The following is a 54,757-nucleotide window of genomic DNA, read 5'->3' as shown; positions in this document are numbered from 1 at the left end:
CGGTACAGAAGTCTTATCAAATTAAAAATTCCCAAACAGAAAGCTTGGGAATGGGCTAACACACGAAAGGGATACTGGCACATAGCTTGTAGCCATATCCTACACAGAGCTATCAAGAATGAAATTCTCGAGAAAGTTGGTTTGAAAGACCTTAACCAACTACTCGAGAAAGCACACTTAAACTATTGAACCGCCGTGTACGGAACCGTACGCACGGTGGTGTGAGAGGTCGGATAATCAACTAATGATTATCCTCCTACTCGATTTTGAATAAGCAAGATAGTAGTATTTCTGCTATATAATAGAATTTCTAAACGACAAATCTACAAAACACTATTATACCTTTTTTAAAAAAGTATCGAGAGATCATCTATCTAAATCGAAAATTCTAACTAAAACTGCTCACATTTTTGGGTTTAAATCCATCACTCTATTAAATATCTGTTTAATGCTTGTTGCATCGTTCCCACTGTTTTCGTATTCGGACCAAATGTAATCCCTAATTGTGTTACTCTTTTGGCAACTTCCTTCCGTAAACCAGTAATTACCGTATCACATCCCATCATCGAAATCGCGGTGATAATCTTCACCAAATAACTTATCTCTTCAGCTCCCATCTCTGCAATACCAGATAAATCCAAAATTAGTACCTGAATACCGGATTTCCCTACCTCCGTCAATACTTTCTCCTCTATAATAAAAGTTCTTGATTTATCAATGGAGCCAATTAAGGGCAAAATACTTACAGAAGGGTTAATTGGGATTATTGGCACAGATAAATTTTCAACCAATTCTCTTTGTGCCTTGATTAGTGAATCCTTATATGTAGAATAACTAATAAAAAAAACATTCAAAAATTCGTCAACTCGACTATTAATCTCTAATTCTAATTGAAAAAAGTTTTCAATCTTTTGACTATTCAAATCGTTAAAACGCTTAATTAAATTCCACAGACTTCTACGTATAGCTTGTACCCATTCTAGTTTAAAAGATAAATCAATCGAATAAGTTGCCCAAGCTATACCTTCTTGTTCAGCAAAAGATTGAAGTTCTTTATCTTTGCCCTCAATTATATACGCAACCAATCGATGAGCATTATTGACTAAGTCAATATTACCGAACGTCAAAATTTCATTTATTTTTTGACTGACATTGACTGCCTCAGATAACAATGTGTTTTCAAATTTCTCCGTATTCTCCTCGAAAAATTCCTTTAGTTTAAACGATTCTTGAAAAGCAAACTCCATTACATTCCCCCCTAATCTTACTGTTAGATATCTTAATTACCCCTTATTTTTATCAATTAAACAAAAGATTTGAAACAAATTAAGCTCAGAAATTGATTATCTTTTCATTTCAACTAAACTTAAATGAAAATCTCCTACTTCTCCTTCTTGATACAAGTTGGTTATTGAAGTGAAATAATTTTGTATTGTTGCAAAAAAAGATACGTTTTTTTCCGGGACATTCACATCAAATGAACCTTTATACAGTAACGTTGTTATTTCATGGTATTCCTCATGTGAAACTTTAAAATCTACTGAAATCATTACTAACTCATCTTCTACAGATTCTTGATAGTTAGTCACTGGAATCATTCTATCATTTAAAATAATTTCTTTAACCACAGAGTCATCTCCCTATTGATATTGTTCAACACAACTAATATTTTTTTCAGTGAAGTCAAGTATCCCTAAGAATTGTAATGAATGCCATGATAGACTAAAAAGAAGACTGATTCTCCTATCGAAAAGGCAAAACAGTCTTCTAATGGATGTACTCGGGATAATAATTAACACTTGAATCAATTTTATAATCAGCAATTGTCATCCATATATAGTTTAGGAACGGACAATCACAACTATATCTGGATGACAACTTTCAGGGAAATCAGTATTATGAAATTGACTTACTTATATGCTTAATTAAGAGCTAACTTCAAATCCTCAATTATTATATCTAACTCTTTTCGATCTACACCACTATAGTTTTTAATTACCTCACCCTCGGGATTAACTAAGAAGAATCTAGTACCATGCGTTACTTGATCAGATCCTTCTGGAGGCTTCTCCAACATCGATTGGAATGATTTTATTGATAGCTCCCTGATGGCTTCAAACTCGTAACCAGTTAAAAAAGTCCAGTTAGTTAAATCAGCCTGATAATTATCTGCGTATTTGCTTAAAACTTCAGGTGAATCATACTCAGGATCAACGCTAAACGAAATGAGTTCAGCATCTAATTCTTCTTCCTTCATTTTCTCTTGGAGCTTCGACATGTTTGTTGTCATCGGCAAACAGACAGTTGTACAATTTGTAAACACAAAATCAGCTATCCACCATTCTCCTTCCAAGTCCTCCTGTGTCAGTGTTTCGTTGTCTTGTGTCGTAGCACTGAAATCAAGGACATCTCTTGACATATTTGTTTCAATTTCGCCGCCGCATGCAGTTAGAAAAAGAATGAAAATAAACATTCCTATAATTATTAATCGATTCATTTACTAATTTCCTTTCCTAAAACAGTATGGTTACAAAGTGATTGAGAGTCGTTTCATTTTAAGAATTTAAAAACCTTACCTACCTATCCAATATCAACAATATTATACACTGTATAACCGGTGATGTGAAATAGTTAATCCATCTTTTCTAATTCTTGTACCATAAGGTCATAATTCATTGCACCCATTGCGATAAATTGAATACGACCATTTGAATCAATCATATAAGAGGTCGGGTAGGCTCGAACCTGATAATTAGTAACAACTTCTGCATCTACATCCATCAATACTGGGAAAGTCAAATCAAGGTCATCTACAAACTCAGTGACAGTACTTTCACTACTTTCCGTATCGGTCATGTTAACTGCTAAAATTTCTACATCTTCATAATTATAAAGCTTTTGCATGTCCGGCATTTCCGCCCTACATGGAGGACACCAAGTAGCCCAAAAGTTAACTAAGACACGTTGTCCCCGGTAATCAGATAAACGTACTGTTTCTCCTTCTAGTGTCTCAAGTTCAAAATCCGGAGCAATTCCTCCTCGACTAAGGCCTACTTCTTCAGACTCATGTACTTCAGAAATAGTACCCTCTCCTTGCTCAACGATTGTATCATTTGAGTTTACCAAATCGTACATCGCCCATCCAAGCATACCTACCACAATCGTAATCAGAATTCCTTTTTTCATCTAAAAATACCTCCGTTACTATCCTAATCTTGCTAACCACGTATCTTCTATTAAGTTAAGAAGAAAACCAGTAATCCGTGGCAGTTGGCCAGAAAATAAAAGCAAGCCCATTAAAATCATAATGATACCACCCATAGTCATAATCACCTTACTATGACGTACAATCCACCTTGTTGATCCAAGGAAAAATGTTAAGAGGAAAAATGGAAAAGAAAAACCAATTACATACATGACTGTATAAAAAATACCTTGACCTGGATTGCTTGCTGCTAACATTAAAATAGACCCAAAAATAGGACCAATACATGGCGTCCAACCAGCTGCAAAACCAAGTCCTACAAAAAACGTTCCAAGATAGCCAGCAGGCTTTTTTGAAAAATGGAAACGTTTTTCTTTCATTAAAGTCGGCATATTAATCCAACCAGCAATAACTAATCCCATAATAATAATAAAAACCCCAGCAATCCGCTGAATAAACAGCCCTGAATCACCAATTAACAACTGGGTAATCCATTGCCCTAAAAATGAAGCACCAGCACCCAGGCTAATAAATACAAGTGAAACCCCTAGTAAAAAAAACGCAGAATGACTCATTAATTTAAGGCGAATTTCACTGTTTTGATTTTCTCGTAAATCTTTGACACTCACTCCCGTAATATACGATAAGTAAGCTGGGAAAATTGGCAGTACACAGGGTGATAAAAACGAGAGAGCGCCAGCTCCCATCGCTAGAAACATTCCTACAAACAACATCGTATCTGTTTCAATTCCGCTCATTTCGATCCCTCTTTCTCCTTGAAGTAACGCGGCTACTTATTAAAAAATCACACAACCATTATGCCATCATATATGGCTAACATTAGCACAAATAGATCTGTACCAATCCTTTGTCTAAAATCGCATTTAACATCATAATACATGGATAATGTGAAAGTTTCATGAATACAAGCTTGTTCTAGTACTAAGATGTGACAACTTTTTGGCAAAATAAAAGGACAAAGAAGACTTCAAGCTATGGGTATATTTATAATCGTTAAAAAAGTTACTTCAGTCAAGAATAGTTTGAGTGTCGAAGTTTAAACTAAAATAGAGCAAACCTCTAAAAACCACTCAAAGGAGTGACGTGTTTTAATGGATAAAAAAGAAAACAATATGCCTGATTTTGATTCGCTTGATGACCGAGTGATTGCAAATCACTCCGATAGTCCAAGGATAGTTGCAAAAACAAATTTAGATGTCAAAAATAATAAAGTTGAAAATCCTTATGCTAGTGATAAGGATACAAACGACAGGTTATTTAATGAATTTTTTGATGAAAGCTAAAGATTAATTGTATGAGTCCATTCCCTATGGTGGAATGGACTCTCTCTTATAACCAATCTTGGATTTTCCCTTATAGAGGAGGTGAATCTGGTGCCAAAAAGAAGCGTAAATGTCGAACAAGATCCACACTCTGATGGCGATAGAGATGGAATCATTTCCGACCCAGTCGGCAAGGAAATTGGAATTCGCACGGCTCCAAACAACTCGACCAATCCCTTTCATGTAAAGTCATTAAAGAAGGACCCTGAATTGGAAAAATTCAATCAATCGTTAGAATAACTGCTGACGTCCATAAAAAATAGCAGGTATCGTCTTTTGACATTTGTCGAGAAAGATACCTGCACCTTCAACTAGCTTAAGTTAGTCCTTTTCTATCTCAATCGTACTCGTGATTTCAACATCGTTTAATGCCTGAGTCGCTAATTGGTCTGTTTCTCGGTTTCTTTTTCGTGAAACCGCTTTATATTCTGGAGTAATCCCTAACTCCTTAAGTTTATCCTCAATTCGATCAGCCCATTTATTTAATTCCTCTTCCACGCACGGCCACTCTCCCTTTAATTGATTTATGACTACCTGAGAATCACCGACAAAAGTAACTGGCAAATGGTGCACACCCAATCGTTCTAATTCTTGTAATCCTAGGTGAAATGCAGCATACTCAGCCTCATTGTTCGTATCAAGTTCTTCTACTAAAGCGTTTTTACGTAGCCGAAATGACTTGCCATTTTGTTCATAATAAATCGCACAGCCTAAGCCTGATTTTTTTGCACCTATATCAAACCCACCGTCAAAATAAACCGTTGCGTTATGCGGTTCGGTTTCGATACCCTTCATAAATTTCTTTAGTTCTTTCATGTTCCAAGTATTTTCATGGTTATCGACAAACATTAAATTTTTAGCGCGGCCTGATTTTTCTAAATCATCCGCAATCAAAATCGCTTTCGCGGCCTTCAATTCATCCGAGCTGAACGTTGTTTCAGTTCCTTTTGGTGTTTTATAAGTTAATTCAATTCTGACAAACATAGCAAAACCTTCCTTAGTAAGGTAATTTATTTTCAATAGTATCATTGTGCCCTTGATTAAATGAACTATTTTAACTCAAAGGTAATATCGATTTAATTGATAAGAATACCTTTATGTCCATTTATTTATTCAATGGACAAGCGCCTTTCCATTCGAACACTGCTATGAATAAGATAAATTGTGGGGTGTTTCTATACATGGTGAGAACTAGTGGAAGGGGTGATAATCATAAAGGATTTGCACACTAGACAAGGAGTTACAGAAGTCAAATTGGGAGAATTAGAGTCAACAGTAGATAAAATAGAACAATTACTAAATGCCAAAACAGACGAAAACGATGTGAAAATTATTATAGAGCAATTAATAAAAGAGAAAGAACTAGTAACCAAATCCGACTTAGATTATTATCAAGAAAAGATTGAAGCCAATATAAAAAAAACTCAAGTTATGATGATAAAATGGGTTATTGGAACTGGGTTAAGTGCCATCATGGCCATTACAGGTATCATAGGGCTTTTTAATTAGTCCGCCTGAATTTTGGCACGATCAGCTACTCTCCTTTTACTAACTTACTAACTATCCACCAAAAAATATCGTTAACCTTGAATATATAGTTCTGGCCCTGTATGAGCGACTTTCTGTCTTATTGACAGGTTGTGTTACACCCCATTCTTACTGCTTACCTTTAATAAGAAAAAATAACTCCTGCTTCACTCTAGAATCATTTTTTATACATTTTTCCAGTAACAAACAGAAATAGAAACGGTGCCAGACACCGTTTGTGGACATTTTTCCACGTCAAGTAAATGACACCAGAGCACTAGTATGATCTATTTCTTAGTTTTTTGTAATTGCTATTTAAGTCATTATTCCTATTAGTAGAGAATTTTTCATTTTGTTTAAGATTTTTAAGTTCTGCAGACAACTCCATGAACCAGTTGTGATCTTTAGTGGCTAGGGCAAAATCAATTAGATCTTCAAGCTGTTTCTCGCTAGTTTTAACTGAGTTATCTATTTTCTCAATGTCTTTTTGTTCGAAATGTACAGTATTACCTATGATTCGCTCATTATCACTGACGACCACTTTAAGTGCTACTTTCGAATTTTTTGATTGGATACTTTCCAAATATCCATGAACCAATGCTCCATTTCTTGTTTTTCCTCTAACCCAATCTCCAACAACTAATGTTAAGTTTTTATTCATTTCCATGATTTAGTTCCCCTCCTTTAAGATTTGTAACTGAAATTTGCATTTTAGCTATAGCTCAAACATGTAAGTGTCTAATTCAAACAAATAGAGCTCTCTTCTTTTCTATTAAATAATAAAGGTATTAATGAATGGTCTCTTTTTATATGAGTAAAAAGTTCTTTTGATCGAACAAATAAATTTTGTTTTTCCTGCAAATAAACGTAATGTTTAGAAATATTCGTATTGATTTCCATCGCTAGTCTTACATCACTACCCATTAGCCGTTGAAAATTCAATTCATCAATATGCATATATTCAATACTTGTGAGTGCTTGCGCGTACATATATTCCGAGAAAAAAATAGAACGATCACCGAAAAAATCACCAGCTCCAATGATTTTTGTCATACAGTTTTGTTTATTAACAAGTCTTACAAAGCCTTTTTTTAAATAGAAAGCAGCATTTGTTACTTGCTCTGGAGTATAAATTCTTTCATTTTGCAGCTTTTTCACTTCAACACCATAGCCATCTAAGTTTATCAAGTCCTGACGTGTAGCCAATTTCTTTACATCTAGAGAAGCTGCTTTCATATTATTCCCACCTTATCTGTAATTAATTTTTTTACATTTATTTAAATAAAAAAGTCAATACTTACGTGCATTATTACTAAAATATATAGTTCTAAAAGTAATTAACTGCTATCTATTATATTTATACATTTTTACCATTTTAACAAACCTTAAGTCAAATAATAAATTTGTTTTATTGTTTCTGTTTCAATGATTTCACTACATCTTCAATACTATATTGACCTAAAAATTCCCCGAGATGATCTTCAGCATCTAAAAAAATAGAACACAGTACATCTTTCATATTAGCCCCAACAACACAGCTGTTATTTACATCTGGACATTTAGGCTGCAAGGATCCCCCTGAAGTAATCTTATATATTTCTCTAAGAGTAATTTCACTAGGATTTGACGCAAATATAAAACCACCGCCTGTTCCTTCTTTTGATTTGATAAGTCCTTGCTTACGCAACAAACTTAGCACCTTGCGAATGCGAACAGGATGTACTGAAGCACTTTCTGCTATAGCATCACTTGAAGACATATGATCTGGTAGTAGTGTAAGCAACGTTAAACTGTGAACGGCTAGCGAAAAATCACTATTCATATCCTAACCCTCCCTAAATTGTGATGGTTGCTGAATGTATTAAGTCAATTCAAATTTTAACTGACTTGAATTAACAAAAACAGAAAGAATAACTGTAATAATAATAGTTACAGTGTCGTGTGTCAAATCTATTGTTTGATCAATTGCGTATAACTGCTATACCTTTCTTGAATATGGAGGGTAAGTAGTGAGACATCAGTTGAAATGTAGTATGTAGCATTTATATTATGTGATTGTTTAAATTCACAAACAATAACAAGGAGACATTCTTTTTTTACGAAACAACTCTAAAGAAGTTTCAAGTTTTAAAATGCACAAAATTAAATAATGTCAGGTACCGGACTACTATAAACGGTAACTGACACTATCGCTTTTTTAAAAACTAGATTATATCCTCTTTTCACCCTTAACACCATTCAGCGAATAAGTTGCAGTAATTTCCGCACTTAACGAGTGAGAAACAGAACAATATTTATCTTTTGATAATTGAATTGCTCGTACTACTTTATCTTCAGGTAAATCCCCGTCGATTGCATAATGAATATTTATTGTAGTAAACTTCTTTGGATGCTCTTGTGCACGTGCACCTTTTACATCCATCTGAAAAGCGGTAGGTTCTAAGCGCATCTTTTTCAAAATCGAAATAATATCAATACCAGTACAACCTGCAACAGCATTTAATAGTAATTCCGTCGGTCTTGATCCAGAATTTTCTCCGCCAACTTCTTCTGATGCATCCATGTTAATTTCATGCCCAGAAGGAGTAACACTAGAAAAAGCCATCTTTTCATTCCACTTTATTGTTAAATCCATAGCCTCATCAAACTCCTTATGTTAGTTCATTTACTATTTATATTTTGCAATAGTTCCTTGTTCAATACAACTTTCCGAGATTAACTGTAAGTACACTTAAATCCTATTTCAGATTTCTGCTAAATAAACCCAAACAAACAGTACACCCTCCTCCCTCTTGAGTGTACTGTTTTACCCTCTTCTCTAAAAATTTTATTTTAGATCAATCCTATTAATTCATCGAAAAAGACCTTGAATAGTGCTTATTTGGAAGTTATATGTTCTTCTCTTATCACTGATCTTTGCCATTGTAATTGCTCTTCATCAGTCTTTGACTGTGATTTATTATCAATATGCTTATCATCTTGTTTATCATTTTTAGACATATCTATTCCTCCATTTTCACATCTATAGAATTCAATTAACTCTTCATGCTGATTTAACTTTAAATCTAAATACTGACTTATTTCAATTACCAATGGATCACTCATACTTCCTGAATGATTTTTTGCTTGGTACATCAAATTCCGTAACATGCAGATATCCCTACTAACTATCTCTAAATGATTCACTTTATCCAAATCACAGTCCTCCTTTGTATTTTTTAAAACAGGAGTAATATTCGATAGCTGGCTGGCTTATTCACGAAAAAACTTAGCCCCTATAGCTTTGCGACACCATTTTTCAATGGCTTTGCCATTTCGTACAAGTGCAATTTGGAGTTGACCTATAGTTGACATAAGAAGAAGGTTGTACACATTATACTAAATTATCTGAATTTTCGCAACAATAATTGCGCAATTTCGACTGAAAACACTCAAAAATGTCAAGCTGTTAAAGCTACAAATAAATCAGATAATTGTTTATACCCCAAAATGGGAATCAACTAACCGATTTAATGTAATATTTAGTATTTGATTCACTTTAATTAAAAAAACGAGTCAGTCAACAACATAAAGACATTTGTCTTTGATGTGACGACTGACTCGATTGTTTTCTTATTCACTCTAAGCATAAATTGCTTTATAGAAATCTATTATTCCTTATTAAAATCTGGTGCAACTGCTTTTTTAATAAATAGTGCGATGAAGACAGCAATAATTGTTAAGACAAGTGCGAACCAATAGGCATGATGTACGCCATTAGTCATTGCTTCATCGATGATTTTCTCTGTTATTGGTCCTGTCTGTTGGTCTAGATGACTATCCCTACCTTTGGTCATAATACTTACAAAGATTGATACACCCAGTGCACCTGAAATTGGTTGTAGTGTATTCGCTATTGCGGTGCCATGAGGATACAAATGCTTCGGTAGTTCATTTAGTGCATTAGTTTGTGCTGGCATCATGATCGCTGAGATGGAAAGCATTAGCACCATATACACAAGAATAAACGACCATATCGGTACAGAAGGATTAATATTGCTAAAGAATATCATTACTCCGACTAAAAAAACCGTACCAGGAATCATTAATTTCCTTGGACCAAATTTGTCAAACAGAGTTCCCATTACCGGAGACATTAACCCATTCAACAACGCCCCAGGTAACAGTAATAATCCTGCCATTTTCGCCGAATATCCGAGCGGACCTTGTAAATACATCGGCATTACAATCTCTGATGCAAACATTGCCATAATGACAATGACAAATAAAGCTACCCCCCGCGTGTAATTTTTATATTTAAATACACGAACATCCAATAATGGTTCATCTAGTTTCAATTGGCGCAGTACAAATAAAACGATACTGATTACACTGACCGAGATAATAGATATTATCGTTACTGATAAGAAACCTTCAGCTTGTTCACCTGCACTACTAAACCCATAAACAATTCCACCGATACCTATACTAGAGAGAACAATCGATATTATATCCACTTTCGGACGAGTAACCTCTCCAACATTTGTTAAATACTTTAGTGCAAATAAAATGGAGAAAAGCGCAAAAGGTATAACGAATAAAAATAACCAACGCCATCCAAATAAATCAACAATTATACCAGATAAAGTTGGTCCAATTGCTGGGGCAAACATGATAACTAAACCAAAAGTCCCCATTATTTTCCCACGAACTTCAGGACGATATAGTAATAGTAAAGTATTGAAAATAATAGGAATTAAAAGCCCCGTACCAACAGCCTGTATCATACGACCAGTTAGTAACATCGGAAAATTAAGTGCACTAGCAGCAATAACTGTTCCAGCTAAAAACACGGTCATGACACCAATAAACATTTGTCTTGTCGTAAACCACTGAATTAATAATGCGGATATCGGCATTAATACACCCATTACTAACATAAATCCAGTAGCTAACCATTGGACAGTTGGCTCACTGACGCCAAATACTTCCATGAATTCTGTTAATGCTATATTAAGTAATGTTTCATTTAATATTGCAAAAAACGCACCAATCATAAATGTAATTAAAATTGGTTTTGTCTTGATTTTCGCTTCCATAATTGATCCTCCAAATTCTACGTAAAAAAATGTCACTTATACATAATCTACTTTTTAAACTTATTTATCAACTATTTTACACTTTAATTCTCAAAAAAATCAGGGAACGGATTGGAGAAAACTCCAAACCCTTTCCCTGATTTTTTGTTCATTTTCACAAATTTTTGATATTACTTATTTTCTTTCTCAAATTCTTTCATAAAATCGACAAGAGCCTGAACGCCTTCAAGTGGCATTGCATTGTAAATACTTGCTCGCATACCGCCTACCGAACGGTGCCCTTTTAACGTCTCTAGCTCCCTATTTTGTGCTTCTTTAACAAACGCAGCATCTAGATCCCGATTCGGGATAACAAATGGAATGTTCATAAGCGAACGGCTATCCTTTCTTACCGGAGATTCGTAAAACTCAGACTGATCAATATAGTCATACAAAATAGCAGCTTTTTCTTCATTTACCTTTTGCATCGCTTTGATGCCACCATGTTCTGTTAACCATTCAAATACAAGTTTAGCCATATAAATTGCAAATGTAGGTGGTGTATTGTATAAGGAACCACTCACGCTATGTGTTTTATAATCCAACATGGTTGGGAAAGATTCTGGTGCACTGCCAATTAAATCTCCACGAATAATGACAACAGTTAAGCCAGCTGGACCTATGTTCTTTTGAGCCCCCGCATAGATCAACCCAAATTTTGAAATATCCATCTCTTCAGACAAAATATTAGAAGACATATCAGCAACCAGTGGCACGTCACCTGTTTCTGGAATTTCTCTAAAAGCAGTACCTTCAATTGTATTATTGGTAGTAATATGGACATAATCTGCTTGTTGATCAATCATACTACTGTCAATTTTCGGTATGTAGGTGAAATTACCATCCTCTGAAGAAGCAATCTCGCGAACCTGTCCAAATTTTTTCGCTTCTTTAATTGCTTTTTTAGACCAAGAACCTGTATTCACATAATCTGCTTTGCCATTTTTCGCCATTAAATTCATTGGTACCATTGAAAACTGCTGTGATGCTCCACCTTGTATAAACAGAACTTTGTAATTATCCGGAATTTTCATTAAATCTCTGAGAAGCAGTTCTGCAGTCTCAATTACATCTGTGTACAGCCCAGAACGATGGCTTAACTCCATGACAGACATGCCAGAATCTTGGTAGTTAAGTAATTCCTGTTGTGCTTTTTCCAGTACAGCAATCGGAAGCATAGACGGCCCCGCTGCAAAATTATAAACTCTCTTCAATGTAAGCAACTCCTACTTTAAAATATAGATAGAAAAAGGCAAGGATTTTATTCCTTACCTCCTGCCCAGGCGAACGGCTATCGATACAATGTGCTCCCCTTGCGGTAATTCGCATTTCGCCAGTTACACATTGCCATTTCATCATTGTCTAATCTTATCAACTTTTCTAAAAATTCACAACAAATTAGTGGTGAAAACTTTTTGTCTAATTCTTGTCGATTTGATATTTAGATTAAATTTTCGTCAATCCGTAAGTGGATTACACCTTTTAAAATTCTTCTGAAGAAGAATTAATTTCATCTGAATAAAAGATGACTTTATTTCTCATCTTAATCTTGAGGTGAACCTATGTTAAATCGAGCAATTACAACAGCTTTAGTGGGTATTGGTGCTGCTCAATTACTAAAAGTACCAGTAAATTATGCGAAAACAGGTAATTGGGATTGGAATAAGCTTTTTGCAAGTGGAGAAATGCCAAGCTCCCATTCCTCAGCTGTGATATCTCTGACTACTTATGTAGCTTTAAAAGAGGGATTTGCATCAATAGATTTCGGTGTCTCTAGTATTTTCAGTTTAATTGTCATGTATGATGCGATGGGAATACGCTGGCAAGCTGGAGAAATAGCGATAGCAGTAAACGATATCGATGAACAGCTAGAAAAAATTGTTGAAAACCACCCTGGTATTTATCACAAGAAACGAGATAGAGAATTAAAAGAAATGCTTGGGCATTTACCAAATGAGGTAGCTGGTGGCGCACTATTCGGTATAATCATCGGAGCGCTTAGTTATTTATCGGAAAATAAAAGATAACATTAAAAATTCTATTGTCAGTGTCAGGACCTTCTAAGGACAGTTTTTTTAGTCCAGGTAAAGTTCCTGACACCTACTTCTATTCCCTAAACTTTTCTAAAGCCTGATAGGATTAAACGGAAAAGATTAACTTTATTATCCAAAAACGTATGAATCAACGTTTACTATGTTGATAAAGATCCATTTTAGTATTCCACACTTGTTCGCTCAAATCTACTGGATAAATTTCAGGATTTAGCTTTCTCAAATATTCTTCCCAAAACAATGTTAATTGTTCCTTATGATAATCCCTAATATCGTCTATAAAGGGAAGAGTGTAAACTTGCTCACCATTTACAAAAATAGGTTTTAACAGCTCTTCTGCATGAAAATTAATTGCGAACTTCTGCTTATACGTATATACAGGATCGAACAATTTAATTTTTGAATCTTCGTTGATCGTTTCATCTAGAAAAGCAATGTAATCCCCCATTGCTTTGTTGCTCTTTTTTCCTTTAAACCGATAAACAGTTTTTAAACCAGGGGTTGTTGTTTTTTCAGGGTTTCCTGAAATTTTAATCACTGGCTCATATGTATTCCCATTTTTCCGGGCAACCAATTTATAAACTCCACCAAGCGACGGGTTATCAGCCGCCGTTATCAATTGTGTGCCTACACCCCAGGCATCTATCCTCGCACCCTGGGCAATTAAATCAGAAATAACATGCTCATCAAGTTCATTACTAGCTGTAATCCTTACATAGTCAAGACCTGCCTCATCAAGCATTCTTCTAGCTTCTTTCGATAAAAAAGCTAAATCTCCACTATCTAACCGGATTCCCTTTAACTTATGACCTTTTTGGGCTAATTCCTTTCCGACTTTAATTGCATTTGGAACTCCTAATTTTAATGTATCATAAGTATCAACTAATAGTACCGTGGTATCTGGATAAATTTTCGCATATGCCCGAAAAGATTCTAATTCTGATTCAAAATCCATTATCCAAGCATGTGAGTGTGTTCCAATAGTAGGGATACCAAATCGCTTTCCTGCTTCCATATTACTCGTTCCGTTGAAACCTGCGATGTAACAGGCTCTAGTTCCCCATATTGCAGCATCTGCTTCTTGCGCTCTTCTTGTTCCAAATTCGAAGAACGAATCATCACTAGGAGCAACTTGAATGATTCTTGAGGCTTTGGTAGCAACAAGTGTTTGATAATTCATGAAATTCAACAAAGCTGTTTCTATAAGTTGTGCCTCAAAGATTCTTGCTTCCACTCTCACAATTGGCTCATTAGGGAAAACAATCGTACCTTCTGTTACAGCATGCAAGGTGCCTGTAAACCTAATTTTTTTAAGTTCTGCTAGGAACGCTTCGTCATAATTTTCTGGCTGAGTTCGCAAGTAATCCAAATCAGCTTCAGTGAACTCGAGCGAATTGATGTAGTTTATTATTCTCTCGAGACCTGCAAATACCGCATATCCATTATTAAAAGGATTTTTTCTAAAATAAGCATCAAATACCCGAACATTGTTGTGACGATTCAATTTCCAATGAGCATAAATCATATTTACTTGATATTTATCTGTGTGTAAAGTTAGATTTCGGCTAGTCATTTCAAATCTCCTTAAACAAAATTATTAACTAAAGCTATTCCCACTCTAAATTTTCCAGGCACTAAATAATGCGATTAAATGCATTACGGATGACATCTCCACGACTGATAATACCAACCAATTTCCCATCACGCTCGACAGGGAGTTTCTTTATTTGTTTCTCTCCTAATATAGCGGCAACATCTTCAATGTTCTTTTGCCAATCGACTTTGATGAACCTTTTTTTTGCGATAGTCAGGACGTTTAAATCAATAATATTTTTTAAGCGGTCCTCAAACCCCTGTTCATCTCCTTTGATAATGTTGACAAAAAACATGGAATCAACCACTATATCTTTATGTTTACCAATATATCTCATGATATCGCCATCACTTATGTAAGCAACGATTTCATCTTTTTTAGTAACTACTGGAAGTCCACTGATATTGTGCTCTATAAATTTCTCGATAACAGACCGAACAGTATCTCCCTCGTTCACCTTGTGGACCTTATTAATCATGATTTCGTGAGCTTTCATGCCTTCCCCTCCTTTAAAAAGGTTACTACTGGCTAATAGAAATACTTTCTTTCGCAGCAAAATTATTCTGTTTAAAAATACAATTAATACAACTATTTTACCATATTTTTAAATAGTTGTATTTTACAACTATGGTTAACTATCAAAGTGATTATTCAAGCAACCTATAAACTCCGTTAAAGATAAGAAATTAATTACCCTATAACCATTCCCATCTCTGGAATTTGGGATGATCGACGCTAAAACGAAATGGAACAAAAGTAAGCATCTCTATTATTGTAATGGATCCTTCTCCTGTACCTCTTCAACCTGGTTGAAAAGATTTTTACCTGGATCAGTCGGGGGCGTATAAAAAACAACAGGGGAACCGACTATATCGCCAATCATTTGAATTGCCTTTTTTAAATCATCGACTTCTTTTTGGGTAGCAAATGAGTGCTTTTCTAAAAATTCTATTCCTATATCACCACTTACTTCTAAGGTAACACATTTAAGTTTTGTTAGATCATTTACTTTTTTTATTCTCAACTTCATCTTTAATTCGTCTACTGTAATTCTTGCTTTTTTAAGATTTTTTTGTAAAATTTCACCGTCTTTGACGATTATTAAAGGCTCACCCATATTCCATTTTTGGAACTTAGGCAGATAAATTTGTAAGATTGACACTATAATAATTGCTACAACAATTAGAACTCCATGGTAGACACTAACCCATGGGTCCTCTGATTTTAACGGATGTACCAAGACCGTACCAATTCCAATCATAATGACAACTTCACTTGGTGTCGACTGAGAAATCGTTCGTTTGCCAGCAAATCTTAGCAGTATATTTGCCGCTACAATATAAATAATTGCTTGAATCAAACCTTCCATAATGCTAACCTCCTAACCCCTATTATCTTTTAGTTTCACTAAACTATTTAAAAACTATTGTGATTAAGGAAACGACATCATTGCTCGTCTATTTTTCACTTTTTAAACATAGATTGTTTTCGAGGTGAGAAAATGCGTGAAATAGTTGTAGATAAATTTAATATCTTTATCGTTATGTTTCTTATTAGTTTAATCATGAGACTTCAGATTCCAGTTTTCACACCATTCGCAGCAGCATTTGGTGCATCAAGTGTTCTAATTGGTATAATCCTTAGTGTGACTGCACTGACTAATTTATCTGGGAATTTACTTGCTGGACCACTGGTTGATCGTTTTGGCAAAAAAATATTTATTACGCTTCCATTATTTGCTTCAGGTGGATTGTTTATTGCACATGGTTTAGCTCGAAACTCTGTCGACCTATTACTATTGCATGGACTAAACGGATTTGCGTTAGCATTTTTGATTCCTGCAGCATACACTCTACTTTCTGGATACGCAAAAAATAGTCGACAGCAAGGAAAAAATATGGCTATCAACGGTATTTTGTCTACACTAGCAAGTATTATTGCTCCGCTTCTCGGCGGTAAATTGGTTGTTTTAATAGGTTATGTCAACACTTACTTTTTCATTGGTACAGCGATGTTAGTAACCGGTATCTATTCCATGCGTTATTTAAAAGATAGACAAGTTGTCGTTGTAACAAATCACCACCACAAGTCATCTGTAGGCTTTAAAAATGTTTTATTGGCCCCTAGCCTACTGATTGTTTATTTATTAGGTTTTGCCGTAATGTATATTCACGGAGTATTAATTTTTGAAATTCCCTACTTAACAGTTGAACAGGGACTTTCTACCTTTCACACAGGTCAGTTATTTAGCTATATGGGCATCGGGACATTTCTAACGTTGTCGTTATTTTTCATCAATCGTTTTAGCCCTTTGAAACGACTTAAGCTTGGCTTGTTTGGTATGTCGATGGCGTTATTTGCTATCTTTAGTACATCACTGCCTTTACCTGTCCTATTATTTATTATTGGTATATTTTTTGGCCTTGTTATGCCGGCGATGGCAACTGCACTTACCGAGAGTGCTCCAAGAGAAGTACATGGAAGAGCCTTTGCCTACATGTCCGCTATTTTCTCACTAGGTATCATCGTCAGTTCATTTGTTACGGGTATAGTTCGTGACACAGTATCCCCATATTTTCTTGCCTTTTTAATTGGTATGATTGTTCTTGCGGTTGCCGGTTATACTAATTTACGGCGCACATCATAATAGATTCACAATAAATGGTTTGACGCAGTAAAACCGGTTCAAAAATAATTGAATCGGTTTTTTTCTGTTTATTTTTATCTACGGGTTATTACTACCACGAATAGTTTAGTTTATTCTTAGCAACCTATCTATACATAGTTTAACAAGGGGGGGATTTTTTGGATTTACATTTCATATGGAAAGCTATTGTCGTTGTCATTGGCGGGATAATTATACTTCGGGTAGCTGGAAGGAAGTCAATATCGCAGCTTACGGTTGCTCAGACCGTCATGATGGTAGCTGTCGGTTCATTAATTATTCAACCAGTAAGTGAAAGAAACATTTGGATTACTTTAGTAATTACCTTGTTAATGGTCCTTACACTTATTTTTGTCGAATATCTCGTCTTGAAATTCGATAAAGCGGAGACCTTTATTTATGGAAAATCACTAGTAGTCGTTGATAATGGTAAAATAATTGAAAAAAATTTAAAAAAATTACGTTTAACCGTAGATATGCTTGAAGTGCGATTGAGACAACAAAATATTCAACATATTAGTGATCTACAGTGGGCTACGATAGAGTCAAACGGTCAATTAGGATATTTGTTGAAACCAAGTAAGCTTCATGCTACCAAAGAAGATATTCAAATGGTTATGGATACAATTCAAGGGACTCAGTTTTATCCACCAATAAAAAAAACAGATAATCAAGCAAGTGATTCAAATGACATTTTTTCCGAGGTGAAAAATAAAAAACATGTCGAAAAACCTCCAAAAGATTTGAAGTAAGCTATTATCGGAATGAATATTATAATGCAAATTGATACTCTTTTGAAATGGACCTTAAATAAATATTGTTGCTTTAAAATCTTCAAAGTTGTTATAAACTGCGACATAGCTTCAGTAACTTTCTTCCGTTCGTTCTTTATATCAAAATCTTTTAGAAAAAAAGCCTTTGAAGTAAACCCAAAATAGGATAGGTTTGACGAAACAACATTGTCGATTGCTAACCTATCCCATTATAATTTCTATTATTAATATTTCATCTACCTAAAAATCATATTCAGCTTCTTTAGCTTCACGGATGTTTGTATATGTTTCCGTTAATACGACTGTATCTTCAACCAAACGATCGATGCGGAATAACACGTCATCATTTGTAATTTCCTTTCGATAGAAATCCTTTTCTTCAATAAATACGAAGGTTTGAACAATCTGTGCTTTCATGTAGACCAAAATAGGTTTTAATTGTTGTTCGACAATTAAATAATGCTTTGGTGAACCTGCTGTCACAAACATGCTGACAACTTTATCGCGAAATGCGTTTACTGGAAGTAGATCAAATACGTTCTTCAATGTTGCTGGTATCGAAGCTTGGAAAATCGGTGTTCCGATAATAATTGCATCTGCTTCCATAATTGTTTGTACTACGTATCGTGTATCACCTTCGTATTCCAAATAATTACGTCCATCGCTAAACTGAACATCGTATTGGGCTAAATCAATTAATGTTACTTCAATAGTTGGATATTTTTCTCGCATCGCATTAACTGTATAGTTCATTGCTGTTCTTGTTTTCGACCCAACCTTAGAGCCGGATAATCCGACAATCTTCATTTTCTTTCCCCCTATTTATTTACTGTGTATTTTTTGATTGCTGGTAGAATTTCAGTTCCGATTATCTCAATATTTTTCTTTAATTTATCCATTGGCATACCACCAAAATCAATTTGTGCAATATAACGCTGATTGCCAAATAGTTCATGTTGATAAAGAATTTTTTCGATGATTTCCTGCGGACTACCAATATTCATAACATTATGAGGATCGACACCCTGTGCAAAGTGCTGTTTCGGAAAACCTTGACCGTTCGTTCGCTTCATCCCCTCATTAATATGAGGATACATGTCTTTTAGTGCCTGCTGTGAGCTGTCAGCTGCATAGAAAAAACCAGCCGTTGAAACAGGGAGCTCTGATGTATCAAAGCCTTTTTGTGTTGCAGCTTCACGATAAGCATCAATTGTTCGTTTGAAAACAGAAGCAGGTCCACCTAAATGAGCCATATACATCGGAACACCGGCATAGCCTGCTCTTATCGCACTAGCAGGTGAACCACCAACAGCACGCCATATTGGCAGTGAGCCGTTTTTCGGACGAGGAAGAACCTTCGCATTCTTTAAAGGAGCACGAAATTCTCCATCCCAGTTAACAACTTCCTCTTCATTTATTTTCATCAACAGCTCAAATTTCTCCTCAAACAACTCTTCATAATCGCGAAGGTTATAGCCCAATAAATCAAATAATCCGACTCTTGATGCACGGCCAGCAACAATCTCTGCACGCCCTCTTGAGATCAAATCAAGTGTAGCAAAATTTTCATAGACACGAACTGGATCTGAGGTACTTATAATTGTAGAAGAACTTGAAATTTTAATATTCTTTGTCGCCTGAGCAATGGCTGAAAGCACTACAGCATGCGCTTGTGTTGCAAAAAACTCCTGGTGACTCTCACCCACACTAAAGAAATCTATACCCGCCTGATCAGCTAGCTTAGCATAATCGATAATTTCATGAATGCGCTCTTCTGCAGAGACTCGCTCTCCAGTTAAAGGGTCTGGTAAATGGTCACCTAGTGTGTAAATTCCAAACTCCAATCCTTTACTTTGATCAATACGATACTTTTCCATCTATGCTTCACCTATCCTTCATTAAATACTAAATTAACTTTTTTGTTTCTCGATGCTAGATGCTAATATTACTACTTTGGTAGTAATAATCACAATAGTTTGTTTCATCTTATTTAAAAGTACGCCCCTATCATCAATTTGCACAAGAAATGGATATTTTTGTGCGGTTCCAGTTGATATTCAGAAGAATTTCAGACTACTAATTATAATAGTATTTTATACCAGCGTCATTGTTCAATAAAAATGGAATGTCTCAAAATTATTAAGAAACCCATTTTTCAACTAGCACTTAACAATGCAATTATGATTTATAAGAGTAATAAATGTAAGTACGCACTTTTTTGTAGTATAGTATCAAAAAGGATACTAATGGAGGAATTAAAATGAAAATCGAGCCAGAATTATGTCGTGTGGAAGACGCTTTAGGAATACTAGTGGGGAAATGGAAACCAATTATTTTATTGCATCTATTGAAGAATGGCACACAAAGATTCAGCGAGTTAAAACGTAATGTACCTGGAGTCACCCAAAAGATGCTAACAAAACAATTACGAGAATTAGAAGACGAGGATATTATTGAACGCGTTGTTTATCCTCAGGTGCCTCCAAAAGTAGAGTATTCCATTACAGAATATGGAAGGAGCCTAGAACCGATTTTGGCGGCTATGCATGAGTGGGGAACAAAACACACGTTACATAAAATGGAAAAGCTAAATCAGGGCAGCTTATAATAGCAAATGGGCTGCAGTTTAACACAGCCCATTTGCTATTATTCTAACAAGATTATTCAACTATTTATAAATAAACTCTACTTCCTTATTCTTATTGCTCCGTATTAACCATAATTGCAGCTACCTGCTTCAAACGCTGATAAAAAAACTTACCGGCCGGAAGTTCACTTATTTCCACTTCTTCAAAAGCTTCGCCCATACAACGTAACCAAGACTCTGCTCTTTTTTGAGTGATTTCAAACCGTAAGTGGCGATGTTTCATTGCAGGTGGTCCAAATTCTTCACTATACAGAGCAGGACCCCCAAGGAACTGCGTTAGGAACATCTTTTGCTTTCGCTTAATTTCATTTATATCTCCCTTAAACAATGGACTTAAAACTGGATCATCATACACTTTTGGATAGAAAGCATCCACTAGTTGGTTAATTTTATCTTCACCAATTTCATCATATAAACTTTGTAACCGTTGGTCTGTCATTTCCTACACTCCCTTGAATTAGTGAGACTGTTTTCACGATTTATTAACTATTATTACTATAAATCAAAAAAATAAGTTGTGAGTTGATAAATATCACACCTTAATTTGGCTTACTCCTTTATTATAGATATATCTTTTATAATTGATGGAGGCAACAAACCAATGGACCAGTTTTATTTCTTCTTAGTTTTTGTACATATATTTTCAGCCATTTTAGGGATGGGACCTGGATTTATCCTAACAGTGATACCTAAAACAGCAACAAGACTATCAGAGTTAAGACATGCATATGTAATTCGACACCGATTACATATTTTTGTGATGATAGGCGGAACCATGCTCCTAGTAACGGGGTTGTTAATGGGATTGCTTAGGCCATATCTATTTCAGATGGGTTGGTATATAACTAGTCTCAGCTTGTTCCTAATCGCTCTTGCTATGGGACCGTTTGTCTTAAAACGTTATTTCAAACCAATAAAGGAACTGTTGAAAAATACGAGTGGGGAACAAATACCAGCCGAATATCATCGTTTATCCAAGGTGTTATTCAGCTATGAGCACTTGGAGAATATAATTTTCATCATAATTATTACATTGATGATTTTGAAGCCTTTTTGACCCTAGTTAAAATGGTGGAAGGAATTAGTGAAGTCAGTTATATTAATCAAAAAGGTCTTAGATGATACAAAGAACATATGGTTTTTGTATCATCTTTTTTAATCCTTAGAAAAAAAGATGATTTCTTTCATGCGTTTTTTCTAGGATTAATAAATGAATAAGAACATCATTCTAAGTAATTACTTAATCATGTATATAGATCATCTAGCCATTCTTTCAGAACTACCGCTTGATTATGTTGCTTATCCTTTGCTCCATAAATCAAGGTTACTCTGCTATTATTTTTCACCAAATCTTCAAGCGCGAGAACGTGTTGTTTCTTTGAATTTGATTGTAATTCGTTAATGTACTTTCGCTTGAATTCATCAAATTTTTCCGGGTCGTGATCAAACCATTTTCTTAAACTTGTAGACGGGGATATCTCTTTGTACCAATGATCAATCGCAAGCTTTTCCTTTGATACTCCTCTTGGCCAAACGCGATCAACTAGAACACGGATCCCATCATCATTTGAAACTTCCGCGAATGCTCGTTTTGTATCTACTTGCATGTAAAATCACTCCATATTAGTCTAGATTGATCAAACTTCTTAATTCCTCTTTATTAGCTAATAGATCTTCTAATGTATAGTCATCCAACACTTGTAAAAAGGCTTGAAGAGCTTTATTTAATGCGTGTTTTAGTTTACATGAGGGAGTAATGATGCAATGGTTTGTATCTTTGTCAAAGCATTCAAGTAAGACAAAATCATTTTCCATTAGACGTACTACATTTCCAACATTAATCTCACGAGGGTCTTGAGCAAGTCTTATTCCACCATTTCTTCCCCTAGTTGTTTTAATGAAGCCTAATTTATTCAACTGAAATACTACTTTTCGCACGTGTTCAGTAGAGATTGAGAAAGAGTCTGCTATTTCTTTAATACTAGTTTGTTGGTCAGATTGTTTCGAACCAGTCAATATTAATACGCGCAAAGCGTAGTCTGTATATTTTTTTAATCGCATCATTTACACCCTCTTCTATCTGTCATGTAGTTGCTATCATACCGAACTTTTTAAGCAAAGTCCCATAAAAAGGGTTGTAACAAAATTGTCATAGATTTGTTCAATTTGCTATTGAAATGACAGTACCTTTTTCTTTACCATTAAAGATGTATTTTAAATACACTTTTTAAACCATTAAGTATAACAAAAGCAAAACCGCTTTTATCACGCTTTGACAAAAAGACCATTCGTGGCGATTTGACCCGTGATGAGGATTGACTTAAGACCTCCGGAGTATTGCTGCTCTAGCCGCATACTCGTCGTAAAAACCAATTCGAAGTAATTTCACCTGAGGCTATTTCGCTAAAGCTGAACGTACTCAAGGCCTTGTCAAAAAATATTCACAGGAAACTAGTTTTTTAATTCATAAACAAAAAAGGAGCTTCTAAATGACACAAACAGCACAATTATTAGACGAAAAAACAATTAGCACAGTAAAAGCTACGGTACCAGTACTTGAGGTACATGGTGAAGAAATTACTAGCCGCTTTTACCAAATGCTTTTTGAAAATCATCCGGAGCTTAAAAATATTTTCAACCAATCAAACCAAAGACAAGGAAAACAATCGAAAGCACTTGCCAATGCTGTTTATGCAGCAGCTATGTATATCGATAATCTAGAGGCAATCTTACCAACAGTAAAGCAAATAGCACATAAACATAGAAGCTTAAATATTCTTCCAGAACATTACCCAATTGTAGGAGAAAACTTGTTAGCTGCGATAAAAGATGTTCTTGGTGACGCTGCAACCGACGATATAATGGAAGCATGGGGCAAAGCATATGGAGTAATCGCTGATGCCTTTATCCAAATCGAAATCGACATGTACGAGGAAACTGCCAATCAACAAGGCGGTTGGACAGGATATCGTGACTTCAATGTTGTCCACAAGGTAAAAGAAAGTGATGTCATTACCTCCTTCTACCTTAAACCTAGCGACAATGGTCAAATTCCGTCTTTCCAAGCTGGTCAGTACATAACTGTCAAGATTGAAAAAGAAGGTGCACCTTACAATTTCTTGCGTCAATATAGTTTGTCTAGTAGATCAAATAGTGAATATTTCAGAATAAGTGTAAAAAAAGAAGAAGGTTTAAATGATAACCCAGATGGAGATGTCTCTACCTATCTTCACGACCATATCAAGGAACAAGATGTTGTAAAATTAAGCGCTCCTGCTGGTGACTTTGTTTTAAGAAAAGAAGATAAACCACTTGTTTTAATCAGTGGAGGTGTTGGTATCACACCGTTAGTGAGTATGCTAGAAACAGCTGTAATTGAGCAGCCGAACCGCCCTATTTATTTCATCCACGCAGCACAAAACAGTTCTGTCCATGGGTTAAGAGAGTCAATTCGAGCTACTGCTGATACGCATAGCCAGGTACAGAGCTATGTTGTTTACGACAGTCCATATGAAAATGATCAGTTTGATAAAGAAGGGTATATTGATTTAGCTTGGCTCAAATCAATTTTACCTACCAACGACGCATCATTTTATTTTTGTGGACCAGAAGGATTTATGAAAGCAATTAATCGCGCACTAAAAGAATGGAACGTCGACGAACAAGACGTCCACTTCGAATTTTTCGGACCAGCTGGAAGTTTGGACTAAAAAACCTCCCTCATGAGTTTTTCACTTGTGGGGGAGGTTTTTTTCATTAATTGTTAAGGCATAAACATGAAGTCAGATACTTACTAATGAATCTTCCTTTGTAGTGGTAAAATACGAATTACATCAGGATCGTGACGATAATCATAGCTACCATCGTGTATATTCAGTGTTTCTCTCCCAATCTTCACCGTATCTTTATTGACCCACTCGACCATCGGATCATAATCGTACCAATTAAAATATATTGTTTTACTATCACCAGTTTCTAATTCAACCAAGACGGCTTTTGAATTCATGCCGTATATTCCGTTAAAGTGATAGGTTTCAATCTCATATCTACTATCTAAAGATGCAAAACTTGCATTTAACTCACCAGCAGGAAGGTAATCAAGATTAAAATACTGATTATAAAATAGGATTAACGATATGCTAAAGGATACTAAAAATAGCACAAGTCGTTTCATTGGAAATGTTCTTTTTGATTTTAAGCCTCTTACAATACCTACTATTAAAATAACTGCAAAAATAGCTGTAACTAAAATCATAGTAAACATTAACAAAAATAAGAACATATATAATGTTTCGTTCATAGCATCAATTCCTCTGCATATTGTAGGTCTCTAAACTTGAGATCCGATATATGACCGGATAAACAACACTCCAAAAATTTGTTGATTGGTAAGAACCTTTGTCGAAACGGTTACCATTCTACAAAAAATTGTTTATGATAGTATTATTCATGCATTTTTCAAACTTTCTAATATCAGGAGGCAAATGATGAGTATAAATAAAATAAGGTCCCGTTATCTTGAGCTTTTCATCTTTCTACTAAAAAATCAGATGGTTTACATAGGCAAACTTAAAGGACTTAGTCATCCAGATACTGTAAAATGTAGTCAAAGATTGGATTATATTTTAAATAGGTACCAGTATGTGAAGAAATAGACAAGCCCGATCTCTAACTAATTATTAAAAACAATACAACGTTCCAAGTAAGAAAGAGCGATATTTCCAGCAAATCTAGAAAGGCTCAATCTTACAGATATTATTTATTTTATCAACAATGACATATATTCTTCATCGTAGTAATTATTATTGATTTTAAGAGCTTTTTCTTCTTTTCCATAAGTTTGAAAGCCTAAATTAGCATAGAGTTTCTTTGCTCTTACGTTTGTTGTTACTACTGTTAAATTGAGTATTTCTATCGACTTTAATGCTTTCGCTTGGTTAATTGCTTCCGTGAGAATTTCTTTTCCTACACCTAATCTACGCATATCAGGTCTAACATACATGGCTACAATATTTGCTTTATGTTTAAGTTTTAAAGGAGTTTCTTTTAAGATAGTAACAACCCCAACAAGTTCTCCATTCTTAAATGCCCCAATAGTTGAACTTTGTTCAGAATTTAAGTTGTTTGCTACGATTTGAACCGGATTTTCTCGTTGTATTGCTTCTTGATAACTTGTGGCGAAAGCCTCTGGGTTTTGCTCTAATGCCTCTAATCTTAAATCCCAATATGCTTCTGCATCAGATGGTTTTAACAACCTTATATTCATGAGATTACTCCCTTATGTTTATCTACAGTTCAATTTTTTTAATGATTTTTGCGGGATTGCCACCAACTACAACGTTTTCTGGTACATCTTTAGTTACCACTGCACCTGATGCTATAACAGCGTTATCTCCTATTTTCACTCCTGGGTTTATTACTGCACTTCCTCCAATCCAAACATTGTCTCCAATCGAAATAGGTTTTGCATATTCTTTTCCAGAATTACGTTCTGTTGGATTTAGTGGATGAGTTGCTGTATAGATATGTACACCAGGGGCAAGTAGACAATTATTTCCGAACCTTACTTCACAAACATCCAGGATAACGCAATCAAAGTTTGCGTAAAAATTATCGCCCACAAAAATGTTATAGCCGTAATCACATTTTAAATTAGGTTCAACAGCTATATTTTCTCCAACTGACCCGAAAAACTCTTTTAGCAGATTTGTGCGTTTGTCTCCTTCTTTTTCTGAGGTTTGATTATATATTCTAGCCAGACGTCTTGCATTTTCGCGATCGTTGGCTAATTCACTGTCAGCAGGATCGTACATATCGCCATCTAACATTTTCTGTTTTTCTGTCTTCATCATTTACAACTCCCTAATCTACATTCTAATTTGATTATATCAGATAAATAGAGCTCAATTACTAGAATACAAATCTCTAGGAGGCGTCTTATGTCAAGTTTAGGAACCTTGAAAATCGTAACGATACCTGTTTCTCTTTAGTTTCGGTATATGTAGTCTTTTTCGCTTGATATAAGAAACCTCTTGCCTCGTAAAAAGGGATACCGCGTTGATTTCCTTCTTGCACTGATACCCATTGCTCAGTTGCACCACGTTCTATTTGCTGTAGAGTAAATGCTTCGAGGAGGCGTTTTCCAATTCCCTGATATCGATACGTTTCATCCACATAAAGAACAAATATTTCTCCCATATTTGATTTAGTCATTCCACCTCCAATTACCCCAACAACTTCTGAGTTTAACAGCGCTACGTGGGAATAAACACCTGCTTCTATTTCACGGTAAACCTGATGATAACGATACCAAAAATCAACATTTTTATTTTGATGTTTTTCACTTAATATTCCTTCGACTGTTTGTTTCCATCCTGTTGCACAGATAATGGCAATATCCTTAGTGTATGTTGTATGCGCCTTAACGATAGAGAGCTCCAATTTCCCACCTCAATCACCTATAAATTTTACGTTGAATGTATTTGTGCTTTTGAACACCCAAAAGGTAGCTTGGTATTTATTTTATCATAATAGTTAACAATTGAGACTTCCCTGACCTAGCCTTAACACATTCCCGCTTCCTGAATAACGATCTCCTGTTTCAAATAATCAACAATTATGGCTTCTGGGTTATCCTCTAAAGAAAATTGCCAAAGTATCTCCTCGACCTTAATTTCGTTTTCGCTTAAAACGGCTACTGTATCTTCCTTTTCAAATGGTTGTCCTGTACAAGCAGTCAGAAAGATTATAGAAAATAAAAATAAGTTCAATTTCACAATAAGAACTCCTTTCATAAACTGACTACATAATAATATTAGTAATGTTTTCACATTTTACTATAAAACACCATTTAACTTTTCCAAATAATCTAGATTAACTAATCGCCTAGCTTCCTCTCATATTTACATGGATTTAGGGAATTATTAACTATAAACATAAATCGTATTGGAGGAAATAGTATGAATAGTGAAGGGAAAAAAATAAGATTAACTTCAGCAGAGATAACTAATTTGTGGAATACATACATGAATGACACCGGAAATCTGTGTCATCTAATGCATGAACTTAACAACCTTAATGATGAGGAAATAAGACCTTTACTACAAAATGCAATAGAAGTATCAAAATCACACATAAAAACAATATCAACTATTCTTGAAAAAGAGAAGTATCCGATTCCTCATGGATTTAAATTAGATGAAGATGTAGATGTCACTGCCCCTAGATTGTTTTCAGATGCCTATGTATTAATAGCACTTAATCAATTGGGGAAAATAGGTTTAAATGCCTACAGTGCAGCTTTACCTGTAGCCGTTAGGGAAGATATTTATACCTTTTTCAGAAATTGTCTGCGTGAATCAGATGAAATTATCAAGAAATCTAATGAATTATTGTTATCAAAAGGATTATATATTAAGTCACCGTATCTTCCAACACCTGAAAACTTTGACTTTGTCAGAAAAAAAAGCTTCCTTGCAGGTTATTTTGGAGAAAAAAGGCCTTTAACGGGCAATGAGATCACCAATCTATATACAAATTTCCAAAGAAATTCTTTAGGATCGGCCACTATGATTGGATATAGCCAGGTTGCAAGTAAAAGTGATGTTACCGAATTTATCATAAGGGGCAAAGAAATAGCCCAGAAGCATTGTGAGATATTTGGATCTCTCTTAAAAGAAAACGACCTTCCTAGCTCTATGACCTGGGAGTCAGAGGTTACAGATTCTACCACCTATACGTTTTCTGATAGAAAATTAATGTTTTACTCTACAGCCCTAACTGCACTTAGCATTGGATTTTACGGAGCAAGTATGGCAGTGAGTCCGAGAAGAGATATTGGAACCATGTACAGTAGACTCGTAGCGGAAGTCTTAAAGTATGCTGATGACGGAGCTAAACTAATGATTAAAAATGGATGGATGGAAGAACCTCCACGGGCACTTGATCGTGATGAATTAGCAAAGAAAAAATAAGCCAAGTGACATCGTTTTTATCTTGACCTACTTAACCACAGAAAAAATGCCAACAAATTATTATTAATTTGTTAGGCATTTCAGGTGCACTATTTCATCTAAAAAAACTACTCATCACTTAATTAAATTGTTTAGAATGCTTCTTTGCAAATTGAATAATTTCTGTATAACTTTTTTCGTCAAACTCTTTTCTTGTTGGCGTATAAAGTTTCACTGTACCTTCATCAAGGATTTTAACCATGACACCACCGCGAACATACAACGTTACATATAGAAAAGGCTGTGTCATTCGATAGTTCGCATGAAATTCTTGTGGAAAGTCTGCCGTTATGAGAATTCGATCTTCTACATCCTTTAAGGAAAGTTTACTATAAAAATTAAGATTCTTAACTGTAATCAGAGACACTAAAAGCACTCCCTTTTGTTCTATTTATCTTACCTAATTATATACACAAATATAGACTATTCACCAAGTGGATCAGATAATACTAAAGCAATCCATTACTGGCAAATTCAACATAACAACTATTATTTTGGGTAGTGGTTTACTTCAGTTAAGTTTATCTCTTACTATATGTTGTTTCCTGATGGCAGTACATAGGTATTATGTAATTGATTAATTCATCTGATAAATGACTAAAAACATCTATGGCAATAAATACAGAATTACGCAGAAAAAAATAGATACTGCTCCAGCTATCACAAATAGATGCCACACTGCATGATGGTATTTAAAACCTCGCCACACATAAAAGATGGCTCCTAGTGTATAACATAGACCACCTATCACCAAAAGGGCAATTCCATTACTATGTAAGTTTTCAACAATTCTGTTCCAGCCAATTACAATTATCCATCCCATTACAATGTATAGGATAGTCGATGTAAAAAGATACTTTTTCACAAAAAAGGCTTTAAATACAGTTCCTCCGATCGCTAATCCCCAAACAACTCCAAAAATTGTCCAGCCTAATCCACCTTGAATAATAATAAAGGTAAACGGCGTGTATGTTCCAGCGATAAACAAGTAGATAGATGAATGATCGAATATTTCAAATAAGTCTTTTGCTTTCCCGTGAGGTAGCGCGTGAACCATTGTCGATGACATAAATAAAATAAACATCGTCGAGCCATAGATACTAAAACTTACGACATGCCAAGCGTTTCCATATACAGTGGCTGAAACGATTAATACAACTAATGCCGCAATGCTTAACACTGCTCCTATTCCATGTGTAATCGCATTTGCTATTTCTTCACCTTTTGAAAAGGTATGTGTTTGTGCCAAGTAGATCATCCCTTACTAGATAGATTAGCTAAATCTTTTTATAATTCGGTGTTTAAATGGTTAAGTTGCGATGATCACAGTCTCGTATTATTTAGAATGTGCTTAATTTCATTTACTAATTCATTTCTTAATTATATCAAACCTTATTTTAAAAATCTGGTTAAACGTACATTAGTCGATCATTATTTGAATCCTGCCTTACACTCTTCTTTTTTGAAAGACTTCTTTTCCATTCTTAAACAAAGTAATAATAAGTGATAATAAGGGAGAGAAAGTAGGCTTTGCTTTTTTCCCTTTACCTATCCGATTTAGTTGTTGGCTATACCAAGTCAATTCCATCAATCCTTTACCATCAATAAAGGAAATTCCCGTTTTAATTGGTTTTATCGATAGCTTAGAAGCCTTGTTCTCTAACAAGCTGTTGGGGTAATCTGGATAAAGAGCTAACGGTCTCGCTAACCCAATGAAGTCTGTTGCACCAGTTTCTAATGCCTTGTTCATCGCTGAAAGTGTTCTAAAACCTCCTGTTAACACTAGTGGTACACTTGTTTTTTGTTTTAACTTTTCTGCGTATTCCAAGAAATAAGCTTCACGGGTAACTGTTGAGGGTTTTGCGTTTTTTCCAAACAACGCTGCCTTTTCATATGTACCTCCGGAAATTTCTATAAGATCGACTCCAAGCTTGTCTAATTCAGAGATGACAAACTGAGATTCTTCTTCAGAAAAACCAGTTTTCATGAAATCAGAACTATTTATCTTAACTCCTATCGGAAATTTATCTCCAACTCTTCTGCGAATAGCATGATAGATTTCTGACAAGAATCTAAAGCGGTTTTCAACGGGGCCACCCCATTCGTCTTGTCTCTGATTATGCTTGGGAGAAAGAAACTGGCTAATTAAGTACCCATGTGCAGCATGAACCTGCACTCCAGTGAAACCGGCACGTTTGGCAAGTTCCGCTGTATTGGCAAAACGTTGAATAATCTCTTTTATTTCTATATCACTAAGTGCGCGACTTTTAGGAAAAAAGCGCTGCAAATTTGGTTGAAAGGGAACGTTGGATGGCGCAACAGCTTCATCGACAACACCTTTTAGCACTTGTTTACCTGGGTGATTTATTTGCATCCATAGATGTGTACTATTTGTAGTGCCTATTTCAGCCCACTTTTTAAATAATTCTAGATTTTCGTCGTTTTCCAACACGATGTTTCTAGGTTCTCCTAGAGATTTATCATCCACCTTCACATTTCCTGTAATGACTAACCCCGCGCCACCTTCTGCCCATGCTTGATAAAGTCGAAAAATACTATTCGTCGGCAAGTGATTTTCTGTCGACATCCCCTCACTCATCGCTGATTTTACGATGCGATTTTTAATTATAGTGCTCGTTTGTTTTAAGATAAATCGCTGAGCTACTTTAGTTTGGTTCATAGTATAAGCCTCCTTTCAATCATTATAAACCTACCTCACTGTACTTATTTGCGGAAAAATTGCTAACTAACAGTCTCTCTAAAATTGACTCTCCATAAATATAATTTGATTATATAATTCTTTGTTTACCGGTGTAGCTATCCGGTATTTTTTAATCTAATTCTAAAACAGTACCACCAAACAGTTCTACTTCACTGTGACGTTTCGCTTCCATGTCCTGACGCATCGAAGGCTTACCTTCTGGATTCAAGGTACCTAATACAGATTTTGAATTGCTTTATGTAACCCGTTATATTTAACAGTAAAGATAATAAGGTCGGCGGGATCGGATGTCTGTTCCGGTGAGATATAGTTGAAATCACAACGCTCACCATTACAATAAACAGACTCTTGCTGGTATTTTTTCATCCTGCCCTCAACAGCGAGAATGCGCAAATCCGCTTTAGGCATATGCTTAGAAAAATGATTGGCATATAGAATTCCTAATGCCCCAAGTCCAATGATAGATACTTTTTTTATCTCCATTTTATCCAGGTCCCTTCTCTAAACGGATGACAGTCTAATTATCTTCTGTTTTCAAAAATTAAATTGATAGACTAATGTATTTGTAAATGTTGATGGTTTAAAACCATCGGAGTTTCTAATTTTTATCTAAAACCCTGTTTAAGTAACAAAAATTATTATTTATTTACATTTAACCCCCTTGCGGACAAGGGGGCCAACAAAAAACCAATGTCTGTATGGGTTTCCTTCCTAATAATATCTCGATATTTTGAAGTTACCCATTCATTTATGTACAAGTAGTTACGTGTTATTACCTCATTACAGCTATTCAACTAAACTAATAAAATTCCTGCAGTTAATTTTAGTGATCTAAAAACTCAAATTTATTATTCACTGAACCCAGTAGCAATAACTGTCACAATAATTTCTTCTTTTAGGTCTTCATTAATGACCGCTCCAAAAATCATGTCTAATTCCTCGTGTGAATTAGAGGCAATCACATCAGATGCTTCCTGCACTTCAATAAGGCTTAAATTAGTTCCGCCTGTGATGTTTATGATTACACCTCGTGCCCCACTCATAGACGTTTCGAGTAATGGACTATTTATCGCTTTAACGGCCGCATCAACCGCACGTCCCTCACCTCTAGCCATCCCAATTCCCATTAAAGCTGTTCCCTTATGGGACATGATAGTTTGTACGTCTGCAAAATCAAGATTGATTAAACCTGGCACAGCAATTAAATCAGAAATCCCTTGGACACCCCGACGAAGGACATTATCTGCTTCCCGAAAGGCTTCAAGCATTGGCGTTTTTTTATCTACAATCTCTAATAAGCGGTCATTGGGAATAATAATCAGCGTATCTATCGCTTCTCTCATTGAGTCAATCCCATTCTCTGCATTTAACGCTCTTGTGCGTCCTTCAAATTTGAAGGGACGTGTGACCACCCCGATTGTTAGTGATCCTTGTTTTCTAGCAATTTCAGCTATTGCTGGTGCTGCACCAGTTCCTGTACCGCCGCCCATGCCAGCAGTAACAAAAACCATATCAGCGCCTTTTAAAGCATCTTCAATCTCCTGTTGACTTTCTGCTACGGCTTTTTTCCCTAATTCGGGATTTGCGCCCGCTCCAAGCCCTCTTGTGGTCGAATTTCCAATTTGGATTGTTATCTCCGCTTTTGATTGATTGAGCGCTTGACCATCGGTATTAACGGCAATAAATTCTACACCTTCTACCCCGTCTTCAATCATTCGATTAACAGCATTATTTCCGCCGCCGCCAACCCCAATAACTTTTATTTTAGCAAATTGATCTATATTTGTATCAAACATGATTAATTCCTCCTAAACATCTGTATTCCTTATCTGCGCACTATTCATAGATAATCGAAACTTACTACTACATAATTCGAAGCTGTTCCTCTTTTTTTGTATCAATAAAGAACTTTTAATAGTAATTATTGAATCCTCTTCTTTCAAACACTATCATTTTAGTTGATCCGATTCTAGTGGTTTCAATTGAATCTATAAAATATCAAAGCCACAATCCCATATATACATAGAATTGTGGCTTTCTTATTCCAGCAATCATTCATCTATACTTATCCGATAACAAGTTTACTATAAAGAGTTGAAAAATGGTTCAGTTACGCCTCGACTATTAAAGAAAATCGTTCATTACCGCCGCTTTTGATAGATTGGTAATAAAATTGTAACGGTTGTTCCTTTTTCTTGTTCACTGTCATAGTAAATTTCTCCGCGGTGCTCTTCAATAACCTTAAAACTGACCATCAAGCCAAGACCTGTACCTCCTGACTTAGTTGTATGAAATGGGTTGCCTATTAATTCAAGATTCTCCTTAGAAATTCCATCGCCTTCATCAGTTACAGTGATTTTAATATAATCATCTTTTTGTTTTTCTACTTTAACAAATAGATTACCACCTGCCGGCATCGCCTCAATACCATTTTTAAAAATATTAATTAATACTTGTTTTATTTGTGTCGAATTACACTCTACCTCAGGAAGATTTCCCTCTACTTCAGTAAAGATTTCAACAGCTTGTTCTACTCGATTATAATCCATGATTGATCCAACATATTCTATCAACTCTTGTAAGTTATTCATTTCAAAGACCATTTGTTTCGGTCTACCAATAACAAGAAGATCATCGAGTATCGAGTTTATTCGCTCTAATTCATGAGTCATGATTTGATAATATTCAATGTCCTCTGGGTGCTTTTCCATTTGCAACTGCGTTAACCCTTTAAGAGACGTTAACGGATTCCTTATCTCATGTGTAATAGAAGTAGCAATCTGTCCCACTGTAGCAAGTTGTTCGGCCTGTCTGAGCTCGTCATTTACTTTTAAGTGAGCGTTAAGATTTGAAGAAAAACGGGTTAGAAGTATGTAAGATATAATTGCTAATAACCCATACAAACTAATTGGCTCTATAACATTTTCAAAGCGAAATAATACTACGCCGATAGCAACGTATTTACTAACTATTCCTGTTAATGTAACCCAAAAAAACTTTTTATTAATGAAAAGTGAGGAAAAAAAGATAAAGACTAACTCGGCTGCATTTCCTGTTGCAAAGTTAATATCTGTTCCATAATAAATCAAAAAAATATTAATAAGATCAACAACAATATAACTAAACAAGTATAGATATTTTACTGTATGTACTTTCCCTCTCTTTATTAAATTAAAAGATATAAAGAGAATCGGGACAAATAGTAAATGGTACCAATAATCTAATCCTCCAGCAGGTAAGCCTATTTCTTGATTAGTATAGTAGGGAAACACATAGAAATAAATAAAATCATATCCAATAAGAAACAGGTAAAATAACGTCAAAAAGAGCTTTAACCCTTTAATTTCTTCCATTTCCAATAGTAAGTTGTGGTTAGTTTTCTTGTTCATAAATTTACTCCCTTTATTACCAAATCATTCATAGTTTCAAGGTTTAGTTAATTCCTCTGATACTATCATATATTAAAATAGGTATAAAGTTCCAGTAAATTTTAATTTCTTGCATGTTTTTGTCATTTATTGTCTAATTTTAATTGAATTTCTGAAAAAAACAGTCTGATTACCTATGAAATCAGACTGTTTTTTTCGTTTACTTCTTTTTAAATTTGCTTCCGTTACTCTTCGAACGAATCTTTGACATCAAATCATCTACATTTTTTTGTTTGTTCACTGTAGTCTGCTCGTTTCGTTTGATTGATGTGATCTTTTCCTTTTCGATTGTGAGATCAAAATATGTTTTTTCAGTACTTCCTGCTGGCAACTCAGATTTAGCTATAATAAACTCTTGATTGATTTGCTCGACTAATATGACTGCAAATTTGTCGTCTTCAATTCTGTCTAGATAACCTTTCATGATTTTAACCTCCTATACAAGCAAGCCCTTCTGATTTTATTTCCTCGATTCTTGCTGAACCAATTCCATTTATTTGCGCTAAATCATTCACTGAATCATAAGGTCTTAGCACAAGCATTTCCTCAGCACGGGCCGGTCCGATATGCGTAATTTCTTGTACTTGCTCCACTGTTGCAGAATTGACATCAATACAACTGTTCGTTGACTCTGGTTTTTTGCTTGTTGAATCCTGCTTACCTGTTGAGTCACTGCCAGTTGTATTTTTGTTACTAGAAGGCGAAATCGTACCGTCTTTATTAGTTAATATCTGATAATCAAATCCATTCGTTGAAGCAATAATAGTTCCATGAACGTCAGTCCCATAAAGTTCACTACCTGAATTTTGCACAAGTTTTACAACTTCGTCATGTGGGTGACCATAACTATTGTCTGAACCAGCACTGTAAATGGCAACAGACGGATTTACATCATTTAGAAAAGAAGCATTTGTTGAAGTCGAAGAACCGTGATGTCCTAAATGAAGAATGTCTGCTTCTAGATTAATTCCACTTTTCAGCATATTAACTTCATCGCTCTTACTAGCATCGCCCGTAAAGACAAATCGTACTTCATTATACGTTAATTTCAATGATATCGATTCTTCATTATCATTTTCCGATACTGTTCTTGGGTATAATACATCAATTTCTAGTGGACCTATTTGAAATTCGTCACCCGTTCTTGGTTCGTAGTAATCTACATCATTTGAATCTATTGCGTTTAAAAGTCGTTGAAAAGTTTGTGAATTGCTCGTATTACCCGATAACCAAACTTCACCAACGTCAAATCTGTTGAGAACTTTATCTAATTGTCCGATATGATCTGCATCTGGGTGTGTACCAATTGCAATATCTATTTCTGATACATTTTGGGTGTCAAGATAAGTGATAACATCATTTTTGTTCCAGTTACCTGCGTCAATAAGTATCGTAAAGTCCTCATTTTCATGTGAGAATTGAATTAAGGTTGAATCTGCTTGTCCTACATCAATGTAATGGACTTTAAGGTCGGTTAAATCACTATCTTCTTTTTTACTGTCAGCAACTTGGGGTACTTCTTCCGTCTTCGGAGTAGAAGAATTTGTTGTTTTTTCTTCCGATTCTGATGAGTCACTTGCTTGACTTTGTTCGTTTGTTTCTGCTATTTCTGAGTCTTTATTGTTTGGTTCGCTTTGTTCTTGTGTACAACCACTTAGAAGTAAAATAGATAAGATACCAAAAAGAGCGACACGGTTAAGTTTATACATCTAATTCCCCGTTTCTACTAATTATCTTATCACAAAATGCCATTTTAAATGAAAACCCGCAAAATGGAACAACCTACTATAAAACATCCAAGTTTGACAAATAACTATGAACAAGGTAATCAACTTTATTTTTTAGAACAGAAATTAATACTTGGTACCTGCTTAAAAGGAGGTTTGTTATGAATATTTATCAAGCAATATGGGATGCGGATATGAATGAAAACGGCATTCGCCCCACTTTTACCAAAAAAAACATGGATAAGTCACAAGGTTATGTTGTTGTCGATACGAATATCTGCTTCCGTGAACACCATATTATAAAGGATGTACATATACCTGACAGAAAAAGAAATAGCTACCATTTGATTGAAAAACTCTTTGATAACTACAACGTAAACCAAAGAGATACAGAAAAAGATTCAACATATAAATCAAAAGAAGTTGAAGCATTCTTAAAAATGGCAGTTAAATCTTCTCCTTGTCAAATAGCAAAAAAATTTACCGAAGAATCCTCTAACAAAAAATTTAGTGAGCTTCAATGGTACACCTATTTATATGACCTATGGTTTCGCCAGTTTAATTACAATAACGGCAAGGATTTATCAGGCTTTGAGCATGTCTTTATTGGAGAACAAAAAGGACGGGATCTAGTAGGTCACCATTTTTGGTATAAGTATTGGCTTGAAGAAAATAAATATCTAAACAAACATAAAAGAGATAAAATCAAAATGACCTGTCAAAGTGATAATAAAACTAAATTTTCTACGCCGGATGTTGTTACTGTCGGTTACCACCTAGAGGCTTTCGATTATGAGAAAAAGCGTTATATTAATATTAAAAAACGAAAAGGCACATTCTTTGTCGGCCTAAGCGCTGAAGGACTATTAGCAATAGGAACAGTTCGAGCTAATGCGCCATTTGACTTTAAAGTAAATGGTGTAGATTATGAGCTTAAATTATTTATGAGTCCAGATGGAAAAAGCATTCGAACTTTTTATCCTACTAGCAGGAAAACCTGATATTCTTGAGAAATCTTCAAGTGTTGGGAATACTACCTTCAAGAACTGTCAACAGAATTTGTGGAAACACACTAAAAGTCATCATAGCACCGATTAAAAGATGACTCTACCCAGCTAAATGGTCAATCTAGTCCTTATCTCGTGTTTTGATATTCGAAAAATGATACACTAAAATTAGTATAGTAGATAGTAATAAATGAAAAAATTTAAAATTATATTTAAACAGCAATTTTTACTATAATACCTACAAAAAGACCATCATAATTGATGGTCTTTTTACTATACAAGTTATCAGTACTTGTCATGTACCGCAAAACGTTTGATAAGGCTGAGATGATTCTGGGGGTGGTGTGCAGTAATCTTCCTGTTCCAACGAGTGATCATAAGGACTAGAAAGAACTTCCAGTAGCTTTTCCATCACGCTATAGTCTTCATTTTCGACTGCTGCTTCTAGCGCCTCTTCCACCCGGTGGTTCCGAGGGATGACTGCAGGATTACTGCGTTGCATCAACCGATGTGAAGAGGCTCTTGATTCCTCCTGCCTTTCTAATCTTGACTGCCACACCTCTTTCCATTTCGCAAATTCTGGTGTCCCAAACAGAACGAAATCAGCTGGTTTATCAAAAGTTAATGCGCGAAAGGTGTTGGTATAGTCAGATTGATACTTTTCCATCATTACAAGGAGGTCATTAATGAGTGATTCATCGTCTGTTTCTTCATTAAATATCCCTAGTTTCGATCTCATTCCCGCTAGCCAATGAGATCGATACAACTCCATATAATTTGAAATTTCAGCCTGTGCGATTTTCACCGCCTTCTCAGAATCTTCATGTAAAAGCGGCAATAGTGTTTCAGCAAAACGCGCGAGATTCCAACCTCCAATTGGTGGTTGATTACCATAGGCATAGCGGCCTTGTCTGTCAATCGAACTGAATACTGTTGCCGGGTTATAGCTATTCATAAACGCGCAAGGACCGTAATCAATCGTTTCTCCACTAATCGCCATGTTATCGGTGTTCATCACGCCGTGAATAAAGCCAACCAACTGCCATTTCGCAATTAGCTCTGCCTGACGTTTAATCACTTCTTGAAGTAGCGAAAGATATCGGGTTTCGCTAGTTTCAACGTCTGGGAAATGCCGATTAATTGTATAATCAGCCAGAGTTTCGAGATCCTTACCTTTGCCCCATTTGGCAACGTACTGAAAGGTCCCGACACGTAAATGACTGTCCGCTACTCGGGTCAAAATTGCACCCGGTAATTCAGTTTCACGAATAACCGCCTCCCCGGTCGTGACAACTGCTAGACTTCGATTGGTGGGAATACCCAGCGCATACATTGCTTCTGAAATAATGTATTCGCGTAGCATCGGTCCAAGGGACGCCCGACCATCACCCCCGCGGGAATACGGTGTTCTTCCAGAACCTTTGAGTTGAATATCGAACCGCTCATCTTCAGGTGTAATTTGCTCCGCAAGCAGGACAGCCCGGCCATCTCCTAACATGGTAAAGTTACCGAATTGATGCCCCGCATATGCTTGAGCAAGAGGAGCAGCTCCTTCTGGGATCCGGTTACCAGCAAGGAATTCTACACCTTCTTCGCTCTTCAGTTCCTGAAAGCTTAACCCCATTATTGTTGCTAATTGATCATTTAGAAAAATTAACTTCGGTGAACGGACATGGGTTGGATTAACGCTCTTGAAAAATGATTCCGGAAGACGGGCGTATGAATTGTCAAAATTCCATCCTATTTCTTTCAATGTTTTTCCATTTTCCATTGGATTCTATCCCCTTCTCTGGATTCGTCTTTATCTATCTGAATATTTCTCTTTTTGTCATATAAAATTAGCATCAATTTAAAATTTAATGTCTACTCCTAACAATTTATTATACCCTTTCATAAAGGTTAACACTCTTCAACGGATACATGAAATAGTAAGCATAGCTCTGTGTTACCTTGAGGTAGATTTTTTGTTTTAAGTGTACATCTTCTCAAAAAGAAAAAGGAAACTCAAAAGTACTTGAGCCACCCATGAATTAGTATTTATAAGATTGTCCACCATCTATTGGAATAACGGCTGCATTGATAAATTCAGCTTGTTCTGATAACAACTTGGCAACTTGTAACGCGGTTGCTTGCCCTAACCCAGATCCTGCACCTGTTATTACCACTACTTTTCCATCAAAACGATTGTTCATTGTAACACCTTCCTTTCTATAAGAATAATTGTTTCCAAAGTAAGAAGATTTCAATCAAAAAATCATTTCAATATTTTTCAGGGTATTGGATATCTTAAATGAAAAGGAGGTAGTCTCAGATGGCTACTATTGAAAATAATCGACTTACTGGCTTTTGAGATATCCAATCTCTGGACTACATGTATGAATGACTCAATTAAAGTTTTTAAATGACTCGTTTTCTAAACGGGACGCAGAAGCAAAAACTAGAATCGAACACGTAATGAACAACCATAAAGTACAACTGCTGATTGAAATTACAATTAACTTACTACAATAAGGTGTAGATGTAAGACGGCCTTGACAGTACCTTAAAGTCGAGTATGTAGAGAAAGGGTTTTTAGCGGCATGCTTTTGGAGAACACAAGCAGTTAACAGAAATCGAGATTACCCATCTTTTCTTAAACTACCAGCATTAGGAGGAAATTTGAATGGACAAAGATCGTTACCAAAAAGGACTAGACAAGTTAATGGAGTACACGTTAACTGAAAATGCTAACATCTCCACACATTTAACTATTTCTGAAAACCTGGAAGATATCGCTCCAGATGTCGGCAAATACATAATAGAATTTGCCTATGGAGATATCTATTCACGATCAGGATTAACAAACCAGCAACGTGCACTTGTAACCATCTCATCACTTATAACCCAGGGCACTGAACCACAGATAGAGTTGCATATAAATACTGGATTAACATCAGGACTAACACAAACCGAAATTACAGAAAGTATTATCCAACTGATTCCATATACAGGTTTCCCACGAGTCCTTAATGCCTTAACAATCGCGAAAAATGTATTTGCACAACGAGACAATTCACAAAGCTAAGATATTAACTTATACATCCTTTTCTGTTTGAAGAACTATTCCAATCGTCTATAACTAGTAAACAAAAACGGACAGCGCCAGACACTGCCCGTTTTTGTTTATTTTCTATATGACGATTTTCGAGTTAAAGTAAACCGCACCCAAACTAAGACAAGGATAAATCAGTTAATCAGCCGTATCTAATTTCCGTTTTTCTTCTAAAAGTGTTTGAAACTCTTTTTCTAACGACTCACTTGGTTCGATACTTAGTCGACTTAGTACCTCTGATAATTTCGTTTCTACTACGAGCCGTTCGTCTTGGTTTGTATCTCGGTCTTGTTGGTGTTGAGAATGTTTATGTTCTTTGTAGGTTCCTTCAAATAATTCGAACTCTTTATTACGAATAGTCAAGATTCGTGTGGAGATATTTTCGATTAGTCGGCGGTCATGGGAGATGAAAATAATCGTTCCTTCATATTCCTTAAATAGCGACTCCAATGCACTAGCTGCTTCGATATCAAGATAATTCGTTGGTTCGTCCAAAATTAACGTATTAATATCACTCAAAAACAATTTTGCAAGAGCTACTTTTACTCGCTCACCTCCACTTAAAACACCTACAGTCTTATACACATCATCTCTATAGAAATGCAGTCTTGCGAGTACAGTTCGAATGAATGTCTCATCCTGTTTTGAAGTAGATTTGACATTCTCTAAAATTGATTTTTTCACATCTACTATCGTTAGATTTTGACTAAAATAGCCAATCTTCATCGACGGCGACATCGTGATACCTTCATCCTGTTTGATAATTTTTTTAATAAAAGTTGTTTTTCCACTTCCATTCGGGCCGACAATTGCTAGTTTATCGCCACCTCGGACATGAAAACTTGTTTTGTTCCAAAGAACACGTTCTAAAATTATGCCGGACACATCATGGACTCGAAGAATAATTCGATTTTTAAACGTATCTTCATGAGGCAAATTCATTTTGAGTGAAGGCGTCTCTTTGATTTTCTCAACTTTTTCAAGTTTTTCTAATCTTGTTTCCATCGCTTTTGCCGTTTGTTGCAACTTTTTTTGTTTTTTAGCAAAATACGGTTTCGCGCCAGTTATTTTCGCTTCAGATCTGCTAACCTTTTTTGGCGCTTTTGTTGCTTTATCAGCCTTTTTCTCTTTTAATTTCAATGCTTGTTCTAGCTGTTTTTTCTTCAACTCGTATTTTTCATAAGCTGCTTTCTTTTGATGAAGATCCATTTCTTTTTGTTTTAAGTAATCACTATAATTGCCTTTATACACGTTCACATGGCCTTCATTGACCTCCCAAATCATTGTGCAAATCGCATCCAGAAATGCTCGATCATGAGATACAATCACGTAAGCCCCCTGCCAAAGATTCAGTTTCTTTTCCAACCATTCAATATGCTCTGTATCAAGATTTGTGGTCGGTTCGTCTGCAAATAAGACTTCCGGATTCTTGACGAACACTTCATTTATATAGACTTGAGTCACTTCTCCACCGCTTTTTGTTGTATCCGTTATTTTCAACTGGGGTAAAAGTTCACAATCGGCATAACGAGTAACCTTCCCCTCATCCGGAGATAGTATATCAGCCAATACATTCAACAAAGTTGTTTTCCCACTACCATTACGACCAACTAATCCGATTCGGTCCTGTTTATGAATTTGCAATTGATCCACTTCTAATAACAAACGGCCCTTTATATAGTGCTTGACATTAAGCGCTTCGATTAAAATCACTTGATCATCCCCATTTTTTTAAAAAATTGCTGGGACAAAAAATGCCCCCTATCTACATTCAGATTAGGAGGCATAGATATAGGTGGACACCAAAAAGAGACACTTCTTTTAGGCTCAACTATAGAAATCCAATCCTAATTCTGAAAACTTCGATTAAAGGCATCAAAATAAAGCAGAAAATTCATCTGCTAAAAATCTAACCTTCAATTAATCGCTTTCGTAAATAGGATTAGTACTTCATCTAGTTGGTTCACCCTTCCGTTTTTTAGTTATATTTACATTATATGATACATCAATAATTGTCAAACGGTCCTTAACCGGAGATCTTTCACAACTAATATTTATAATGATGGAGGACTATCAGGAAGCGTGTTAGCAAGGATTATATAGATTAATAAATTCACAGGCAAAAAGATAAATAATAGTCTTACCATAAAAGAAGAAATACCAAAGTACTCGGCTATACCTCCACAAACTCCGGATATTGACCTATCTATCGATGATTTTCTTAATTTCTGATTCACTGTACTTCTCCTCCAACTTTTGACTGCGTTGTCTTCATACCTTGAAGAATCTACTCTAGTATATGTGCGGTTTGCTGTTACTGAGCGGAATAAACTAGCTGGTTTCTATTTCTTTTTTCTTAAAGATACCTACCAGTAATAGAATCAGTCCGATAATGAAAAGTATCGGAAACAAGTACCACATAATCAATCCTGCCCAACCACTTCGAACTAAAGCTGCATAGGTTAACCCTATTGAAAAAGATAAGGAAGGTGAAATTAACAGCATGAGAGCGATGCCCCAAACAATATTTTTTCGCTTTTTCGACTTACTTTTGCTAAGTTGATAAGCAATAATCGCTGCTGAAATTGCGATCACATATCCCACGACAATTGCCATGTTTTATCACTACTCCTCCATAAATCCTCTTTTCCTAACTACTTTGTGAGGAAAGAGCATATCCTTCTTCATTAGTTATATCCTCCGCATTGTTGCCTGTTCTTCCCCAAGCCGTAGTGAGTAGTAACAAAACAACTATAGCCGGAAATAATACTTTTAAAAAATTCATATGCTCACCTTTTAAAATCAGACTTTCTGTTTACTTAAAAGAAACTTTTAAATACCATGCTCTGCTACTAATTCAATAAAAGGTGCGTAAATCCTTCTTTGAAAGCATTTATTTAATGAAAAAGCGACTGCTTTAATCGAACAACCGCCCTTTCAGTTGAAATTTAATCAGTATAATTTTTATAATAAACTAGATTATCAGTCCATTCTCCAAATTCGAAAATAAACCCTTTTCTAGTACACTCATACTGCATTCCTACACTTTCAGCTAGATGGAATGAAGCAGAGTTATCTACGTTGATATGGGCTTCTATGCGGTGAAAATCTAAATGGTTAAAAGCAATATTAAGCGCTTCAGTCACCGCTTCTTTTCCGTAACCTTTTCTCCAATACTGATTATGGATAGTGTATCCAATTCGAGCCCACTTGAATTCATCTCTGGCTAAGGTTGAAAAATCTACCATACCTACATGTGTCCCATCGTCTTTTCTAAATAATGCAAATACGTGGGCAATATTGGTTAACGCTAATTCCTGATGTTTATCAACCAAATGAACGAACCATTGATAGGTACATTCACTCATGTCTACTTTACCTTTATCGTATCTGTGTTGAGATGGTTCCCGTTTTTTAAATTCATTCAACCAATTTTGATAGTCCTGTTTATTTAATGGTCTTATCACTAATCTTTCTGTTTCTGATACAATATCAAATTTTTCTTCTTTCGTTATCAATGTGACATCTCCCTTGCATATATTTTCCCTTAAATACAAATCTTGCTTTCTTATTGCGATTTAATTTATATACCATAAGACATCACACCCTTCTGTTTAATGGTATCAACTTTATCTGAATTTTTCCATCTACTTTTCATAGTATCCCGTTGAAACTTTGACAGTTATGAATTTTTATTTTTACAAATAACTGGTTATATAGTACCATTACTTATATTACCTATAAGAATACTTGGAATTATAAGGAGTTTTGGATTTGTATACTACTCAAATTGATGTTTACTTAAAATATAAAAGGCATTTTGAAAAATCACTCAGTCGAAAATTAACCATCAAAGAAAAAGACTTTCTTAGATGGCTGACTTTTAAGGAACTAAATTCTAATTAATTCTCGGACTCTATTACTCTCATTTAGTGATTTGTGACAAGCGTGGTATCTAGGCATGACTTGTCTTTCTCTGTGGTTACCAATGTCTTAGCTAAATGCCCAACCTTCGCTTTCTCCTTCAGGTTTAATTGACCCTCACCTCCTTCTGTTACTTCTTCAACAATCACCGTAAAACTCACTTTGAATACCTTAGGTTCCATCATAGTTTTCCTCCCTTTAATTTATCTATTAGTAACAACTTCTTAACTCAGATTCAAAAATTGTACGAATTCCTTAATAAATGTTCAACGTTCCAGTCGGTCGATTTCTTTGCTTATCTCTGTCGTAGTAGTCATCACGGTAAAAATGCAATCATATCCGCATCTTGCTCGATGTTACCCGACTCGCTTAAGTCGGACATAAATAGCTGTTTATCATTCCTTTGTTTTCTTAGTCAAAACTATAATCCTAAGAAGGGCGTTATTAGGTGTTGCTTTTGGATTAAATAAGTTTTTTTTGGGGAAAACAGGATAATTCCTATAGCGAAAAAACTTCTGGACCTTAAGTGCTGAAATTATAAAAAGGTGTCAGCCACTAGATGGAAGCTTGTCCATTTCAAGTACCTGACACCCTGATTAAATTAACTAGATTTCTTTTCATACTTTACGACATAAAGTGGTTTGTTTTTAATCGCTTCGGCATAAAGGACTTCTTTATAATCAGTAATGCTTTGCACCGCTAATTGATCTTTTAACCATTTTTCATCAATTCTGGCCTCTGTTAAATTATCATAAACAACTTTCCCATCTAAAATAACTGTTATTGGTAAATGGACAGGCTTAGAAGGAACGTTCAAATCACTATTTTTGGGAGTATCATATTCTGACTTAGGCAGAACACTAATTTCACCATTTGGTTCCAAGATTGCAAATTCTGCTTCTTGGATTGAAAAGTAACCTTGTTGTCTTATAATGCTTTGTAAACTATTAATATCTATTTTGGCTTTTTTTAAAGCATCGAATTTTATTTGTCCTTGATGGATGACTATATTTGGTTCTCCCTCTAGCAGCTTCCTTGTTCCATTAAACTTTTGAGTTAACATTTCTACAACGTATATAAAGATACCCCAAGTTAAAATAGCAACCGTTATTTGACTAATATTGATTTCACGATCATAGATGGCATTACCTACTAGTTCTCCTAAAATTATTGCAGAAATAAATTCAAAAGGAGTAATTTGTGAAAATTGCGTTTTACCTAGAAACTTTACCACAATAAATAACAATACAAAACCCCATAATAACTCAACTATAATAGATAAATATTCATTCATTTATTCAACCCCTAATATGAATTCCCCTCAACATTATTGCCTAGTTGTTACTATTCATACTTGTTAAAATGTCATATCAAAAAGGTGTCATGCACCATTGATGAACGTTTGTCCATTTTTAGTGCCGACACCTTTTTAATAAAATAAATTAAAATTCTTCATAGATAGCAGGATCTTGATTGTTAAGTCTGCCATCAGATCGTGTTAATCCTGAAATAAGGTCCATTTCCGCTATATCTAACGAAAAATCAAAAATAGATCTATTTTCAATCTGTCTCTCAGTAGATACAGATTTAGGGATAATAATTGACCCGAGTTGATAATGCCAACGCAGAATAACTTGTGGGATTGACTTGTTTTGCTTTTCCGCAATCTGTTTAATCGTGCTATTTTGTAACACTTCTTTTGCTTGAGCTAACGGGCTCCAGGATTGTGTCTTAACACCATTCTCTTCATGCCATTTAATTTGTTGTGCTTGATTAAAAAAAGGATGTAATTCGATTTGATTTACACTCGGTTTAACTCCTGTTTCTTTATCTAACCGTTCAATATGTTCAGGTAAAAAATTACAAACACCAATCGACCGAATAAGACCTTGTTTTTTAGCCTCAATTAACCCTTGCCATGCCTCCACGTAATATCCTTGTTTAGGGTTTGGCCAATGAATCAGATATAAATCATAATAGTCTAGATTAGCACGGTATAAGGATTCTTCAACAGTAGTAATCGCTTTGTCGTATCCTTGATAACGGCCTGGTAACTTAGAGGTAATTCTTAACTGTTCCCTAGGAGCCGAACTGCGTCTAACAGCTTCACCTACCGCACCTTCGTTTTCATAATTATAAGCAGAATCGATTAATCGATAGCCTGCATCATCAATAGCACTTTGTATCGCACTCGCACCTTGGTTGCCCCTAAGTTTAGATGTCCCAAAACCAATAACTGGCAATGTAACGCCATCATTCAATGTTATTTCAGGAATTAATTTATCCATCTTAATCACTCCTCTTATTATTAACCTAAGATTACCATAATTCTGAATAGTTAAGATAGCTTTAGGCTGCTGGTGTATCCGTTATTTGTTTCCTAGTTAAAAATCATGTCAGACAAGTATCTGACATGATGGTTACAACCTGTTCGCAAACAACTATTTATCCGTTGTTTATGGTTTGTTAAGCGAACTATATGTTATTTTCTTTGTTCAATACTTTGCTGCAAAGAAACCATTTCTTTAGCAAACGCATTTAATCGTTCTAGTACTTGATCATCAAATAGTTCATTCTCATCACTAAATGAATCATTATGAATAAAAATGTTGCTACTAGGTACCAATCCTTTCAAATAGGAAAGAATCGGTTTCAATTGATATTCAGACACAAGAAAGTGTTTTTCAATCTCTCCTGTTGTTACCATACCAGTTACTTTACGATTAAAAGCATCTACTGGTAGGTGATCGAGTAGATTTTTTAATACGCCAGAAATGGATGCTTGATAAATTGGCGTTCCAATCACCAAGAAGTCAGCATTTAACACTTTATTTACCACTTTAAATGTATCTTCATTATAATAAGCTAACGGATCACCATTAACAAACTCGACCTCATAGTCTCTTAAATCAATTAATTCTGTTTGAACCGTTGCGTCGAAAGATTTTACTGCCTCTAGAGCATTATGGACAGCTACGTTTGTCTTCCAACCCGCTAATGATCCTGAAATACCTACAAGCTTCATAGTTGATGCCTCCTATTAATACACTGTTCTACTCTTGTTCTATTTATTTTAACATTAGTCTTAAGATGAGAAAATAAAACTGGTTCTGCACGCAAAGAAACACTATAAATAAAGAATATTAGACTGAACATGATTACTAGCAAAAGTAATTTCAAGTGCATCCATAATAGCGCTAATCAGGATTTGGCCAAGTGTACTTTAAACAGCAGTCCTAATAATTATTTCAAGACTGGATACCACCAGTGCCCTTATTTATATTATATTCGGATATCATTTAAATAAAAACCAATAGTCTTGGTATAGCTATTTGATATCAGACACATTACAGTTTTCATCCACTACTTCTTCCTTGGATTGAATAGTTAACTTATATAAAATAAATCAAAATTTGAATGATAATCAACGACATTACTATAAGTTGTATTTGTTTAATTTAACTAGAAGACATTTATGATAAAATTAGAGTTGAAATAGTTAAATTGGACGGTGCATACATATGAAGGAAACAAAAAAGATTCAAGAGTCTGATTTATATAAACCCATCCAGACTCACTTTGTACGGGAAGGTTATCAAGTCTATGGAGAAGTAAAAGATTGTGATATGGCAATAGTCAAAGATGATGAGTTAATCATCATTGAATTAAAACTAAATTTAAGTATTGATTTACTCATCCAAGCAACAAAGAGACAGCGCTTATCGGAGCTTGTCTACATTGCCGTCCCAAAACCAAAGTACAAACCAAGATCAAAACGATGGACAGATATACGCCGGTTAGTAAAAAGATTGGACTTAGGGCTAATTCTCGTTTCATTTTCAGGAAAAGCTAGTAAAACAGAGATTATTTTTGAACCAACACCAACTAACCCCAAAAAAAGTACAGGTCAAAACAAACGTAAGCGACAAGAATTATTAAAAGAAATTGATGGACGAAGTGCCGATTTCAATATAGGCGGAACAACCAGAACACAAATCATGACCGCTTACCGAGAGAACTGTATTCAAATCGCTTGTTACCTTGATGATGCTGGTGAACTATCTCCAAAGGCATTAACTGACATGGGAACCGGTAAAAAAACGGCATCAATTTTAACCAAGAACTATTATGGATGGTTTGATCGAATTAGACGAGGAATCTATGTTCTTAGTGCTAAAGGCAAAAAAGAGCTGAAGGAATATCCCGAGCTTTTGTCTTATTATAGAAAAGAATGAAAAAGAGTCTTAAAGTGTGTATATTTGCACCACAATTGTGGTGCTTTTGTTTGCAGAATAATACGGGGGAAATTAAAAGAAGTAACCATTTATACAGTTCTCATGGTTAAAAAATAATTAAGATTAAACTTCTAACGTTTTGCCTTTCGCGCTTAGAATATAATATATACAAAATATAAAAACAGTTTCTCAGCGACCTGTTGATTAGTGTTTATATAGTACCTTAAGTTTAGTCCACAAGAATACTAGAGTTATATTGTGTCTAAGACTTGAATCAAATTGACGTTCACTTAAGTTATATAAATAATTTTAAAAATTCATTAAATCAAAAAAGAACTAAATTCTAATTAATTCTCGACTCTATTCCTCTTGTAGTGATTTCATTTAAAAGCAAATCAATGAAACCGCTTTCTAATTTCAATGATATAGCTTTTAATTACGAATCAATCAATAAATCATTACTTAAATGTTTTAAACCACTCATCTTTTCTACATTCCCTTACTTGAGTTTTCTTTCCATACCACAAGAATTCAATCTACTACAAAAGTAGTGTTTAAGCAAGGGATATGTAGGAAAACAGAAAAAAGTTCGTTAATTTACGATCCTCTTGTTACTTAATGGTTTTTCTCTACTAATGATTTCTGTGTAACTATTTATGTTTTGTCTCCACCTCATGAAAAGATGCTGCATAGTTGAGAATATCAACTAGTATTATTACCGTGAATACTAATAACATAAAATAGGAAAATAATTTCGCGTCAAAAAAGATAAGTATTCCAAAAAGCAAAAGTTGGAAGAATCCTAAAAGTATTTTTAAGAACATTAATGACTTGGCACCCGTTTCGTTATATGTAACCAAATTGGTAATTCCCATCCATAGTAGTAACCCACAAGAAAATAAATACATGATAAAAGGTATCAAAACATTGTGCAGAATACTCAAATGTTCACTATTAAAAATCAATCCATAATGATCCGTTATAAAAGGTATTAATGGCGTGTTCGCTATATCTCCAGATAATTGTTTTGCAACAATAGCTAACGCTAAACTTACAATAATAGTCATGAGCTGGGGAACGTAATCCTGAAATATTTCTTTACCATGATTAACCATTTACAGCACCTCCTAGTTCTACTCTATGAATTATAGTAGAAAAATAGGACTACTCTTTTAAATCACAAAAGGCGGACTTAACACATGCCTTACTTTTATATGATTACCCCCAAAATATAAATAGTGCCAACTTCTAAATAATAGAGATCGGCACTTTATTTATTGACTATATACTTAGTTTGACGCTTTTGGTGGTTGGCAAACATCACATTTACGTTGGTTTTTATTTTTAAATTTGGTAAATGATTTTTCGAAATTGTTTCCACACGCACATTTAAATAGTAATTTTTGAGAAAATCCGTGATACTCCGTCGTTAGTAACTTACTATCCGAGTTTTTCTCAACAAATTCATTAATTTTATCGATTGTCCATCGTTTATTCAAACTCTTACACCTCCAAATTTCATCGCTTTAGCGGAAGCTTTCTTGGCATTTCCGTTCAATTATGAGCAAAAGTCGTAATCATCCTAAGTTTTTCATTATACCATGAGCTGGCATACAATCAAACAGAGCATTATTAGTAAAAATGTCGCCAATTTTAACTAAATAGTTCCGATGCCGTGGAGAAAGTGTAAAAAACAGGTGAAATAATAAATTAAAAAGCAGTATCTTTAGCACCATAAATAGCAGTAGCTTATAAATTAAATAATAGATAATTTACATAAAGGTGGTATTCCTTATTAGAAAACCAATATTCTTTGCATTTCAGCCAACAGCGGAAATGGCAGAAAAATGATATTGGTGTTGGTATGACTATTGATCCAGAATAATAGCATTTCAGCTAGAAAGGAAGTGGTTAAATCTGTCAATAACAACATTTTTTTGTCTACACATAAAAGTATAAAGTTTAATTGAAGATAATCTCCAGTTTCTTAATAACACTATTATTTTTTCATTTCTTTATCCGTCATTACCTTATCTAATTTTTCTTCTAGTTTATTTAGTCGTTTATTTCTTTTGTTAAAGATAACAATCAATGAAATAATCCCTATAACTAAAGCAATTAGAAGTAATAGAGAAATTAATTGAACGATAACATCCCCTATATGTATTCCACCTATTACTGATAATAAAAACAAAATAAATTCCTCCTATCTTTTATAATACAAGTATTTCGACATTTTCATTATCTAACCCCTTAGTACAACATTAAAAGCCGCCTTTTAAGACAGCTTGATTTTGAAGTAACGCACCATTTAATGCAACACCAAAGTAGATCTCTTTAATAAAAAATTCCTTAGAGTATCTACCTTTTAAATCCACCTTCTGAATGAATCACCTGACCTGTAATCCACTCTGCCTCATCACTTACTAAAAACTTTATTGTTCTTGCAACATCTTTTGGTTCGCCTACTCTTCCAAACGGAAACATTGGTTTTAATTTACTTTTAATTTCTTCTGTCATCCAACCTGTATCTGTCGGCCCAGGATTAATAGCGTTTACTGTTATTCCCAGGGAGGCTAACTCAGCAGACAATGTAACCGTTAGTGCATCTACGGCTCCTTTTGTAGTCGCATAGGCTAATTCACCAGGCATTGGACCTTGAAACTGACCAGAGGTAATATTAATAATTCTTCCACCAGATTTTTTATTGAATCCTTCAGCAAATGCACAACTTAACATTGTTGTTGCTCGAATATTTACCATATAATGTTGATCTAACTCTTCAACTGTTAAACTTAAAAAGTCATTGTTCGTAGAATATGCGGCATTGTTAATTAGGATATCAGGATAGCCTATAGTTTGATAAACTGTTTTGAATAGTTTTTGCGGTGCGTCATTTTGAGTTAAATCTAATTCCATTTTTGATACCTTAACGCCATTTTCTTTTAACTCTTCTTCCAACAATTTAGGCTCCTCTAAATCCATTGTCCAAGGCATTTTTTTATCATATCCTGTCCAATAAGTAAAAAATATGTGATAGTTTGAACTCGCCAATTCTCTACATATAGCAGCTCCTATTCCTTTTTCACGGCTTACACCGGTAACTAAAGCAATTTTTTCATTCAATTGTTCCACAAAAACCCACCACTTCCTTTGAATAGGTGTAAAGCATAACTACCACTTTATCCCAAATTTTCTCTTGCTTATTTTACAATCGTCTCTTTTAATTTCATTCTCAGAAATTACTGCTTTTAAAATTTTTTCAAAAGGTGAATTACCGTTAAAATTTATAGTTGATTCTACGCTGTAATTTTCGTTAGCAAAAGAATAAATTAATTGTTGCACAGAGTTAAGCTCCTCTAACTCCCCTTTTTAGGTAATTATAAGGTCTTGAAAAGGGTTGGCATTTTAAACTGAGACATTCAAATAACCTTTCCAATGATCACTTTCCCCCTATAAAATTATCCTCTTTTTTGAAGTACACCCGATATTAGAAGAATACTAGTTCTTATTTAGATTAATTTAACACAATTATCAGCGTTATACTATGGTTTGAACCATTCCACTAACCTGCCATTATTTACAGTAAGTATTTATAGTTCCGACCGTTAATAAAAATCGGACTCTATGTGAAGGGGGCATGATAGGCTTGGTCGTCTGATGAACCAAGGGCTTCAGCTTTCAGGTCAAACATGCCCACAGAAGCTCCAGCTAAGTTCCTATCCACTTATCTTAGCGTTCATGTAGCACAAAGATAAGAGAGGGATTCAATTAACATACTAGAACTGATACTGTAGATAAGCACACTTTACTTGAATAAGTATAGGAACTGTCTGCTTAACGGCCCTTCTTTCGTTCAAGCACCCGTTGGTGCAATTAGGCGCTTTTCAATTTATTAACTTCATATGGAGTTACCTTAACTCCTTTTGGATACAGTCGATAAAGTATATAAATCATAATAGGAATTAAAATAATAAAAAAAATGGTACTTATCCCAAGGGCTAATCGCAAATAATTCAATAATTGTTCTAGTTCCCCCGGATCTGGTTCTTTAATTGACTCTGTTTGGGAATACAAGATAAAATCCAGAATTTCAGGAATCATAGCTATTAAATTATTCAACCCGTGCAGAATAATTGGAATAATAAGTTTTTTTGTCTTTACATAAATGATGCAAACGAATATGCTGAAAATAAATTGTCCAATGAAACCCCCATTAAAATGAATAAGTGAAAAAACAATAGAACTAATCATCATTGCTTTTCCAAGACCAATTGTTACTCCCCATCGATTAAATAAAAAACCTCTAAATAATAATTCTTCTGCGAATGGTGCCAATATAACAGTAATAATAAAAGTTGATAAAAGTATTGGAATTCCAACTGGATTCTGAGGTTCATTTGTTGTTGAAAGTACCTCTTGAATAAGTTCTTCATACATTCCTGTAATCAAATAAAGCAATGCCAAAAACGAAAAGACCGAAAATACCATTATGAATAATAGCGTAGATATGTATTTTATCCATCCTTTATGTCGGATAGATACATTACCAATAATGTGTTCTCTCTTTATTCCTTTTACTTTAAAGGAACGAAATAAAATGAATATTGTACCTACATATATAATTACAGAATATAAATCATTTATTCTATTTAAATCAATATTCGAAGTAAAATCTAAAAATAATAAAGCTAGGAAACTTAACACCATCAACAAAACAATTTTACCTATAACTGACCAAACACTTATTTTTCTAAGACTCAGCAATTCTGACATATATCTACCTCCTTATATGTCTCATTCAATTTTTCTGCCATTTCACCAATAGAACGACCTGCTTTGTTCGCAATTGTACCCTTTGATGAACAGCATTATTTGTTTTTATTTATATCTTCAAGTATTTTAATGATTTTTTTGTTTTGATTTGACTGTTCTTTTAGAAGTCCCACAATAGTACCGACACCTATAACAACAAGTAGTAGTAAAATCCACATATGAACTCCCCATTTTATAAATTTATTAATCTCACCCATTTGTTTAAGTCTAATCCTTCACAACCTCTACAAAGCAACCTGTTGCTTGTACAAGAAAATAATTTAATTGTAAAACTCCATATGTATTTTTTCTTTTTTGTAATAATCCAACCTGTCTTGTAAAGTTCCTGTATGAAATTCAAACTTATGACCATCTGGGTCAGTAAAGTAAATCGATTTTTTATCTCTTTCGTCTCTTGGACGACCTGACAATATGTTTACATTCAATTCTTGTAATTTATAGTACATACTATCAAATTCTGTTTCTTCTATTGAAAAAGCTATATGTGTATATGATTGACTAACTTCATTACGAGGAATACCTTTTTCTTCATTAAGTGCGAGCCATATTTCATTTAAATCAAAATAGGCAGTCCTTCTTCCCTTAACTAACAACTTTGCATCAAACACATTTTTATAAAACTCAACCGAATCCTCTAAATTAGACACTGAAAACAAAAAATGATTAAGCCCTTTTACCACACCGTATCACCTCAATTTTAAACTTATTACTATTACCATCTTACAAAGAAAACAAGTCTTATTCTGAATCTTTACTTTAAGTACATAAGTTCACATATCATTTTAACATAAAATTCCATTTGTTCTTCTTATTAAAAAAAGAAATCGTTAAAGTGTCTAAGTTTAACTATAAA

The 54,757-nt window shown here is 34.8% G+C and carries 67 protein-coding genes, 3 pseudogenes and 2 riboswitches; of the genes and pseudogenes, 15 read left to right on the top strand and 55 right to left on the bottom strand.

The genetic code is table 11. The features are described 5' to 3' along the window. Positions 1-189, top strand: a pseudogene (locus LD272_RS04040) (group II intron reverse transcriptase/maturase); the annotation flags it as partial. Positions 190-425: 236 nt separating this feature from the next. Here the strand turns inward: LD272_RS04040 and LD272_RS04035 are convergent. From LD272_RS04035 to LD272_RS04015, 5 genes are all read right to left on the bottom strand, one after another. Further along, a complete protein-coding gene (locus LD272_RS04035; protein WP_226035301.1) occupies positions 426-1,247 on the bottom strand; it encodes an STAS domain-containing protein in 822 nt (273 codons plus the stop codon). Positions 1,248-1,343: 96 nt separating this feature from the next. Further along, the gene (locus LD272_RS04030; RefSeq protein ID WP_226035300.1) at positions 1,344-1,628 is read right to left on the bottom strand and encodes a DUF3219 family protein; all 285 of its coding nucleotides are present in this window, start codon (positions 1,626-1,628) and stop codon (positions 1,344-1,346) included. A 293-nt stretch (positions 1,629-1,921) separates the two neighbouring features. Further along, positions 1,922-2,497 carry an SCO family protein gene (locus LD272_RS04025; RefSeq protein WP_226035299.1) on the bottom strand — a complete coding sequence of 192 codons (576 nt, stop codon included), beginning with the start codon at positions 2,495-2,497 and terminating at the stop codon, positions 1,922-1,924. 134 nt (positions 2,498-2,631) lie between these two features. Next, positions 2,632-3,186 (bottom strand): peroxiredoxin family protein, encoded by a 555-nt coding sequence (locus tag LD272_RS04020; protein WP_226035298.1) that lies wholly within the window; start codon positions 3,184-3,186, stop codon positions 2,632-2,634. 18 nt (positions 3,187-3,204) lie between these two features. Continuing rightward, positions 3,205-3,963: a cytochrome c biogenesis CcdA family protein gene (locus LD272_RS04015; RefSeq protein WP_226035297.1), complete on the bottom strand. Its 759-nt coding sequence runs from the start codon at positions 3,961-3,963 to the stop codon at positions 3,205-3,207. A 354-nt stretch (positions 3,964-4,317) separates the two neighbouring features. On the opposite strand from LD272_RS04015, the gene LD272_RS04010 reads away from it, so the two are divergent. Continuing rightward, positions 4,318-4,509: a hypothetical protein gene (locus LD272_RS04010; protein WP_226035296.1), complete on the top strand. Its 192-nt coding sequence runs from the start codon at positions 4,318-4,320 to the stop codon at positions 4,507-4,509. Between the two features lie 90 nt (positions 4,510-4,599). Then, on the top strand, positions 4,600-4,788 hold the full coding sequence (locus LD272_RS04005; protein ID WP_226035295.1) for a hypothetical protein: 189 nt from the start codon (positions 4,600-4,602) through the stop codon (positions 4,786-4,788). A gap of 81 nt (positions 4,789-4,869) precedes the next feature. Here LD272_RS04005 and LD272_RS04000 read toward each other — a convergent pair whose 3' ends face one another. Continuing rightward, positions 4,870-5,532, bottom strand: a complete 663-nt coding sequence (locus LD272_RS04000; protein WP_226035294.1) for a ribonuclease H family protein — start codon at positions 5,530-5,532, stop codon at positions 4,870-4,872. Between the two features lie 210 nt (positions 5,533-5,742). Between LD272_RS04000 and LD272_RS03995 the strand changes: the two genes are divergently transcribed. Beyond that, a complete protein-coding gene (locus LD272_RS03995) occupies positions 5,743-6,057 on the top strand; it encodes a hypothetical protein (protein ID WP_226035293.1) in 315 nt (104 codons plus the stop codon). Between the two features lie 295 nt (positions 6,058-6,352). Here the strand turns inward: LD272_RS03995 and LD272_RS03990 are convergent, their stop codons facing one another. The 7 genes from LD272_RS03990 to serC form a co-directional block, all read right to left on the bottom strand. After that, positions 6,353-6,742 (bottom strand): IDEAL domain-containing protein, encoded by a 390-nt coding sequence (locus LD272_RS03990; RefSeq protein WP_226035292.1) that lies wholly within the window; start codon positions 6,740-6,742, stop codon positions 6,353-6,355. A gap of 71 nt (positions 6,743-6,813) precedes the next feature. Then, on the bottom strand, positions 6,814-7,311 hold the full coding sequence (locus tag LD272_RS03985; RefSeq protein ID WP_226035291.1) for a cyclic nucleotide-binding domain-containing protein: 498 nt from the start codon (positions 7,309-7,311) through the stop codon (positions 6,814-6,816). A 172-nt stretch (positions 7,312-7,483) separates the two neighbouring features. Then, the gene (locus LD272_RS03980) at positions 7,484-7,897 is read right to left on the bottom strand and encodes an RrF2 family transcriptional regulator (RefSeq protein WP_226035290.1); all 414 of its coding nucleotides are present in this window, start codon (positions 7,895-7,897) and stop codon (positions 7,484-7,486) included. 387 nt (positions 7,898-8,284) lie between these two features. Beyond that, complete coding sequence (locus tag LD272_RS03975) at positions 8,285-8,710, bottom strand: OsmC family protein (RefSeq protein WP_226035289.1); 426 nt, start codon at positions 8,708-8,710, stop codon at positions 8,285-8,287. A 242-nt stretch (positions 8,711-8,952) separates the two neighbouring features. Next, positions 8,953-9,261: an aspartyl-phosphate phosphatase Spo0E family protein gene (locus LD272_RS03970; protein WP_226035317.1), complete on the bottom strand. Its 309-nt coding sequence runs from the start codon at positions 9,259-9,261 to the stop codon at positions 8,953-8,955. 49 nt (positions 9,262-9,310) lie between these two features. Beyond that, a riboswitch (cyclic di-GMP riboswitch) is annotated at positions 9,311-9,397 on the bottom strand. 328 nt (positions 9,398-9,725) lie between these two features. After that, positions 9,726-11,153, bottom strand: coding sequence for an MDR family MFS transporter (locus LD272_RS03965; RefSeq protein ID WP_226035288.1), 1,428 nt, complete (start codon positions 11,151-11,153; stop codon positions 9,726-9,728). 170 nt (positions 11,154-11,323) lie between these two features. Continuing rightward, a complete protein-coding gene (gene serC / locus LD272_RS03960; RefSeq protein WP_226035287.1) occupies positions 11,324-12,406 on the bottom strand; it encodes a 3-phosphoserine/phosphohydroxythreonine transaminase in 1,083 nt (360 codons plus the stop codon). 56 nt (positions 12,407-12,462) lie between these two features. Then, positions 12,463-12,543, bottom strand: a riboswitch (ZMP/ZTP riboswitch). Between the two features lie 211 nt (positions 12,544-12,754). Here serC and LD272_RS03955 point away from each other — a divergent pair. Further along, positions 12,755-13,219, top strand: a complete 465-nt coding sequence (locus LD272_RS03955; protein ID WP_226035286.1) for a divergent PAP2 family protein — start codon at positions 12,755-12,757, stop codon at positions 13,217-13,219. 154 nt (positions 13,220-13,373) lie between these two features. On the opposite strand, the gene LD272_RS03950 is transcribed toward LD272_RS03955, so the two are convergent. The 3 genes from LD272_RS03950 to LD272_RS03940 all read right to left on the bottom strand — a co-directional run bounded on the left by LD272_RS03950 (position 13,374) and on the right by LD272_RS03940 (position 16,206). Continuing rightward, positions 13,374-14,816, bottom strand: a complete 1,443-nt coding sequence (locus LD272_RS03950) for a nicotinate phosphoribosyltransferase (RefSeq protein WP_226035285.1) — start codon at positions 14,814-14,816, stop codon at positions 13,374-13,376. Between the two features lie 61 nt (positions 14,817-14,877). Continuing rightward, a complete protein-coding gene (locus tag LD272_RS03945) occupies positions 14,878-15,333 on the bottom strand; it encodes a CBS domain-containing protein (RefSeq protein WP_226035284.1) in 456 nt (151 codons plus the stop codon). Positions 15,334-15,606: 273 nt separating this feature from the next. Further along, a complete protein-coding gene (locus tag LD272_RS03940) occupies positions 15,607-16,206 on the bottom strand; it encodes a DUF421 domain-containing protein (protein ID WP_226035283.1) in 600 nt (199 codons plus the stop codon). Between the two features lie 132 nt (positions 16,207-16,338). On the opposite strand from LD272_RS03940, the gene LD272_RS03935 reads away from it, so the two are divergent. Together LD272_RS03935 and LD272_RS03930 are read left to right on the top strand one after the other, a co-directional pair. Next, positions 16,339-17,484, top strand: coding sequence for an MFS transporter (locus tag LD272_RS03935; protein ID WP_226035282.1), 1,146 nt, complete (start codon positions 16,339-16,341; stop codon positions 17,482-17,484). 158 nt (positions 17,485-17,642) lie between these two features. After that, complete coding sequence (locus LD272_RS03930; protein ID WP_226035281.1) at positions 17,643-18,254, top strand: DUF421 domain-containing protein; 612 nt, start codon at positions 17,643-17,645, stop codon at positions 18,252-18,254. Positions 18,255-18,515: 261 nt separating this feature from the next. Here LD272_RS03930 and LD272_RS03925 read toward each other — a convergent pair whose 3' ends face one another. Further along, positions 18,516-19,082 (bottom strand): NADPH-dependent FMN reductase, encoded by a 567-nt coding sequence (locus LD272_RS03925; protein ID WP_226035280.1) that lies wholly within the window; start codon positions 19,080-19,082, stop codon positions 18,516-18,518. Between the two features lie 11 nt (positions 19,083-19,093). After that, positions 19,094-20,152 carry an LLM class flavin-dependent oxidoreductase gene (locus tag LD272_RS03920; protein ID WP_226035279.1) on the bottom strand — a complete coding sequence of 353 codons (1,059 nt, stop codon included), beginning with the start codon at positions 20,150-20,152 and terminating at the stop codon, positions 19,094-19,096. 383 nt (positions 20,153-20,535) lie between these two features. Between LD272_RS03920 and LD272_RS03915 the strand changes: the two genes are divergently transcribed. Next, positions 20,536-20,883 carry a winged helix-turn-helix transcriptional regulator gene (locus LD272_RS03915; protein ID WP_226035278.1) on the top strand — a complete coding sequence of 116 codons (348 nt, stop codon included), beginning with the start codon at positions 20,536-20,538 and terminating at the stop codon, positions 20,881-20,883. A 91-nt stretch (positions 20,884-20,974) separates the two neighbouring features. On the opposite strand, the gene LD272_RS03910 is transcribed toward LD272_RS03915, so the two are convergent. Further along, positions 20,975-21,361: a globin domain-containing protein gene (locus tag LD272_RS03910; RefSeq protein ID WP_226035277.1), complete on the bottom strand. Its 387-nt coding sequence runs from the start codon at positions 21,359-21,361 to the stop codon at positions 20,975-20,977. Between the two features lie 162 nt (positions 21,362-21,523). Here LD272_RS03910 and LD272_RS03905 point away from each other — a divergent pair, with 162 nt between their 5' ends. After that, entirely contained in the window at positions 21,524-21,979 is a 456-nt protein-coding gene (locus LD272_RS03905) for a DUF2269 family protein (RefSeq protein WP_226035276.1), read from the top strand. Positions 21,980-22,166: 187 nt separating this feature from the next. On the opposite strand, the gene LD272_RS03900 is transcribed toward LD272_RS03905, so the two are convergent. Together LD272_RS03900 and LD272_RS03895 are read right to left on the bottom strand one after the other, a co-directional pair. Further along, the gene (locus tag LD272_RS03900; protein WP_226035275.1) at positions 22,167-22,529 is read right to left on the bottom strand and encodes a DUF488 domain-containing protein; all 363 of its coding nucleotides are present in this window, start codon (positions 22,527-22,529) and stop codon (positions 22,167-22,169) included. Between the two features lie 16 nt (positions 22,530-22,545). After that, positions 22,546-22,983, bottom strand: a complete 438-nt coding sequence (locus tag LD272_RS03895; protein ID WP_226035316.1) for an RrF2 family transcriptional regulator — start codon at positions 22,981-22,983, stop codon at positions 22,546-22,548. Between the two features lie 428 nt (positions 22,984-23,411). Here LD272_RS03895 and hmpA point away from each other — a divergent pair, with 428 nt between their 5' ends. Then, complete coding sequence (gene hmpA, locus LD272_RS03890) at positions 23,412-24,632, top strand: NO-inducible flavohemoprotein (RefSeq protein WP_226035274.1); 1,221 nt, start codon at positions 23,412-23,414, stop codon at positions 24,630-24,632. Positions 24,633-24,715: 83 nt separating this feature from the next. Here the strand turns inward: hmpA and LD272_RS03885 are convergent, their stop codons facing one another. After that, positions 24,716-25,222 (bottom strand): DUF5412 family protein, encoded by a 507-nt coding sequence (locus LD272_RS03885; RefSeq protein WP_226035273.1) that lies wholly within the window; start codon positions 25,220-25,222, stop codon positions 24,716-24,718. A gap of 184 nt (positions 25,223-25,406) precedes the next feature. Between LD272_RS03885 and LD272_RS03880 the strand changes: the two genes are divergently transcribed. Next, on the top strand, positions 25,407-25,577 hold the full coding sequence (locus tag LD272_RS03880; RefSeq protein WP_369413921.1) for an aspartyl-phosphate phosphatase Spo0E family protein: 171 nt from the start codon (positions 25,407-25,409) through the stop codon (positions 25,575-25,577). A 104-nt stretch (positions 25,578-25,681) separates the two neighbouring features. On the opposite strand, the gene LD272_RS03875 is transcribed toward LD272_RS03880, so the two are convergent. The 4 genes from LD272_RS03875 to LD272_RS03860 all read right to left on the bottom strand — a co-directional run bounded on the left by LD272_RS03875 (position 25,682) and on the right by LD272_RS03860 (position 27,698). After that, positions 25,682-26,188: a GNAT family N-acetyltransferase gene (locus LD272_RS03875; protein ID WP_226035271.1), complete on the bottom strand. Its 507-nt coding sequence runs from the start codon at positions 26,186-26,188 to the stop codon at positions 25,682-25,684. A 22-nt stretch (positions 26,189-26,210) separates the two neighbouring features. Further along, entirely contained in the window at positions 26,211-26,771 is a 561-nt protein-coding gene (locus LD272_RS03870) for a maltose acetyltransferase domain-containing protein (RefSeq protein ID WP_226035315.1), read from the bottom strand. 88 nt (positions 26,772-26,859) lie between these two features. Beyond that, positions 26,860-27,363: a GNAT family N-acetyltransferase gene (locus LD272_RS03865; RefSeq protein ID WP_226035270.1), complete on the bottom strand. Its 504-nt coding sequence runs from the start codon at positions 27,361-27,363 to the stop codon at positions 26,860-26,862. Positions 27,364-27,485: 122 nt separating this feature from the next. Then, positions 27,486-27,698, bottom strand: coding sequence for a hypothetical protein (locus LD272_RS03860; protein ID WP_226035269.1), 213 nt, complete (start codon positions 27,696-27,698; stop codon positions 27,486-27,488). Between the two features lie 183 nt (positions 27,699-27,881). Between LD272_RS03860 and LD272_RS03855 the strand changes: the two genes are divergently transcribed. Continuing rightward, on the top strand, positions 27,882-28,895 hold the full coding sequence (locus LD272_RS03855; RefSeq protein WP_226035268.1) for a DUF3231 family protein: 1,014 nt from the start codon (positions 27,882-27,884) through the stop codon (positions 28,893-28,895). A gap of 118 nt (positions 28,896-29,013) precedes the next feature. Here the strand turns inward: LD272_RS03855 and LD272_RS03850 are convergent, their stop codons facing one another. From LD272_RS03850 to LD272_RS03815, 9 genes and pseudogenes are all read right to left on the bottom strand, one after another. Beyond that, the gene (locus LD272_RS03850; protein WP_226035267.1) at positions 29,014-29,301 is read right to left on the bottom strand and encodes a hypothetical protein; all 288 of its coding nucleotides are present in this window, start codon (positions 29,299-29,301) and stop codon (positions 29,014-29,016) included. 240 nt (positions 29,302-29,541) lie between these two features. Next, entirely contained in the window at positions 29,542-30,183 is a 642-nt protein-coding gene (gene trhA, locus LD272_RS03845) for a PAQR family membrane homeostasis protein TrhA (protein ID WP_226035266.1), read from the bottom strand. A 198-nt stretch (positions 30,184-30,381) separates the two neighbouring features. After that, on the bottom strand, positions 30,382-31,614 hold the full coding sequence (locus tag LD272_RS03840) for an NADH:flavin oxidoreductase/NADH oxidase family protein (RefSeq protein WP_226035265.1): 1,233 nt from the start codon (positions 31,612-31,614) through the stop codon (positions 30,382-30,384). Between the two features lie 151 nt (positions 31,615-31,765). Further along, on the bottom strand, positions 31,766-31,864 hold the full coding sequence (locus LD272_RS21730; RefSeq protein ID WP_439647377.1) for a ketopantoate reductase C-terminal domain-containing protein: 99 nt from the start codon (positions 31,862-31,864) through the stop codon (positions 31,766-31,768). A 5-nt stretch (positions 31,865-31,869) separates the two neighbouring features. Continuing rightward, on the bottom strand, positions 31,870-32,139 hold the full coding sequence (locus tag LD272_RS21565) for a ketopantoate reductase family protein (RefSeq protein WP_369413920.1): 270 nt from the start codon (positions 32,137-32,139) through the stop codon (positions 31,870-31,872). Between the two features lie 368 nt (positions 32,140-32,507). Then, positions 32,508-33,452 (bottom strand): annotated as a pseudogene (gene ftsZ / locus LD272_RS03830) (cell division protein FtsZ); the annotation flags it as partial. 345 nt (positions 33,453-33,797) lie between these two features. Next, positions 33,798-35,045 carry an ATP-binding protein gene (locus LD272_RS03825; RefSeq protein WP_226035264.1) on the bottom strand — a complete coding sequence of 416 codons (1,248 nt, stop codon included), beginning with the start codon at positions 35,043-35,045 and terminating at the stop codon, positions 33,798-33,800. Between the two features lie 199 nt (positions 35,046-35,244). Next, on the bottom strand, positions 35,245-35,508 hold the full coding sequence (locus LD272_RS03820; protein ID WP_226035263.1) for a DUF3006 family protein: 264 nt from the start codon (positions 35,506-35,508) through the stop codon (positions 35,245-35,247). 4 nt (positions 35,509-35,512) lie between these two features. Continuing rightward, positions 35,513-36,793, bottom strand: a complete 1,281-nt coding sequence (locus LD272_RS03815; RefSeq protein WP_226035262.1) for an MBL fold metallo-hydrolase — start codon at positions 36,791-36,793, stop codon at positions 35,513-35,515. A gap of 179 nt (positions 36,794-36,972) precedes the next feature. On the opposite strand from LD272_RS03815, the gene LD272_RS03810 reads away from it, so the two are divergent. Beyond that, positions 36,973-37,812 carry a hypothetical protein gene (locus LD272_RS03810; RefSeq protein ID WP_226035261.1) on the top strand — a complete coding sequence of 280 codons (840 nt, stop codon included), beginning with the start codon at positions 36,973-36,975 and terminating at the stop codon, positions 37,810-37,812. 301 nt (positions 37,813-38,113) lie between these two features. Here the strand turns inward: LD272_RS03810 and LD272_RS03805 are convergent, their stop codons facing one another. Continuing rightward, positions 38,114-39,589 (bottom strand): protein adenylyltransferase SelO, encoded by a 1,476-nt coding sequence (locus LD272_RS03805; RefSeq protein ID WP_226035260.1) that lies wholly within the window; start codon positions 39,587-39,589, stop codon positions 38,114-38,116. 259 nt (positions 39,590-39,848) lie between these two features. Then, positions 39,849-40,010 (bottom strand): hypothetical protein, encoded by a 162-nt coding sequence (locus LD272_RS03800; protein WP_226035259.1) that lies wholly within the window; start codon positions 40,008-40,010, stop codon positions 39,849-39,851. 470 nt (positions 40,011-40,480) lie between these two features. Here LD272_RS03800 and LD272_RS03795 point away from each other — a divergent pair, with 470 nt between their 5' ends. Then, positions 40,481-40,882 carry a carboxymuconolactone decarboxylase family protein gene (locus LD272_RS03795; protein ID WP_226035258.1) on the top strand — a complete coding sequence of 134 codons (402 nt, stop codon included), beginning with the start codon at positions 40,481-40,483 and terminating at the stop codon, positions 40,880-40,882. Between the two features lie 165 nt (positions 40,883-41,047). Here the strand turns inward: LD272_RS03795 and LD272_RS03790 are convergent, their stop codons facing one another. The 9 genes and pseudogenes from LD272_RS03790 to LD272_RS03750 form a co-directional block, all read right to left on the bottom strand. After that, positions 41,048-42,622: a Vga family ABC-F type ribosomal protection protein gene (locus LD272_RS03790; RefSeq protein WP_226035257.1), complete on the bottom strand. Its 1,575-nt coding sequence runs from the start codon at positions 42,620-42,622 to the stop codon at positions 41,048-41,050. A 341-nt stretch (positions 42,623-42,963) separates the two neighbouring features. Next, positions 42,964-43,146 carry a PspC domain-containing protein gene (locus LD272_RS03785; protein WP_226035256.1) on the bottom strand — a complete coding sequence of 61 codons (183 nt, stop codon included), beginning with the start codon at positions 43,144-43,146 and terminating at the stop codon, positions 42,964-42,966. A gap of 94 nt (positions 43,147-43,240) precedes the next feature. Further along, positions 43,241-43,525, bottom strand: coding sequence for a hypothetical protein (locus LD272_RS03780; protein WP_226035255.1), 285 nt, complete (start codon positions 43,523-43,525; stop codon positions 43,241-43,243). A gap of 332 nt (positions 43,526-43,857) precedes the next feature. Beyond that, positions 43,858-44,427, bottom strand: a complete 570-nt coding sequence (locus tag LD272_RS03775) for a GNAT family N-acetyltransferase (RefSeq protein ID WP_226035254.1) — start codon at positions 44,425-44,427, stop codon at positions 43,858-43,860. Between the two features lie 411 nt (positions 44,428-44,838). Beyond that, positions 44,839-45,018 carry a hypothetical protein gene (locus LD272_RS03770; protein ID WP_226035253.1) on the bottom strand — a complete coding sequence of 60 codons (180 nt, stop codon included), beginning with the start codon at positions 45,016-45,018 and terminating at the stop codon, positions 44,839-44,841. 70 nt (positions 45,019-45,088) lie between these two features. Then, positions 45,089-45,242, bottom strand: a pseudogene (locus LD272_RS03765) (DnaB-like helicase C-terminal domain-containing protein); the annotation flags it as partial. Between the two features lie 192 nt (positions 45,243-45,434). Next, positions 45,435-46,127 (bottom strand): DUF421 domain-containing protein, encoded by a 693-nt coding sequence (locus tag LD272_RS03760; protein ID WP_226035252.1) that lies wholly within the window; start codon positions 46,125-46,127, stop codon positions 45,435-45,437. A 148-nt stretch (positions 46,128-46,275) separates the two neighbouring features. Further along, positions 46,276-47,121: an aldo/keto reductase gene (locus LD272_RS03755; protein ID WP_226035251.1), complete on the bottom strand. Its 846-nt coding sequence runs from the start codon at positions 47,119-47,121 to the stop codon at positions 46,276-46,278. A gap of 194 nt (positions 47,122-47,315) precedes the next feature. Next, entirely contained in the window at positions 47,316-47,858 is a 543-nt protein-coding gene (locus LD272_RS03750; protein ID WP_226035250.1) for an NADPH-dependent FMN reductase, read from the bottom strand. 496 nt (positions 47,859-48,354) lie between these two features. Between LD272_RS03750 and LD272_RS03745 the strand changes: the two genes are divergently transcribed. Then, a complete protein-coding gene (locus tag LD272_RS03745; protein WP_226035249.1) occupies positions 48,355-49,068 on the top strand; it encodes a DUF2161 domain-containing phosphodiesterase in 714 nt (237 codons plus the stop codon). A gap of 343 nt (positions 49,069-49,411) precedes the next feature. On the opposite strand, the gene LD272_RS21725 is transcribed toward LD272_RS03745, so the two are convergent. The 9 genes from LD272_RS21725 to fosM form a co-directional block, all read right to left on the bottom strand. Further along, complete coding sequence (locus LD272_RS21725) at positions 49,412-49,489, bottom strand: hypothetical protein (RefSeq protein WP_439647378.1); 78 nt, start codon at positions 49,487-49,489, stop codon at positions 49,412-49,414. A 229-nt stretch (positions 49,490-49,718) separates the two neighbouring features. Further along, positions 49,719-50,183: a hypothetical protein gene (locus tag LD272_RS03740; RefSeq protein ID WP_226035248.1), complete on the bottom strand. Its 465-nt coding sequence runs from the start codon at positions 50,181-50,183 to the stop codon at positions 49,719-49,721. Between the two features lie 174 nt (positions 50,184-50,357). Beyond that, positions 50,358-50,567, bottom strand: coding sequence for a hypothetical protein (locus LD272_RS03735; RefSeq protein ID WP_226035247.1), 210 nt, complete (start codon positions 50,565-50,567; stop codon positions 50,358-50,360). A gap of 500 nt (positions 50,568-51,067) precedes the next feature. Next, complete coding sequence (locus tag LD272_RS03730; RefSeq protein ID WP_226035246.1) at positions 51,068-51,262, bottom strand: hypothetical protein; 195 nt, start codon at positions 51,260-51,262, stop codon at positions 51,068-51,070. A 167-nt stretch (positions 51,263-51,429) separates the two neighbouring features. Then, entirely contained in the window at positions 51,430-52,203 is a 774-nt protein-coding gene (locus LD272_RS03725; RefSeq protein ID WP_226035245.1) for an SDR family oxidoreductase, read from the bottom strand. Positions 52,204-52,242: 39 nt separating this feature from the next. Continuing rightward, complete coding sequence (locus LD272_RS03720) at positions 52,243-52,413, bottom strand: hypothetical protein (protein ID WP_226035244.1); 171 nt, start codon at positions 52,411-52,413, stop codon at positions 52,243-52,245. Positions 52,414-52,944: 531 nt separating this feature from the next. After that, positions 52,945-53,844: a CPBP family intramembrane glutamic endopeptidase gene (locus LD272_RS03715; protein ID WP_226035243.1), complete on the bottom strand. Its 900-nt coding sequence runs from the start codon at positions 53,842-53,844 to the stop codon at positions 52,945-52,947. Positions 53,845-53,939: 95 nt separating this feature from the next. After that, positions 53,940-54,062 carry a hypothetical protein gene (locus tag LD272_RS21370; protein ID WP_255639629.1) on the bottom strand — a complete coding sequence of 41 codons (123 nt, stop codon included), beginning with the start codon at positions 54,060-54,062 and terminating at the stop codon, positions 53,940-53,942. 102 nt (positions 54,063-54,164) lie between these two features. Beyond that, positions 54,165-54,584: a FosM family fosfomycin resistance protein gene (gene fosM, locus LD272_RS03710; RefSeq protein WP_226035242.1), complete on the bottom strand. Its 420-nt coding sequence runs from the start codon at positions 54,582-54,584 to the stop codon at positions 54,165-54,167. Positions 54,585-54,757 lie beyond the last annotated feature (173 nt).

It is taken from the genome of Aquibacillus saliphilus (assembly GCF_020404745.1).
Lineage (GTDB): Bacteria > Bacillota > Bacilli > Bacillales > Amphibacillaceae > Aquibacillus > Aquibacillus saliphilus.
This window is presented reverse-complemented; position numbering and strand designations above follow the sequence as displayed.

Coding starts and splice junctions, on each gene's coding strand:
- LD272_RS04035 (WP_226035301.1), bottom strand. CDS start 1,247: ATGGAGTTTGCTTTTCAAGAATCGTTTAAACTAAAGGAATTTTTCGAG.
- LD272_RS04025 (WP_226035299.1), bottom strand. CDS start 2,497: ATGAATCGATTAATAATTATAGGAATGTTTATTTTCATTCTTTTTCTA.
- LD272_RS04020 (WP_226035298.1), bottom strand. CDS start 3,186: ATGAAAAAAGGAATTCTGATTACGATTGTGGTAGGTATGCTTGGATGG.
- LD272_RS04015 (WP_226035297.1), bottom strand. CDS start 3,963: ATGAGCGGAATTGAAACAGATACGATGTTGTTTGTAGGAATGTTTCTA.
- LD272_RS04010 (WP_226035296.1), top strand. CDS start 4,318: ATGGATAAAAAAGAAAACAATATGCCTGATTTTGATTCGCTTGATGAC.
- LD272_RS04000 (WP_226035294.1), bottom strand. CDS start 5,532: ATGTTTGTCAGAATTGAATTAACTTATAAAACACCAAAAGGAACTGAA.
- LD272_RS03990 (WP_226035292.1), bottom strand. CDS start 6,742: ATGGAAATGAATAAAAACTTAACATTAGTTGTTGGAGATTGGGTTAGA.
- LD272_RS03985 (WP_226035291.1), bottom strand. CDS start 7,311: ATGAAAGCAGCTTCTCTAGATGTAAAGAAATTGGCTACACGTCAGGAC.
- LD272_RS03980 (WP_226035290.1), bottom strand. CDS start 7,897: ATGAATAGTGATTTTTCGCTAGCCGTTCACAGTTTAACGTTGCTTACA.
- LD272_RS03975 (WP_226035289.1), bottom strand. CDS start 8,710: ATGGATTTAACAATAAAGTGGAATGAAAAGATGGCTTTTTCTAGTGTT.
- LD272_RS03965 (WP_226035288.1), bottom strand. CDS start 11,153: ATGGAAGCGAAAATCAAGACAAAACCAATTTTAATTACATTTATGATT.
- LD272_RS03955 (WP_226035286.1), top strand. CDS start 12,755: ATGTTAAATCGAGCAATTACAACAGCTTTAGTGGGTATTGGTGCTGCT.
- LD272_RS03950 (WP_226035285.1), bottom strand. CDS start 14,816: ATGACTAGCCGAAATCTAACTTTACACACAGATAAATATCAAGTAAAT.
- LD272_RS03945 (WP_226035284.1), bottom strand. CDS start 15,333: ATGAAAGCTCACGAAATCATGATTAATAAGGTCCACAAGGTGAACGAG.
- LD272_RS03940 (WP_226035283.1), bottom strand. CDS start 16,206: ATGGAAGGTTTGATTCAAGCAATTATTTATATTGTAGCGGCAAATATA.
- LD272_RS03935 (WP_226035282.1), top strand. CDS start 16,339: ATGCGTGAAATAGTTGTAGATAAATTTAATATCTTTATCGTTATGTTT.
- LD272_RS03925 (WP_226035280.1), bottom strand. CDS start 19,082: ATGAAGATTGTCGGATTATCCGGCTCTAAGGTTGGGTCGAAAACAAGA.
- LD272_RS03920 (WP_226035279.1), bottom strand. CDS start 20,152: ATGGAAAAGTATCGTATTGATCAAAGTAAAGGATTGGAGTTTGGAATT.
- LD272_RS03915 (WP_226035278.1), top strand. CDS start 20,536: ATGAAAATCGAGCCAGAATTATGTCGTGTGGAAGACGCTTTAGGAATA.
- LD272_RS03910 (WP_226035277.1), bottom strand. CDS start 21,361: ATGACAGACCAACGGTTACAAAGTTTATATGATGAAATTGGTGAAGAT.
- LD272_RS03905 (WP_226035276.1), top strand. CDS start 21,524: ATGGACCAGTTTTATTTCTTCTTAGTTTTTGTACATATATTTTCAGCC.
- LD272_RS03900 (WP_226035275.1), bottom strand. CDS start 22,529: ATGCAAGTAGATACAAAACGAGCATTCGCGGAAGTTTCAAATGATGAT.
- LD272_RS03895 (WP_226035316.1), bottom strand. CDS start 22,983: ATGCGATTAAAAAAATATACAGACTACGCTTTGCGCGTATTAATATTG.
- hmpA (WP_226035274.1), top strand. CDS start 23,412: ATGACACAAACAGCACAATTATTAGACGAAAAAACAATTAGCACAGTA.
- LD272_RS03885 (WP_226035273.1), bottom strand. CDS start 25,222: ATGAACGAAACATTATATATGTTCTTATTTTTGTTAATGTTTACTATG.
- LD272_RS03880 (WP_369413921.1), top strand. CDS start 25,407: ATGATGAGTATAAATAAAATAAGGTCCCGTTATCTTGAGCTTTTCATC.
- LD272_RS03875 (WP_226035271.1), bottom strand. CDS start 26,188: ATGAATATAAGGTTGTTAAAACCATCTGATGCAGAAGCATATTGGGAT.
- LD272_RS03870 (WP_226035315.1), bottom strand. CDS start 26,771: ATGAAGACAGAAAAACAGAAAATGTTAGATGGCGATATGTACGATCCT.
- LD272_RS03855 (WP_226035268.1), top strand. CDS start 27,882: ATGAATAGTGAAGGGAAAAAAATAAGATTAACTTCAGCAGAGATAACT.
- LD272_RS03840 (WP_226035265.1), bottom strand. CDS start 31,614: ATGAACCAAACTAAAGTAGCTCAGCGATTTATCTTAAAACAAACGAGC.
- LD272_RS21565 (WP_369413920.1), bottom strand. CDS start 32,139: ATGGAGATAAAAAAAGTATCTATCATTGGACTTGGGGCATTAGGAATT.
- LD272_RS03825 (WP_226035264.1), bottom strand. CDS start 35,045: ATGAACAAGAAAACTAACCACAACTTACTATTGGAAATGGAAGAAATT.
- LD272_RS03820 (WP_226035263.1), bottom strand. CDS start 35,508: ATGAAAGGTTATCTAGACAGAATTGAAGACGACAAATTTGCAGTCATA.
- LD272_RS03815 (WP_226035262.1), bottom strand. CDS start 36,793: ATGTATAAACTTAACCGTGTCGCTCTTTTTGGTATCTTATCTATTTTA.
- LD272_RS03810 (WP_226035261.1), top strand. CDS start 36,973: ATGAATATTTATCAAGCAATATGGGATGCGGATATGAATGAAAACGGC.
- LD272_RS03805 (WP_226035260.1), bottom strand. CDS start 39,589: ATGGAAAATGGAAAAACATTGAAAGAAATAGGATGGAATTTTGACAAT.
- LD272_RS03800 (WP_226035259.1), bottom strand. CDS start 40,010: ATGAACAATCGTTTTGATGGAAAAGTAGTGGTAATAACAGGTGCAGGA.
- LD272_RS03795 (WP_226035258.1), top strand. CDS start 40,481: ATGGACAAAGATCGTTACCAAAAAGGACTAGACAAGTTAATGGAGTAC.
- LD272_RS03780 (WP_226035255.1), bottom strand. CDS start 43,525: ATGGCAATTGTCGTGGGATATGTGATCGCAATTTCAGCAGCGATTATT.
- LD272_RS03770 (WP_226035253.1), bottom strand. CDS start 45,018: ATGATGGAACCTAAGGTATTCAAAGTGAGTTTTACGGTGATTGTTGAA.
- LD272_RS03760 (WP_226035252.1), bottom strand. CDS start 46,127: ATGAATGAATATTTATCTATTATAGTTGAGTTATTATGGGGTTTTGTA.
- LD272_RS03755 (WP_226035251.1), bottom strand. CDS start 47,121: ATGGATAAATTAATTCCTGAAATAACATTGAATGATGGCGTTACATTG.
- LD272_RS03750 (WP_226035250.1), bottom strand. CDS start 47,858: ATGAAGCTTGTAGGTATTTCAGGATCATTAGCGGGTTGGAAGACAAAC.
- LD272_RS03745 (WP_226035249.1), top strand. CDS start 48,355: ATGAAGGAAACAAAAAAGATTCAAGAGTCTGATTTATATAAACCCATC.
- LD272_RS03740 (WP_226035248.1), bottom strand. CDS start 50,183: ATGGTTAATCATGGTAAAGAAATATTTCAGGATTACGTTCCCCAGCTC.
- LD272_RS03715 (WP_226035243.1), bottom strand. CDS start 53,844: ATGTCAGAATTGCTGAGTCTTAGAAAAATAAGTGTTTGGTCAGTTATA.
- LD272_RS21370 (WP_255639629.1), bottom strand. CDS start 54,062: ATGTGGATTTTACTACTACTTGTTGTTATAGGTGTCGGTACTATTGTG.